Annotated in this window: 40 protein-coding genes (1 of these 40 running past the window's edge); 20 read left to right on the forward strand and 20 right to left on the reverse strand. The window is 47.2% G+C overall.

Annotation, left to right across the window (positions count from 1 at the left end; all coding sequences use genetic code 11):
* Nucleotides 1-187: 187 nt before the first annotated feature.
* Complete coding sequence (locus tag ABD949_RS20205; RefSeq protein ID WP_345246369.1) at nt 188-856, reverse strand: recombinase family protein; 669 nt, start codon at nt 854-856, stop codon at nt 188-190.
* 1,743 nt (nt 857-2,599) lie between these two features.
* Here ABD949_RS20205 and ABD949_RS20210 point away from each other — a divergent pair.
* From ABD949_RS20210 to ABD949_RS30895, 3 genes are all read left to right on the forward strand, one after another.
* Entirely contained in the window at nt 2,600-3,646 is a 1,047-nt protein-coding gene (locus ABD949_RS20210; protein WP_345246371.1) for a trypsin-like serine peptidase, read from the forward strand.
* Between the two features lie 232 nt (nt 3,647-3,878).
* On the forward strand, nt 3,879-4,547 hold the full coding sequence (locus tag ABD949_RS20215) for a hypothetical protein (protein ID WP_345246373.1): 669 nt from the start codon (nt 3,879-3,881) through the stop codon (nt 4,545-4,547).
* Nucleotides 4,548-4,660: 113 nt separating this feature from the next.
* Entirely contained in the window at nt 4,661-4,891 is a 231-nt protein-coding gene (locus tag ABD949_RS30895; protein WP_486348246.1) for a hypothetical protein, read from the forward strand.
* 233 nt (nt 4,892-5,124) lie between these two features.
* On the opposite strand, the gene ABD949_RS30840 is transcribed toward ABD949_RS30895, so the two are convergent.
* Together ABD949_RS30840 and ABD949_RS20225 are read right to left on the reverse strand one after the other, a co-directional pair.
* Nucleotides 5,125-5,253: an IS3 family transposase gene (locus ABD949_RS30840; RefSeq protein WP_425576780.1), complete on the reverse strand. Its 129-nt coding sequence runs from the start codon at nt 5,251-5,253 to the stop codon at nt 5,125-5,127.
* Nucleotides 5,250-5,531, reverse strand: a complete 282-nt coding sequence (locus ABD949_RS20225) for a DDE-type integrase/transposase/recombinase (RefSeq protein ID WP_425576781.1) — start codon at nt 5,529-5,531, stop codon at nt 5,250-5,252. Before ABD949_RS20225 ends, ABD949_RS30840 begins: the two co-directional genes overlap by 4 nt.
* Before the next feature lie 850 nt (nt 5,532-6,381).
* Between ABD949_RS20225 and ABD949_RS20230 the strand changes: the two genes are divergently transcribed.
* The 14 genes from ABD949_RS20230 to ABD949_RS20295 all read left to right on the forward strand — a co-directional run bounded on the left by ABD949_RS20230 (nt 6,382) and on the right by ABD949_RS20295 (nt 36,782).
* Complete coding sequence (locus tag ABD949_RS20230; protein WP_345246377.1) at nt 6,382-6,963, forward strand: 4'-phosphopantetheinyl transferase family protein; 582 nt, start codon at nt 6,382-6,384, stop codon at nt 6,961-6,963.
* Nucleotides 6,964-6,982: 19 nt separating this feature from the next.
* On the forward strand, nt 6,983-8,197 hold the full coding sequence (locus tag ABD949_RS20235; protein WP_345246379.1) for a 3-dehydroquinate synthase II domain-containing protein: 1,215 nt from the start codon (nt 6,983-6,985) through the stop codon (nt 8,195-8,197).
* Between the two features lie 25 nt (nt 8,198-8,222).
* Nucleotides 8,223-9,017 (forward strand): class I fructose-bisphosphate aldolase, encoded by a 795-nt coding sequence (locus tag ABD949_RS20240; RefSeq protein WP_345246380.1) that lies wholly within the window; start codon nt 8,223-8,225, stop codon nt 9,015-9,017.
* A complete protein-coding gene (locus ABD949_RS20245; protein WP_345246382.1) occupies nt 9,004-10,665 on the forward strand; it encodes a class I adenylate-forming enzyme family protein in 1,662 nt (553 codons plus the stop codon). The genes ABD949_RS20240 and ABD949_RS20245 overlap by 14 nt, the downstream gene beginning before the upstream one ends.
* Nucleotides 10,666-10,672: 7 nt before the next feature.
* Nucleotides 10,673-11,134, forward strand: a complete 462-nt coding sequence (locus ABD949_RS20250) for an OsmC family protein (protein WP_345246384.1) — start codon at nt 10,673-10,675, stop codon at nt 11,132-11,134.
* On the forward strand, nt 11,127-15,758 hold the full coding sequence (locus ABD949_RS20255) for a beta-ketoacyl synthase N-terminal-like domain-containing protein (protein WP_345246386.1): 4,632 nt from the start codon (nt 11,127-11,129) through the stop codon (nt 15,756-15,758). The genes ABD949_RS20250 and ABD949_RS20255 overlap by 8 nt, the downstream gene beginning before the upstream one ends.
* A 5-nt stretch (nt 15,759-15,763) precedes the next feature.
* Nucleotides 15,764-24,712: an amino acid adenylation domain-containing protein gene (locus ABD949_RS20260; RefSeq protein ID WP_345246388.1), complete on the forward strand. Its 8,949-nt coding sequence runs from the start codon at nt 15,764-15,766 to the stop codon at nt 24,710-24,712.
* 70 nt (nt 24,713-24,782) lie between these two features.
* Nucleotides 24,783-30,968 carry an alpha/beta fold hydrolase gene (locus ABD949_RS20265; RefSeq protein WP_345246390.1) on the forward strand — a complete coding sequence of 2,062 codons (6,186 nt, stop codon included), beginning with the start codon at nt 24,783-24,785 and terminating at the stop codon, nt 30,966-30,968.
* A gap of 3 nt (nt 30,969-30,971) precedes the next feature.
* Entirely contained in the window at nt 30,972-32,468 is a 1,497-nt protein-coding gene (locus ABD949_RS20270; RefSeq protein WP_345246392.1) for a 4-hydroxyphenylacetate 3-hydroxylase family protein, read from the forward strand.
* A 525-nt stretch (nt 32,469-32,993) separates the two neighbouring features.
* Nucleotides 32,994-33,227 carry an effector binding domain-containing protein gene (locus ABD949_RS20275; RefSeq protein WP_345246474.1) on the forward strand — a complete coding sequence of 78 codons (234 nt, stop codon included), beginning with the start codon at nt 32,994-32,996 and terminating at the stop codon, nt 33,225-33,227.
* A gap of 10 nt (nt 33,228-33,237) precedes the next feature.
* On the forward strand, nt 33,238-33,840 hold the full coding sequence (locus ABD949_RS20280) for a DUF6434 domain-containing protein (RefSeq protein WP_345246394.1): 603 nt from the start codon (nt 33,238-33,240) through the stop codon (nt 33,838-33,840).
* Between the two features lie 114 nt (nt 33,841-33,954).
* On the forward strand, nt 33,955-34,803 hold the full coding sequence (fabD, locus tag ABD949_RS20285) for an ACP S-malonyltransferase (RefSeq protein ID WP_345246396.1): 849 nt from the start codon (nt 33,955-33,957) through the stop codon (nt 34,801-34,803).
* 8 nt (nt 34,804-34,811) lie between these two features.
* Nucleotides 34,812-35,489 (forward strand): MBL fold metallo-hydrolase, encoded by a 678-nt coding sequence (locus ABD949_RS20290; RefSeq protein ID WP_345246399.1) that lies wholly within the window; start codon nt 34,812-34,814, stop codon nt 35,487-35,489.
* Between the two features lie 240 nt (nt 35,490-35,729).
* Nucleotides 35,730-36,782, forward strand: a complete 1,053-nt coding sequence (locus tag ABD949_RS20295; protein WP_345246401.1) for an IS110 family RNA-guided transposase — start codon at nt 35,730-35,732, stop codon at nt 36,780-36,782.
* 107 nt (nt 36,783-36,889) lie between these two features.
* On the opposite strand, the gene ABD949_RS20300 is transcribed toward ABD949_RS20295, so the two are convergent.
* The gene (locus ABD949_RS20300) at nt 36,890-37,522 is read right to left on the reverse strand and encodes a recombinase family protein (RefSeq protein WP_345246403.1); all 633 of its coding nucleotides are present in this window, start codon (nt 37,520-37,522) and stop codon (nt 36,890-36,892) included.
* Nucleotides 37,523-37,715: 193 nt separating this feature from the next.
* On the opposite strand from ABD949_RS20300, the gene ABD949_RS20305 reads away from it, so the two are divergent.
* On the forward strand, nt 37,716-38,540 hold the full coding sequence (locus ABD949_RS20305; protein WP_345246405.1) for a sulfatase-like hydrolase/transferase: 825 nt from the start codon (nt 37,716-37,718) through the stop codon (nt 38,538-38,540).
* Nucleotides 38,541-38,578: 38 nt separating this feature from the next.
* Here the strand turns inward: ABD949_RS20305 and ABD949_RS20310 are convergent, their stop codons facing one another.
* From ABD949_RS20310 to ABD949_RS20320, 3 genes are all read right to left on the reverse strand, one after another.
* Nucleotides 38,579-39,076 carry an RES family NAD+ phosphorylase gene (locus ABD949_RS20310; RefSeq protein ID WP_345246407.1) on the reverse strand — a complete coding sequence of 166 codons (498 nt, stop codon included), beginning with the start codon at nt 39,074-39,076 and terminating at the stop codon, nt 38,579-38,581.
* The gene (gene parS / locus ABD949_RS20315) at nt 39,076-39,489 is read right to left on the reverse strand and encodes a type II RES/Xre toxin-antitoxin system antitoxin (protein WP_345246409.1); all 414 of its coding nucleotides are present in this window, start codon (nt 39,487-39,489) and stop codon (nt 39,076-39,078) included. The genes ABD949_RS20310 and parS overlap by 1 nt, the downstream gene beginning before the upstream one ends.
* Before the next feature lie 75 nt (nt 39,490-39,564).
* Entirely contained in the window at nt 39,565-40,287 is a 723-nt protein-coding gene (locus tag ABD949_RS20320) for a hypothetical protein (protein WP_345246411.1), read from the reverse strand.
* An 859-nt stretch (nt 40,288-41,146) separates the two neighbouring features.
* Here ABD949_RS20320 and ABD949_RS20325 point away from each other — a divergent pair.
* Nucleotides 41,147-42,100 (forward strand): replication initiation protein, encoded by a 954-nt coding sequence (locus ABD949_RS20325; protein ID WP_345246413.1) that lies wholly within the window; start codon nt 41,147-41,149, stop codon nt 42,098-42,100.
* A 20-nt stretch (nt 42,101-42,120) separates the two neighbouring features.
* Here ABD949_RS20325 and ABD949_RS20330 read toward each other — a convergent pair whose 3' ends face one another.
* Both ABD949_RS20330 and ABD949_RS20335 read right to left on the reverse strand, forming a co-directional pair.
* Nucleotides 42,121-42,777: a hypothetical protein gene (locus ABD949_RS20330; protein WP_345246415.1), complete on the reverse strand. Its 657-nt coding sequence runs from the start codon at nt 42,775-42,777 to the stop codon at nt 42,121-42,123.
* 533 nt (nt 42,778-43,310) lie between these two features.
* The gene (locus ABD949_RS20335) at nt 43,311-44,036 is read right to left on the reverse strand and encodes a hypothetical protein (protein WP_345246417.1); all 726 of its coding nucleotides are present in this window, start codon (nt 44,034-44,036) and stop codon (nt 43,311-43,313) included.
* Nucleotides 44,037-44,345: 309 nt separating this feature from the next.
* Here ABD949_RS20335 and ABD949_RS20340 point away from each other — a divergent pair, with 309 nt between their 5' ends.
* Nucleotides 44,346-44,756, forward strand: coding sequence for a lipocalin family protein (locus ABD949_RS20340; RefSeq protein ID WP_345246419.1), 411 nt, complete (start codon nt 44,346-44,348; stop codon nt 44,754-44,756).
* Between the two features lie 52 nt (nt 44,757-44,808).
* Here ABD949_RS20340 and ABD949_RS20345 read toward each other — a convergent pair whose 3' ends face one another.
* The 11 genes from ABD949_RS20345 to ABD949_RS20395 all read right to left on the reverse strand — a co-directional run.
* Nucleotides 44,809-45,804, reverse strand: coding sequence for a DUF932 domain-containing protein (locus ABD949_RS20345; RefSeq protein WP_345246421.1), 996 nt, complete (start codon nt 45,802-45,804; stop codon nt 44,809-44,811).
* A gap of 330 nt (nt 45,805-46,134) precedes the next feature.
* Nucleotides 46,135-47,322, reverse strand: coding sequence for a DUF6166 domain-containing protein (locus ABD949_RS20350; RefSeq protein WP_345246423.1), 1,188 nt, complete (start codon nt 47,320-47,322; stop codon nt 46,135-46,137).
* An 82-nt stretch (nt 47,323-47,404) separates the two neighbouring features.
* Nucleotides 47,405-48,136 carry a hypothetical protein gene (locus tag ABD949_RS20355; RefSeq protein ID WP_345246425.1) on the reverse strand — a complete coding sequence of 244 codons (732 nt, stop codon included), beginning with the start codon at nt 48,134-48,136 and terminating at the stop codon, nt 47,405-47,407.
* A 193-nt stretch (nt 48,137-48,329) separates the two neighbouring features.
* Nucleotides 48,330-50,006: a DUF3945 domain-containing protein gene (locus tag ABD949_RS20360; RefSeq protein ID WP_345246427.1), complete on the reverse strand. Its 1,677-nt coding sequence runs from the start codon at nt 50,004-50,006 to the stop codon at nt 48,330-48,332.
* Between the two features lie 20 nt (nt 50,007-50,026).
* On the reverse strand, nt 50,027-50,836 hold the full coding sequence (locus ABD949_RS20365) for a DUF3945 domain-containing protein (protein ID WP_345246429.1): 810 nt from the start codon (nt 50,834-50,836) through the stop codon (nt 50,027-50,029).
* Between the two features lie 53 nt (nt 50,837-50,889).
* Nucleotides 50,890-51,480: a DUF3945 domain-containing protein gene (locus ABD949_RS20370; protein WP_345246431.1), complete on the reverse strand. Its 591-nt coding sequence runs from the start codon at nt 51,478-51,480 to the stop codon at nt 50,890-50,892.
* Nucleotides 51,481-51,516: 36 nt separating this feature from the next.
* Complete coding sequence (locus ABD949_RS20375; RefSeq protein ID WP_345246433.1) at nt 51,517-53,010, reverse strand: hypothetical protein; 1,494 nt, start codon at nt 53,008-53,010, stop codon at nt 51,517-51,519.
* Entirely contained in the window at nt 52,976-53,812 is an 837-nt protein-coding gene (locus tag ABD949_RS20380) for a M23 family metallopeptidase (RefSeq protein WP_345246435.1), read from the reverse strand. The genes ABD949_RS20375 and ABD949_RS20380 overlap by 35 nt, the downstream gene beginning before the upstream one ends.
* Before the next feature lie 14 nt (nt 53,813-53,826).
* Complete coding sequence (locus ABD949_RS20385) at nt 53,827-55,929, reverse strand: YWFCY domain-containing protein (protein WP_345246437.1); 2,103 nt, start codon at nt 55,927-55,929, stop codon at nt 53,827-53,829.
* A gap of 112 nt (nt 55,930-56,041) precedes the next feature.
* Complete coding sequence (locus ABD949_RS20390; protein WP_345246439.1) at nt 56,042-56,401, reverse strand: LytTR family transcriptional regulator DNA-binding domain-containing protein; 360 nt, start codon at nt 56,399-56,401, stop codon at nt 56,042-56,044.
* Between the two features lie 158 nt (nt 56,402-56,559).
* Nucleotides 56,560-57,671, reverse strand: partial view of a relaxase/mobilization nuclease domain-containing protein gene (locus tag ABD949_RS20395; protein ID WP_345246441.1) — the 3' portion only. Its footprint extends 271 nt past the window's final position; only the last 1,112 of its 1,383 coding nucleotides appear in the window; the start codon falls outside the window, past its right edge; its stop codon occupies nt 56,560-56,562.

Consider the following 57,671-nt stretch of genomic DNA (forward strand, 5'->3'; position numbering starts at 1 on the left):
TTCGCAATAAGTTAATCTTACGGGCCTATGCCGTGGTGGGTAAAAACCAGGAATATGATAAAACTTATACATACACACTTGCTTAAACCATAGAAAACTCTAAATCCGTATACAGTGCGGAATAGTTGTAGACAGCAGTTGCGCATTAAGAAGGCACTTGCTAATCCCTGCGGTACGTTTCACCTATTTAGCCTCGCTGATGTAGTCGCTGCACCTGTACAGCTTGGTAGGCTTTGCCCCTTGGAGTTCTGAAGCCAGCCTGATTTAACTGGCGAGCAATCTCCGACCAGTTATAGCCTTCGTTCACTAACTTAGTAATCATAGCACCCGCTAAACGGCTGTTGACATTGTCGGCCGCTCGTGCCTTTATGATAACATGACCTAGCCGGGCGGCTTCGCCCGTGGCAAAGGCTTCGCTTCCTTTACGCCACTGACCTGATTGCTTCACCTTCTGAATCAGTGCGCCCTTCGTGCGGATACTAATCAGCTCCCGTTCCCGATCTGCAATGGCTATGAACAGCGTCAAGGTAAATTTATCCAGATTCGGAATGTCGCAGCTCTCCAGTCTTCCTTCCAGCTCCCGGTAGATGGTTAAAGCCTGTTCGGTGTTCCGGCTTAGTCGGTCGATCTTGGCCACCACCAAAACCGCTTTGCGCTCCTGGCACAGCGTCAATGCTTTCTTCAGCTCGGGCCGGTTAAATACATCTTTGCCACTCTGCACCTCAGTAAACTCGGCCAGGATCGGCTTACCCTGGTAGAAGTGATCGATGTAGGCACGCTGCGCCTGTAGGCCCAGGCCGCTGTCGCCTTGCCGTTTGGTGCTGACCCGGTAGTAGATGACGTATTGAGGAACCATGTAAGAGTAAAGTTAAGGGGAGAGAGCTAGGGCTAGAATGGGAAAAGGAACTTTACAACCGTTGGCTGAACAGTACGGCTCAACTCAACCAGTTTGCCAATGACCATGATTGGTAACCATTAGTGAGCGGGTGAACAAGTTACCTTCTTGTAAGTTCAACTATGTTTTAATAATTTTTTAATCCAAAATACCCTTTTTGGGGTATTGCAGCAGGCTAAAGCCTTGGCTAATTTTAAAATTCATAAAGCCTAAAGACTACACTACTAGATACTTTAAGTTTAGTTGGGCAAAGGGGTGGAGGGGTGTTCCACGGGCAAAGATGGGAAAAGGAGGGTGATTTTACAAACGAAGGATGAACGTCGTACATCAGTAAATATTTTGATTTAACGGTTAAATCAAAATTAAAATTTTATATAAATTTAGCAAATCAAAAAGGAAGTCTCTTAAAGACAAACTTAAAGATGATAAAATAAGACTTAATAAAAGTAAATTTAAAGAGATGGTATTTGTCTTCTGTATGTGATCTCTTATACAATAAAAACATTTCCCTATTGACTGAAAGGTAATATAAGAGGGTGTTGGAGAACAGAGACTATTAAGGATCGTGTCACCTTTGTAGCGACCAAACTCCAAAGCCGTGACCAAACAGTTTTACAAACTAACCGATCTCAATAGGGGGAATTTTTTCTTATTTCAACTTAAAACGTAACCATGAGCTTCGCTGCATTGTCAATGCCCTCTTTATTTGTTGCTGAGAGGTTGCCAGTGGGGCAACATACCGGCAGAGTGGCCTATTTGGCAGGTAGTATATTAATGCGCAGGCGGCCTTGTACTTTGACAAATGGAAGAAGGACGGCACCTTGGAAAAAGTCAACCTGCAGCTCAAAAAGAAGGGCCAAAATCAAGCCGGCAGAGAAGCTAAACCACCCGTATTTTCTATTGATAGCCAAAGCATTACGCTGTCACCTTAATCTGTGAATAGTAAGCGCGTTAACGGACATAAACGACAGTTCTTAGTCGATCCTATTGGGCGGCTATGGCTGGCTTGGGTGCATAGAGGCGACGAGGCCAATGGTGGGGTGGGGACTACTTTAACGCTGGTGAAAGGAGATTGCCTGCTTGAATGAACGCTAAGAAAAGGACTATAGTGAACAAGCCTATAAGGGCATGTTTGCTCAAGCATTAGATAAATGGAGCATCCAATTTGAGAAGCTTTCCGACCTAAACATCCAGAGGGTTTGTACTTATAGCTAAAGGATGGGTGGTAGAGCGGAACATTGGTTGGACGAATTTCTTCCGCCGAATTGTTAAATATAATGTGTATACTGAATCTAATCCATTAGTCTGGATGTATTTAGCAAATATTCAGGTAATAATATAGCGAAGCAAACCCGATCAACAAACATTATTTTCTAACATATTTTAATAATAGATAGGATGTACAACTATTTGATATTAACAATTCTTTACTCTTAGATAGATTCAACAGTTAATAAAAACTACTAATTGTTATATACAATAACTAGTAATTTATAGAGGAGAGCGTTATTTTGTAATATTTTCTACCAACCGAGTGTTTAGGAGCCTTTAGTTACAGTGATTATTGAATTACAGCTTAATGCACTCCTTTATAAATATTACTACGACATTAGTGAAACTCTTTATAAGAATACTTAGAAATTTATTAAAAGTATATTGAAAAAGTTTAATTGAAAAAACTTCAAACCGTCAATTAATTCTACCATGTCGAACAAAAAAGAAATATCTAGCTTTACTCCGGAAGAACTCCTTTCTGAACTCAGACAAAGAGAATCTAAAACTTTAGCAAAATCTAAAAGCAACTTATCTGGTTTTCCTGCAAAGGAAATCTTCGAAAACTTATTGGAAAGTCAAAAAGTAATTTATGGTGTAGATGATAGAAAAGAGATATTTGAGATAGTTGAATCTAATATTTTAAATAATGCAGACAGCATTGTAGCTATATTCAACTTTGATCAAATCGTCTCCAATGGTGATGGTACGTCTAAACTAAGTACTCGTTCGTATAAAGAGGCTCACAGGCTATGCTCTGAAGAACCTTTTTTAGATCAGCCTGTTGGTCCTCATTGTACAGGATTTCTAGTCGCCCCGGATATTATTGCAACAGCAGGTCATTGTATAAACGGTACAAATTTCTTAATGAAACGTTTTGTATTTGGCTTTCAAATGATTAACTCTTCATTACCAACATTAACAATTTCAGATAAAAATATCTTCAAGGCTATTGGAATAATCGATAGGCGCTTAGAGCAAACCGGCTCAGACTATGCATTAATTCGCCTTGATCGTCCAGTAACAGGCCGTAAAGTTTTAAAATTGAACCAAAAAGAGAAAATTGCAGATAATGAAGATTTATATGTAATTGGCCATCCTTCAGGTTTACCTAAAAAATTTGCAGATGGAGCAAAAGTAAGAGACAATTCCGCTTCAACTCACTTTGTAGCTAATCTAGACACCTATGCAGGTAATTCAGGATCCCCAGTTTTTAATGCGAATACTCATGAAGTTGAAGGAATTCTAGTCAGAGGAGAAAACGACTTTGTACTTGTAAATGGATGTGCTAGATCCTTAGTTTGTCCTTCTACAGGTTGTAGAGGGGAAGATGTAACAAGAGTAAGTGAGTTTTTGGATAAAGTTCCCAAAATAATAGACCCTGTAAATTCTTTAGAAGAAAGAGTAGCCAATCTAGAAGTTTCAATTCAATCATTCAAAAGTGATTTTGATGAATTAAAAGCTCTATTAAAGAAATAGTAAAATAAATGTATATGATAAAAAGCTTTAGTTATATCCTTTCTTAGAAATTGTAAGGTTAGGTTCCTCAGATATATAATTAGAATGTTTTTTCTGGTTAACCTGTTTCCGGAAAACTTAACCGTTCTAAAGTAGAGAGTTTGAATGTGGTCGATGAGTTAGCCAGCGTACTCAGCGGCAGCTTACAATGAGCTACCTAAACACTTACGTTTAAACATTTCATATTCCTTCTTTGGAAAATCGTTTTTTATATTTATCATTACTTTTCATTACATCTTTTAACTTTAAAAAAAAACTCATGCACAATTTACGACCGGTTGTAACAAAAACCACCGCACATGAAGGCCTATTCGAGTTTTTAGGTGAATGGGATGTCGAACAAAGGCTATTCCACTCCCCTGGAGCTGACCCGCTTATTCGAAAAGGAAAAACGACTTTTAATTCTATTGTTAGCGGACTTGGATCAATTATGCTAACTGAATTGGAAGACGAAAATGGAGTGCCTTTTAGCTCGGTATCCTTTTTTACGTGGAATGTCTCATCGGGAAAGTATGAAGGCTACTATTTAGATACTCATAGTTTTGGTGGTTTTGAATCCTTAAGTGGTTCTCCTATAGCAAACTTGCCAAGTAGTAAAGCCACTTTAGAAAAGCATGGCATTGAAAATGCTAATAATCTTGCTGTTCGCAGGACATGGGATGGCACAGCCTCAACACCCTCTGTTAAAGAATTTAAAGATGGTGGAATGCCACAAGTTTCCGAGGTTACGAGAGTTCCAATGCGATTTATTGAGAACAAAATATCTAACGACTTATGGGTATTGCTTGGGTGTTCTACAACTAGTGAAGGAGAAGAACTTGTAGTAATGGAGAATACCTATACACGTGCGAATAAAAGTTGAATTTGTTTGCAAGTAGGTGAAATATATTTGTACTATGCAGATTCTTACCTGTTTTGCGGCTATTAAAGAGCTGAGATCAGCCATTTCTCTCCAGTTTATACCAGTGCTATTGGATGGATTTTGTAGTAGATCAGCACTTTATTAGCCGCAAAATCAGGGCCCTCACTTTAGTTTATAATATTAGCCTTAGGTGCCTAGCCATTTATATGGACCAAGCGCAGAAAGGCGTCGATGAAGTAGCTGTCCTAGAGGATCTGCAGGAAAACCAGAGTATAATACCAAAGCAGATTCAAACCGACGACGGCAGTGAGTTCATCTCTAAAGATGTGGATGTGGAACGCTGAACCTATGAGCATGGAGTGGAGATGGATTATTCCAAACCTAGTGTGCCGACCGATACCCGTTCATAGAATTATTTAATGGCAGCTTTCGGGATGAATGCTCAAATGGACTTGCAACCGTATAGTGGAGATTTTTAGGCGGCTATTGAGGAAGTGTAAAAATAAGATTCCTGTTGACTGGGCGTTCGGTAATTCAACACTGACTATTTCCGTCGGCGGTTGTATCAACCCTCGATCTATTCGAAGGATACCAACCGAGCTGCTGCCCGCGTCGCAAAATAAGTATGGTTTACCATCTCACACTTGAGAGTCTTAAAAAAACTCTCGGCCACTGCGTTATGCCAACAGTTTGCTTTGCGGCTCATACTTGCTCAACCGGTAAGCCCTTCAATTCATCCCTATATTCAGTACAGGTGTATTGGATGACCTGGTTGGTCTGAATGAAATACCAACGCCAAGCCGCTACACTTGTATCCACCGCTTTGAGGCTATCGCTCAAAGCCCAGCCCACTACTTTTCGGTCGGCCAAGTCTGAAATCGCTGTTAGGTACAGCCAGCCTTGGCCAGTAGTAATATAAGTGATGTCTGATACCCACTTTTGCCTTAATTTATCTGCAGTAAACTCCCAACTCGCGAGCGGCATCTTGAATTGATCCTTTTGCGTACGACAACTCGACGGCCATTTCTTTGAATGCTTCGCATACACACGTCGTTTAACCGTGGTTCAATTGGTGTTTGTCTCCAAATCTGCTCAAAAAAGTTTCTAGGCAAAAGTAGCAAGTTTTGGTTTTACAAACGAAGGACGAGCTTGTTGGGCCGTTAGGCGGTCCAGTTGCGCAGTAACAGCTCTTGGTGGTGTCCATAATCGGGCCTCCTCGCGGTCTTGTAAGCAAACAGCACAATGCGTTTGGCATCCATCTGGCTCCCCTACATCCGATGACGCAGCCTGGCGGCCGGCTCCGGCAAAATCGAGCGGTAACGATACGCCGTCGCGGCACCGATCCATGAAGAATCTGTTGCTACTGGAGCATTATTATAACCCAGGCGAGTTGGAAACACGGATTGCGAAATTGGTGATTATATAATTACCATCCTTATCAGGAATCGTTAGACAATTTAACGCCAGCGTATGTATTCAATAGTCGAAGTCAAGTCAAACTAGCCGAACGCAAGAAAATCAAATAGCTTATGTTAAGGCAAAGAAGAAAAAGCAGCCGCCGCTGCAGTTATATTAGCCAGCAATGGCAAACCCCTTAAAACCGCTCCTTCCTTTTTCCGCCTGTTTCTCCATTTTCCGCTGACGATCTACACTTGAACGGCTTTTTCTTTTATCTTTAACAAATCAGTCACCACAGTGCCTAAACCCCACATAAGAAATTAAGTCCAGTAGTCTACTTTAGCCTGAAGACGTACAGAATATATATGCGATGCCTAACACCTACATTTTATATGAAAGTATCGACGCTATTAGCAGTATTGTATATCGTCAATGCATGCAACGTCTCCCGCATGATGTAAGAGAGTCTATTGAAAGTTATATACATGAGAAGGACAGAAAGTCAAGACTCTTAGGTAAGCTGTTGTTGCAGGAGGGATTGCAAATATTACAAGTTTCGCCTAGCTGGATGTACCAGATAAAAAAGACAGTATTAAACCGCCCAGTTATTTCAGCACCAATTGATTTTAATATTTCACATTCAGGAAGACTAGTAGTATGTGTTGTGAGTAATGAATGCAAAGTTGGAATTGATGTTGAACAATACCAAAAACTGAACCTACTCCCATATCGCTCCTGCTGCACACATAGCGAATGGACGGCGCTTACTCTAAGCCCTGATCCATGGAAGTCATTTATTGAACTGTGGACCATAAAAGAGAGTGTAAGCAAAGCAGAAGGGCTTGGATTGCAAATGCCTTTTAACCGTATAAGAGTAGAAAACGGCATTGTAGTTTCCGATAAAAACAATAAATGGTATACAAAAAAAATTTTATTGGATACAGCCTATGCATGTACGCTTGCCCACCATGTGCCGCAAATAAATCTTAAAATTAGCAAATCACAATTCCAGCAATAACCTAGTTCAATTTCAACCAATGAATAATACGAATGCTAGTGGCGAAAAATTCACCAAACAGCAACCATCTATTGGAGGAGTCGGTTTCCACCTTTGGTTCGATACAGCAAATCTGCAAATGGATCAACAGGCGAAATCCATCTTGGAACGTCTATCCCGATCAAAATATTCAGGAATCATCCTATATCCTGACAATCTAAAAAAGTACCAACATCTAGTGAACGGACACTTACAAAAGATAATTTCTATTAAAAACAGGAATGAATTAGTAGACCTTATTAACAATGACCAAATACGGCCTAGCGATGAATCATCAGGTCAATGTATCATAATAACTAATAATGAAGATTTGCTGGATTTTGAGGACAAGGGCAAAATGAAATTCTGCTTCAAAGCATTTGTGAAAGACGCAGAATCGTTAAACGAAGCAATTGAAAAGGGCATGAAATTCGACTATCTCAGCATTCTTTTTGATGATCCTACAAATATCCCGCTGGAGCTGGTGATAGCACGGTTGCAACCCACCAACACCATATTGATGAAGGAGATCAAGGACATCAACGATGTGGAGGACGCGATTGTTTCATTAGGTGTAATGGAGGTCGGCGCAGATGGCATCATCTTCTCTCCCACCTCCCATGAAGTATATGATTCTTTCATCAAAGAGCTGGATGAGTTGATTGCCGCTCATGTCTGTATTCAGGTTGGCACCATTACTCGCAGCAAGCCGATAGGCATGGGCTACCGCGGTTGCATTGACCTCGCGGCTATCTTCAACCCTGACGAAGGCATACTGGTGGGCTCTACTTCACAAGGGGGGTTGCTTTGTTGTCCTGAAGTCTTCCACCTGCCTTATATGGAACTGCGTCCCTTCAGGGTGAATGCGGGTGGCATACACAGCTATGTTTTCCACGTGGACCATACGGATTACTTAAGCGAGCTGAAGGCCGGATCCTCCGTGATGGTCGTGAATGCAGCCGGCAAAGTGAAAAAGTATCCAGTAGGAAGAATAAAGACGGAGATACGCCCGCTTCGGCTCATTGAAGCAGCATTTGAAGGAGGAGAGATAGTGAACGTGATCCTGCAGGACGACTGGCACGTACGCATCTACTCCGACAAGGTTACTCCGCTTAACATCACGGAGCTTAAACCGGGGGACAAGGTGCTTGGCTATGTTACGGAGCCCGGCAGGCATGTGGGCATTAAGGTGGATGAACACATTATTGAAAAATAATCCTTAAAAAATTACTTCTTTTTGTATGTCAGCCGGAAAAAAAATTCGATGGTCCAGGTTCATTAAAGCCGATTCAAAAAAGGGGATCATTGTCCCCATTGATCACGGCCTTTCTATGGGCCCACTGGATGGCATCAACAATGTGCAAAGGATAGCCAACTGGATAGAGCATCCTGCGGCAAACGGCATGATTGCGCACAAAGGCATGATAGAAAGGCTTGCCTACAGGGGACTATTGAATGGCAAGGGAGTGATGATGCATTTAAACGGCATGACATCCCTTGCAAATGACCCTACTAGGAAAGAATTGCTGACAAGCATTGAATCGGCTTTAAGGCTGGGCGCCGATGGCGTTTCAGTAGAACTGCTTTTTAATGGAGCAAATGAACCACATAACCTAAAGGTGCTTGGCCAAGTGGTGGATGAAGCCATGGTATATGGTTTGCCAGTGCTGGTAATGATAAAAGACATGAACAAATATGAGCAGGCGAGCAATAGAATTAATGCCTCCAGGCAGATCATCAGAACGGTCTACGAGCTGGGCGCAGATGCAGTGAAAATACAACAACCTGAAGACACGAACGAAATACCGGCAATATTAGATGAGTTATGTGATGATATTGCCGTATTCCTTGCAGGCGGAGCGAAGTGTGCAGACGTGGAGATCCTTGCCATAGCATCGCTGGCAATAAAATCCGGCGCTACAGGCTTATGTATTGGGCGCAACGTGTTCCAGCGCCCTGATTTCAGTGCTTTCCTGAGCTCGCTGCATTCGCTGGTACACACACCACTAAAAAATGCGGCTTATGCAATCAATTAATGTGGAGCCAAGAAGTGTCCTGCTTCCAGACAAGCTGCGACATGAGCTGCAGCTTGATTCGAAATTGGGTGCGGGAAACTTTATGTACGTTGCATACAATGCCAATCCCAATAGGGACGTGGTAAATATTTTCCTGCACCAGCCCTTCAAGACTTTTTATGGAGCTACTGTTGAATCGTTCTCAATTGAAACACTAAAGGAAACTGCCGAGCGCTATGCAGCCTGGTACCTTCAGCAGGGCGTCAAAGCTAAAGACCCTGTAGCAGTATATTTTGATGAAGGCGGCAAGTACCTTGTGCATTATGTTGCGCTCACCAGCCTAGGTGCCATTCCGATCCTTACTAATGGCGCAATGCCTCTCCCGGTTGCTGCACGCCATTTTAAGCGAACAGGAGCTGTTGGCATATTTACGGATGATCCGCGTTATGAAGGACTGCTTGAGCAATTTACAGATACAGAGATCTTGTTCCTGGTAACGGATGACAATATAGGGCATTCTGAAATTCAGCCCTTGCCTGCTCATTTCCCATACGAACATCATAGCAGTGACCCAGTGATGATCACGCATTCATCCGGAACAACAGGGGTTCCCAAAGCAGTGCTATTGCAACACGGCAGATGGTTCCATGGTATCAGGCAATTGCTGGGACTGCCGCCGGCGCAAGGTGTGGATCGCTATCTTTCATCTCTGCCGTCGTCACACAACGCAGCTATCGCTTATGCCATACATGCTATATTGAACGGTTCGGAGCTGGTAATTATGTCTGAAAGAAGCGGAGTTGCCGTAGCAGCAGCTATTGAGGAGTACAAGCCTTCAACAGTAATATCATTCCCGCAGACTTTTGTGGAGTTAAGTGAAATATGCGATGCTTATGACCTAAACAGTATTTCAGCCTGGATAAATAGCGGCGATGCTGCGCATGAAACGCACATCAGGAAGCTAGTGAACCACGGCTTTCATTACCGGGGCGGCCAGCGCATAAAAGGCTCTCAATTTGTTGACGGGCTGGGCTCATCAGAAATGGGGCATTCAAGCTTTCGCATCATTCATACCCTTTACACCAACAACTATGATAGGTGTGTAGGTCTGCCGCAGAAATGGGTGGAAGCAACCATTCTTGACGAGCATGGCTACGAGCTGCCACAGGGCAGAATAGGTATGCTGGGCGTAAGATCGGAAAGCATTACTGAAGGATACTGGAATGATTCGGTGCTTACGCACCGCTCGCGCCTGAAAGGCTATTTCCTGACCGGTGACCTTGCCTACAAGGATCATCTCGGCTGCTTTTACCATGTTGACCGTATAACGGATGCCGTACTTACCAAAGACGGATGGTTCTATACCCTGCAAAATGAAGAGTTGCTAATGAAAGAGCATGCCGAGATTGCCGACTGCACGATTATTGGCATTCCGGCTGAGGATAATGTACAGCAATTGGTGGCTTTTGTAAGGTTATCAAAAGAGAGCAAGATTACAGAAGAGGAATATCTGCAACAACTAAACGCCGATTTAAAGGCAAAAGGCAGGCCGTTACTATCGCAATTGAAAACGGTAGGAAAGGATGAAGTGCCTGTGGGCATTACAGGCAAGGTATTGAAGCAACTATTGAAACAAAAGTTTAAAGAACAAAGCACTCGCAGCACATAACTACCATATGAATATGAAGGTTTATGAAGGATTTTTTTTCGAAGCAAGCGGAAATTGGCAACAGGGGTTGGAAGGATCGGGTCATATTATGACAACCTCTTTTGAGAGCCCTATCGGCGCACCTGTATCCATGGGCGGCAAAGGTGTCGGCACGAATCCAGAGGACTTGATGGTGGCGGCAGCCGCAAGCTGCCAGCTGCTCACACTGGCCGCCATAATGCAATTCAATAAGATTCCATTTAACAATATTACCATTACCAGCAGGGGTGCCTTCAGATTTACGAAAGCAGGTCCAGAGCTGACACGCATAGAGCACTGTCCGGAGATTTGGCTGAACCAAGAAGAATATGACCGCTCCGCTGCAACAATAAAGAAGTTCTTTTCATTGGCTGAGAAATCATGCCTGGTCTCCAAAGCCATTCAAAACAATGTTGAAGTTGTGGTAAAAGGATGCATTCAGTATGAATAAGGTTTATGCTATGACGCTGCCATCAGTATGCATGCCCGAAATCGAACATGCTGGTGTGTATGATCACGTAGAGATAGTCCTCGGCAGCAAGGTCACGAAAAAAGTGGAGTCATTTTGCGCAAAACACAGTGCTGATACAGATACGGTCATACTGTCGGCCTTCTTTGCTCTGTTAGTAAAATACCTAGATGCGCGCAAGACCATACTACACGTCCTTATAGACAGCCGCAGCTTAATTCTCACACTGCAAAATGCACAGCAGAATAATTTTTGCTGGCTCATAGATTCATTGAACGGGCAGCTGCGAGGGAAGCAGAGTATATCCAGCAGCAGCGACGTCGCATATCCTTTTGTCTTTGTGGCCGATAACCAGAGCATTGAAAACAATGCAGGTATAATAACGCTGGTGGCAGAGCCAGAAGATGGAGGTAAGGCAAAAATGGTGTTTGACAAAACTGCTGTGCCACGCTGGTATGTGCAGCAGTGGGCAAAGCATTTAGCACAGCTGCTATACCGGTTGTGTGATCATCCGTATAAGTCATTACCTGAAATTGAATTACTTTCTGAAAAGGAGCAGCGGCAGTTGCTAACCCTTGCAGAAGGACCAAAAATAGATTATCCTACTGATACCATTTACCAGCTTTTTGAAAAACAGGTGGCGGCTTCCCCAGATCGTATTGCGGTTAAAGGCAATTCCATATATGGTGAAAGTATTTCTATTCCGTACCGGCAGCTTCATCAACAGGTGGAAGCTCTTGCTTCCAAGATACAAGGCATGGTCATGGCAGGGAGGCAGGCCATTGGTGTGTACCTTCCTCGGTCTGTAGAATCGTTGATCTGCTTGCTGGCAATAGCGAAAACAGGTGGGCTGTATGTCCCGCTGGACGCTGCATTTCCGTTAACTTATGTAAAGCAAATCGCGGACGATGCGGGGTTGAAGATCATTGTTAGCAGTAAGGTACATGAGAAAGATGCCGCTTCGCTTGCAAATGAGCTCATCTGTATTGATGGGGAGTACGAAACAACAATGCCTCCTGCTCCACAGGCAAACATCACGATTGATTCCCTACTGCTCATCATGTACACTTCCGGGTCGACAGGAAAGCCAAAAGGCGTGATGCATGTCCAGCGCCAGGTAGTGAACCGCCTGCACTGGATGTGGAAGGACTATCCATTTAAGGCAACCGATATCTTAGGCCAGCGATCATCGGTAAATGTAATGCCCTGTATGTGGGAAATGCTGGGAGGATTGTTGAAAGGGATTACCACGGTTATTATACCAACAGAGCTGCAACGTGAGCCTAAAGCTTTTGCGCAATTCATTTTCGAGCACCGGATAAGTTTCATCACGCTGAACCCATCGTTGCTAAAAGCCGTGCTGCAGTACGATGAATGCGCTGTGTTGCTTGCCTCCTTGCGAATAGTAATCGTAGGTGGTGAAATATTGCAGCACCAACTGCTCTGTCGGTTTAGGGACCGTATACCGCAGGCTACACTTGTAAACGATTTTGGCGCTACGGAGGTGAATACTATCCTGCATGCTGCATTTACACCTTCGCAGCCACTTGACCAAGTGAATCCTGCCGCGGGTAGGCCTATTTCCAACATCAGCGCCTACATACTTGGCAAGGACATGCAGTTGCTTCCACCTGGCATGCCGGGTGAATTGTGCGTGAGCGGACACTCGATGGCCACAGGATACTATAAAAATGAAGATCAGACGAAGAAAAGATTTCCGGTTCATCCTTTATTGGGCAGGTTGTACCGCACCGGCGATATGGGGATGGTGTTGCCGGGAGGGCAAATAGAAATGAAAGGCCGTTTGGACGGCGCCATCAAAATCAATGGCTTTCTTGTTGAAACCACGCAGATTGAGCATGCGGTACAAGACATTCCAGGAGTGAAAAAGTGTGCCGTTGTGGCAAGAACATTAAAAAGTGGCAAGCATCAGCTTCATGCATTTGTTGAAACCATAGATGGTAACTCGCTACTAGGGCTCCGACAGCAGCTAGGCGAAATGCTTCCTTGGTATATGTTGCCTGCTGCATTCCATTTTATGCAGGTATTACCCCTGAGACCCAATGGCAAAACAGACAGGGTGACATTGCTAGAGATGACTGATATCCAGCCGATACAGTCCAATATGGAAGAAGAGCGGTCTGTACTTCAAACAATTTACCGATACGTGGCGGCCATACTAGAAATACAGGAATCTGCTGTTCCGCCCGGCAAGCCGTTCTTTGATATAGGTTTGGATTCGATGGGAGCAATAACGCTGGTGCAGCTACTTGAAAAAACTTACAAGCTTAGCCTGCCCGTCTCAACACTGTTCGATCATCCTACACCACAAAAGCTAAGCAGCCACCTCTTAGGATTGATCAACAGCATTACACCGCTTCTGGCACCACAAGCTCCTGCTACTGAAGATTCGGTAATTAAGCGTGATACAGATATTGCCGTTCTCGGTATTTCCGGCAGGTTCCCCAAAGCCGCCAACGCGAGCGCATTCTGGAAAAATTTATTGGATGCAAGAGACTGCGTGGAGGAAATTCCGGCTGAAAGATGGGATGTAACCGGCATATACGATCCTGACCCTAGCAAGAAAGGCAAGTCCCTCAGCAAATGGGCAGGCTTGTTAAGCGGTATAGACCAGTTTGAACCGCTGTTTTTCAATTTGTCTCCACAGGAAGCGCGCCTTATGGATCCGCAACACCGCATGATGCTGATGGAGGCATGGAATGCGCTGGAAGACGCGGGCTATACCCCGGATGCGCTTTCCGATTTGCAGGTAGGGGTTTACATCGGCGCAAAGAAAGGAGACTACGATTCATTGTTTGCGGAAGATATTACTCCTTCGGCAGAAACGCTCATTGGCAATGATGCGGCTGTGCTCAGTGCACGCTTGTCATATTTTCTGAACTTTCATGGTCCTAACCTGACCATTGACACTGCCTGTTCCTCCTCGCTTGTAGCGGTGCACCTCGCATGTCAGGCAATACAAAATGGAGAGATTGACATGGCGCTAGTTGGCGGGGTATGCATAAACCATGCGGCATCATTTTACGTGGCCACCAGTAGGCTTGGCATTTTTTCTGCCACCGGGAAATGCCGCGCTTTTGATAATAGTGCCGACGGCTTTGTGCACGGTGAAGGTGCCGCCTTTGTACTGTTGCGACCATTGGCCGATGCGAAAAGGAATAACGATTATATCTATGGGGTGATTAAGGCCACAGCGGTAAATCACGGTGGTCGCGCCAATGGGTTGGCTTCTCCGGGTGCTGCGGCCCAATCTGCCGTGCAACTTCAGGCCTATCAACGATACGGCATCAACCCTGAAAATATTTCCTATGTGGAAGCACATGGCACGGGAACGCGATTGGGTGATCCTATAGAGATAGATGCGCTGACACAATCATTCAGGAAATATACGCGCGGCAGCCAATTCTGTGGCATTGGCTCAGTAAAGACGAACATCGGCCACCTGACGGCTGCGGCAGGGATAACAGGGCTGATCAAGGTGCTGCTTTCACTTAGGCACAAGGTATTGCCCCCATCACTTCACTTCTCAAATCCCAATGAACATATTCGGTTCAAGGAAAGCCCATTCTATGTAGTCATGGAAAAGCGGGATTGGAAGTCTGCTAGCGGCCGGCCCCTGCAGGCCGCCATCAATTCATTCGGCATGGGTGGCACCAACGCCCATTGTGTAGTGCAGGAAGCGCCGCAGCAGGGGCAGGATCAACTTATAATTCCTTGGTACTTGGTGCCTTTAAGCGCAAGAACTCCGGCATCACTTTTATCCAGAATAAAGGAGCTACATGACTGGTTGCAGGAAAATCCAAATGCATCGCTACACAGCATTGCTTACACTTTATGCGTTGGCAGGGTGTTCTTTCCTTTTTATCAATTGTTCCTTGTTAGCAGCATGCAGGATCTAACCGGGCAGTTAGCGCAGGCCTGGGACAAGCCATTGTTCTTAGAAATACAGCCGGCATCCAAAAGGGTCGCAGAGCAACCAATGACGAATGCACGAGAGGATGCTCGACAATATTATGTTCAGCTGCTATCGCTTAAGGCTTGGATTGAAGAAGGGGGTAGGCCTGACTGGCAAGCGCTATTCGCAAAAACACCGGCTAACAGGATGCCATTGCCTGCCTACTCTTTTAACACGCAAAGCTACTGGGTAGGTACGCCTGCGATAAAAAAAGCCGATGAGCCCATGCCCGAGTCGACGGGCGGCAACGGCACTGGAAAGGAAGGGAATACCGCAGAAGAAATATTGGTAAACTCAGTGGCCAGGCTGCTGGAGGTTTCTATGGAGCAACTGGCATTTTCCGTTTCGTTAGCTAATTACGGTTTCGATTCTATTAAGGCCATGACGCTCAAATATGAACTGGAACAATCGCTGAAGCGTGAAATAAACATGGAGCATTTGAATCCGCATAATACGTTGGATGAGGTATTGCAAGGTATCCGTGGCGCAGAACCTGTTGCAGAAAATATTTCAATACAGGAGTTGGTTAATAAATTCCTTAATGATCAGCTTGAAATAGAAACGGTGGACAGCGCTTTGCTGGATAAAATATATGCATACATGGAAAATATCTCAAGCGGAAAGTTATAACAACTATGGCAGCATTCAACCAACTGAGTGACGATGAAAAGCGCAGACAGCTGATTGCCTTAAAAAACAGGCTGACAAAGGATGCCAGTCAATCTGCGGCGAAGCAGACTTATGGACCGCTCCCTGCCGCTTTACCAGACCAGGAGAACAGGTACAAGCCTTTTCCGCTGGCAGATATCCAAGCCAGCTATTTTGCCGGCCGTCACCTGTTGCCACCGAATGAGCGTGTAGGCTGTCACTCCTATCTTGAATTTGAGGTGCGGGAGGCCGATCTCGCCAGGATGGAATCTGCTTGGAACAAGTTAGTGCGGCACCACGATATGCTGCGAACCATTATACTAAAGAACGGCCAGCAGCAGATACAGCAGGAAACGCCGCATTATAACATCCAGTGCTATGTGTTTAACGACCACTGTCTGGACGGGCATTTACAGCTTGTAAGAGAGGAGATGTCGCATAAACATTACGGCGCCGGCGAATGGCCATTGTTTGATGTCAGGGCAACCGTTCATGGCGATGTCACAACCTTTCATGTGAGCATAGACTCCTGGATCACAGATGGGCCAAGCGCCTTTATGCTTTTTCAACAATGGCGGCAGCTATACATTGGTGGGGTTGAGCCAGAAACGATTAGTATCAGCTTCCGTGATTATATGCTGGCAAGCCGCAAGGTGGAGCAGCATCCTTTGTACAAAAAGCACTTAGCTTTCTGGCAGAGCAAGCTAAGTACTTTAAAAGGAGGACCAGCGCTTCCATACTGCAAGAACTCATCGGTTAAGAATATTGCAGAACGCATCAGGCTGGAATACAACACGGATGAACAGGCGTGGCAGAATATAAAATCGGCAGCACAGGAGATGGAAGTATCGCCAACGACCCTGCTGCTCACCTTGTTCGTTAATGTGCTCAGGGAGTTTAGCAGCGTCAATGAATTTGCCATTGTGCTCACCACCACCAGCCGCTTGCCGTTGCATGTCGACGTAACCAAGCTCTTCGGCCCCTTTACTTCTACCAGTATTTTTTACGCGGTCCACGATTCTTCGGCCTCATTACCCAATCAAGCAAAGGCTGTTCAAAAGCAATTGTGGGAGGATCTTGATCACAGCCTGGTAAGTGGCATTGCTGCTATGCGCGCAGTGTCAGCTGGAACGATTGCTCCTGCCATACCCGTAGTATTTACCAGCCTGCTCAACAGTAAAAAGGAAGCTGGCAGCTGGCTGGATACCCAAACGTACGGGGTAGCCCAAACGCCGCAGGTGCTGCTGGACCATCAATTAATGGAAAAGGCCGGGTGCCTGCATGTGAGATGGGATGTAGCGCACAATTATTTTGAAAATGATTTTACAAGGACTTTGTTTGATGCATTTTGCAGCAGCCTGCATGTATTAAAAAAGGGAGAGCCTGTGGAAGATATTGGTGCTGCTGAATTCAGATTTCCATCTATTGATTACAATTCGCCTGTACCTGCAGAACCATTCTCTTTAACTTCCTTACAGCAAAGCTACCTTGCGCACAAGCTGCATCCGGATAAGAAGCCAACTATCGTTTACCAAGAATTTGAAGTTCGGGAATTCGACGTGGCGCGCTTTGACGAGGCCATCGGTAAACTGGTGTGCATGCATCCCGCATTGCATACTATATTTACCGGAAAGGGAAGCCAGTATGTAAGCCCTGGAGTATGCTGTTTTGTAACCCCGCTCAACAGCCTGGTTGAACTGCCGGAAGCTGAGCAGCAAGCGCAACTTGATGCTACCCGCATGGAAATGAGCGGCAGGTTCTTTTCCATAAAGACTTGGCCGTATTTCGATATCAGGATTTCAGTAGTGGTGCCTGGCAAAGCCATAGTGCACATTGCACTTGATATGATGATAGCGGATGGTTTCAGCGTGCTGCTGCTCTACAGCCAACTATTTTCGCTTTATGCAGGTGAGGCACAGGAGATCCCTGAAATGCGGCTTACGCAGAGTAACTATGTGCATGCGCTTGATTCAAAAAAAGATGGGGCACTGTATGAGCTCTCAAGAAAATACTGGAACGGCAAAATAAAAACCCTGCATAAGGGGCCTGCATTGCCACTATTAGCCGGCAGAGCTCATGTCAAGTTACCTGTGCGTATAAGCGACTATTGTAGTGAATGGAATATATTAAGGCAAAAAGCCCTTGCATTAAATGTGCAGCCGGCGGCTATATTGCTGGCATTGTATGCTGAGGTAATAGCTGCATGGTCAAATACACCCGTCTTCAGCATTGTATGTGTGGACTACGAGCATCGCAGAAGGCTGGTAGGAAGCGAGGCATTGCTGGGCGATATGACTAACCTATGCTGGATCACATCCGAAGGGAAGAGCTTTACGGATAAAGTCGTAGCTGCAAACAGGCAGTTGATATCGGACCAACGTAATAGCCGGGTAAGTGGCATAGAGGGTTTTAGACAGAATGCATCTGATGGGAAGGCAACATCCCTTTCCTTCCCTGTGGTGTTCACCAATTGTCTTGACCTGCCTCCAACGCCATTGCCTGCATCCGTAACGCCGCTTACCGGCTTATCAAACACGCCGATGGTTTTGCTGGACCTGTTTGTTTATGAACAGGCTGGTGTGCTCCATTGTAACTGGGATTATGATGGCGCACAGCTATCCGCGGACCTTGCAAGAGGAATTTCTACTGCTTTTCACGAAATGGCCGGCAAGCTATGTACTGATACTGACTTTTGGCAGCAGGAGCGATTGGTACAGCAGGCAGATCAGTCTTTCAATAGCAATGCCTTGTCCCTACAGCAGCGGCTGGAACTGCTGACGCAATGGAACAATACTGATTGCGATTATAACCGCAACATTTGCCTGCACCGCCTTTTTGAGGAACAGGCTGAGCGCGTTCCGGAAAATATTGCTACCGTCACCTCGGAAAGCATGCTCACGTATAGAGAGCTAAATGGCAGGGCCAACCAGATGGCGCACTTTTTACAAAAGCAGGGTGTAAGCCCGAATATGCTGGTGGGCATTTGCATGGAGCGCTCGCACGACATGATCGTTTCTGTATTGGCCATACAGAAAGCAGGAGGTGCCTATGTACCGCTTAACGTTGGAGATCCGGTAAGCCGCATCCAATCAATTGTTGAAACGGCTAAAATAAAGATCATCATCACCAGTCTTTCTATTTATGAAAAAATGAACATAGATGGACTACGTTTCATTTTTATAGACGGAGATGAGGGACTCGTGCGGCGTGAGCATGCAGGCCATGCACCTATTACCAACGGTTCCGCCAATGATCTTGCATATGCTATATTCACTTCCGGCAGCACGGGCAATCCTAAAGGCGTAATAGTAAAGCACCGCCCTGTGGTTAACCTGATCGAGTGGGCACAAAAGACTTTTCAATTCACAGAAAAAGATCGTACGCTGTTTGTAAGCCCTTTAAGCTTCGACCTTTCTGTGTTCGACATATTCGGGTTGCTTGCTTTTGGCGGTAGCATCAGGATATGCACAGAGGAAGAAAGGCAAAACGCAAAAGCACTCAGTAATATTCTATTACATGAGCCCATCAGTTTCTGGAACTCCGCGCCTTCTGCATTGCAGCTGCTAGTGCCTTTCCTGAAGCTGCAGAAGGACATCACCAATGACTGCATGCGACTGGTGTTCCTAAGCGGAGACTGGATACCGCTTACTCTGCCCGGCGAAATGAAAAAAGCATTTCCGAGTGCGGAAGTCATTAGCCTCGGCGGCGCCACCGAAGCCGCTGTATGGTCTAACTACTATCCTGTAAAGCATATTAACCAAGCCTGGAGGAGTATTCCGTATGGCCGCCCCATCCAGAACGCGCGCTATTATATTCTGGATGAGGATAAGAAGCCCTGTGCCATTGGTGAAACCGGCGAGCTGTATATTGGCGGAGAATGCTTGAGCGAAGGCTACATCAATGCACCACAATTGACAGCGGAAAAATTCCTGCCTGACCCTTTCCATGATCGCTCCGGCTTTAGGATGTACCGGACCGGCGACTTGGCCCGCTTCTTCCCAGACGGTAATATAGAGTTCCTAGGGCGCGCAGACCACCAGGTAAAGATCAGAGGCTTCAGGATTGAATTGGGTGAAATAGACGCAGCGCTCCAAAAGTCCGGCATGGATGAAGCCGTGACCATCATGCGTGAGGAAACCTCCGGCAACAGGATGCTGGTGGCATTTGTCGTCCTACGCGCAATGGATAAGAATGAAGAACATGTAAAGCGGTCACTTTCCACTCTGCTGCCGGACTACATGATACCATCCCGTGTGATCTTTCTTGATGCTATGCCAATCACTGAAAATGGTAAGGTGGACAGGAAGGTTCTGACGGCTGAAACCATCCCTTCCATTGAAGCAAGATATACCAAGCATGGGCAGGAACAGGATAAGGCAAAAGAGCAGGAGAATGCACCGTCCAATAGGAAAATATTGAAAGAGTTGGTTGACAATTTCGTGAGAACGGAAGTTGCTGTCATACTTGAATGCAGCGAGGAGCGGGTGGAGCCGCTTTCAAACATTGGCCACTTGGGATTTAATTCACTGCATTACACCAGGCTCGGAGCAGAGCTGATGGAGAAATTGCAGAGCGACATTAATCCTACGGATTTCTTCCAGCACAATACAGTGGATAAGATCGGCAGCTTTTTAATTGACCGGTATGAGCAAAGCTTGGTGTGTTATTTTGGACAGAAGCTGAAGGCGGCATTAAACTCCCCATCGGCAAAGAATGAAACCATAAATAAGGAGCCAGCTCAGGTCGCAAAGCAAACAATCGATTTTAAGGTTTTTACACCGGTAACGGTCCGCCCAGATACCCGCAATGAGCAGGACGTTGCTGTGATAGGCATGTATGGCAAGATGCCTGAAGCTGACGAGTTGAATGAGTTCTGGCGGAATCTGGCGCATGAAAAAGATTGTATAATCGAGATACCATCTGATCGCTGGGATTGGAGAGCCATTTTCGGAGACCCGCAAAAAGAAGACAACAAAACCCTATCCAATAAAGGTGGCTTTATGAGGGTGATAGATCAGTTTGACGCGGCTTTTTTTGGCATTTCTCCCCGTGAGGCCGAGCTGATGGATCCGCGTCAGCGCATGCTGCTGGAAAACGTATGGCACAGCCTAGAAGATGCCGGCTATCCCGCCTCTCAGTTGCATGGAAAAGATATCGGCATTTTCATAGGCGCCACCGGTGACGAGTTTGCAAGCCTCAGCATAAACAAGAGCCCGCGCATAGACAACTTTACATTATCCGGCATATCGCGTACCATGCTCACCAATCGTGTATCTTATTTCTTCAATTGGTCGGGGCCGAGTGAAGTGATCGATACTGCCTGCTCTTCCTCGCTGGTTGCCATACATAATGCAGTGAACGCCTTGCACAACGGCGATTGCAGCCTTGCAATCGCCGGCGGCGTCAATATCATCATTGATCCCAAGCCACATATTTGCCTGAGCAAGATAGGTATGCTCTCGCCCGATGGCAAGTGCAAGACTTTCGACGCGTCTGCTAATGGTTATGTACGCGGAGAAGGCATTGGAACAGTAATCCTGAAACCTTTGAATAAGGCCATTGAGGATGGAGACAATATTTACGCAGTGATCAAAGCCACTTCGTTAAACCATGGCGGAAAAGCAAATGCACTGACGGCTCCTAATCCGGAGGCACAGTCGAAGCTGCTGGTCACTGCTTACCGCAGGGCAGGTATCGACCCGGCATCAGTCACATATATTGAAATGCACGGCACCGGCACTGCACTAGGCGATCCAATAGAAATCAACGCGCTGAAAGATGCATTCGGGAAATTGTACTGGGAAAATAGGACAGCGCTGAAGGCACAGCGCACGGCTCTGGGATCAATTAAAACAAACATCGGACACCTTGAATCAGCAGCGGGCATCGCTAGTTTCTTGAAAGCAGTGCTGGCAATAAAGCATAAGATGATACCTGGAGCCATCCACCTGAATGAATTGAACCCGCATATTGAGCTCGGTGGAAGCCCTTTTTATATTGCCCGGCATACAATTGACTGGAAGACTGTTTCAGATGATGAAGGTAAGGCCCTGCCTAGGCGCGCAGGGGTAAGCTCGTTCGGATTTGGCGGCGTGAACGCGCACATTGTGCTGGAAGAGTTCATCCCGCCAGTGTTGCAAAAGAAAGTGGTTCCTACCCTTCTGGTGCTCTCCGCTAAAGATGAAATGCAGCTGAAAACCTACGCGGCCGGCCTTCTAGAGCACTTGGAGAATAATAAGGATACTATTGAACTGGCAGATCTTGCCTATACGCTGCAAGCAGGCAGGGAGCATATGGAAGAGCGCGTTAGTTGCATGGTTCAATCTATACAGCATTGTATGGGTGCTTTGCGTGCATTTATCAATGGAAGCACGGAAAATTTGCATCGCGGCAATGTAAAGAGGGACAGAGACAAGATCCAATTGCTCGATGGCAGCGAGGGAAAAGCGTTCATCCGTGCGGTGATGAATGAAAGAATACTTGAAAAGATAGCAAGCTTATGGGCATGGGGAATGGAGGTGGAATGGCACCTGCTGGCAGACGGTAACTACCGCAGGATCCCACTGCCTGTTTATCCTTTCAAAAAAGAAAGGCACTGGCCTGCTTTCATGGAATCAGGTGCCAAAGCCGGAGCATCACCGAAAAAAATAGCTGCGTCGTTGCCGGGCTCAAGCTATTCAATCGTACTCACAGGTAGAGAATCTTTCCTTGAAGACCATGTAATCAACGAAAAAAAAATATTGCCGGGTATGGCCTGTGTTGCCTTTGTTTGCCATGCATACGAGCAACGATACGGAATGCAGCCCAACACGCTTTCAGATATCACCTGGCTGCATCCCGTTCTTTTTGATGAAGACAGGCCGCTTAGATTGGACTTTTCATTTGAAGTAAAAAACGAAAAGATACAGGCGCTATGCACCTCTGTTGGCGAGGGGGAGCAGCGCACGCATTTCATGGCTACTATGAGCCGGTGTGCCCTTACGCCGGAGCCGGCAGTTAGTCTGGATATCGTTAAGTCCGGTAACAAAAGATCACTAGAAGCCTGCTATAGCCTGCTAGCAGGGAAAGGCATCTGCTACGGCAAAACATTCCGTGTAATAAAAAAATTGTGGATGCAAAATGGAGATGCGGTAGCGCATATGGTGGGTACTGCACCTGCGGGCATAAAGGATGCAATACCGTTTTTAGATGGGGCATTGCAAACAGTGGCGCTACAGCAACTCATTACGCGTCCAGATAAAGGCCTTTCGATTCCTTACAATATAGACAGAATAAGGATTTACAAAATGCTTTCTCATAATTGCCTAGTACATGTGAAAGCACCGCTGCGCAGCGGACAGCTGGAAAAAACAGACGTACTGCTCACCGATGAAGCCGGCGAGGTGTTGATCAGCATCCAAGGCAGCACTGCAAGGTCCGCGCCTTTAAAAGATGCGGTCAACACTAACCAGCCCGTACATTTTTATACGGAGCAGTGGAGAAAAGCAGGTTTTATCAGTACTGTGCCCAGTAACTTTGGCTTGCAGCGGGTGCTGGTGCTGAACAACCAAGCGCTTGCGCAGCAACTGGAAAAGATGCAAACGCCGGTCATCAACGCACAGCATATAAGGGATGGCGTGGCAGTTTTTAATGACTGCGGGTTCCAGCTTAATTTGAATTCCTTCCTGCAGGTGAAGGAGCTGCTGCTATTGCTTGCAGGCGATGCGTTCCCCGGCAGCATCATATGGCAAATGAATGCCTGTACATTCCTAGGGCTAGGCGTGGAGGAGATGACCAGCACTATTTACCTGCAATTCTTCAATTTGTGCAAATTGCTTGTAAGGTCGAGGGTGCTGAAACCGTTGCAACTGATAGTAGTGTACCCAGCTGATCATCCGGTACGCATACCCGTAAGTGCATTGAGCAGCTTTGGCAAAAGCCTGCATAAAGAAAATCCCAGCCTCACCTTTAAATTTTTGGAAGCAGGAGCATCGCTGTTGCAGGATGAGGCGGCTCTAGTAGAGCGTATTACTGTGGTAGCTGCTGCACCAGCAATGAAGGACAGCTGGCGTTGTATGGATACGAAACCTGGAGCGCTGGAATTCCGTGAACTCATAGCCAACGGTGCGCCGCACCCGAAAGCCTCACTGCAGATAACTAGTAATGATATATGCCTGATAACAGGTGGCACGGGAAAGATCGGCTGGCTGTTAGGGAACCATCTTGCGGAAGAATTTAGATGCAAGGTAATATTAGCCGGCCGCAGCATATCTCCGGAACAATCGGAAGCATTGACAGGCTTGAATGAAAAAGGCTCACAAATAATTTATCATCCCTGCGATTTAGGGAATGGCTCGCAAGTGCAGGAGCTGGTTTCGCTCATTGAGCAGCAATACGGAATGCTCACCGGCGTATTTCATTGCGCCGGAACCTTGAAAGACAGCCTCTTGCGGAACAAGCAAAAGGAGGATGTAGAAAGAGTTTTTGCCGGCAAGCTGCGCGGTGCGCTTCATGTGCATGATGCTACGCAGCTTCATTCCCTGAAGTTCTTTGTATTGTTCTCGTCCCTTACCGCTGTGACAGGTAATATTGGGCAGACGGATTATGCTTATGCCAACCGGTTTCTGGAAGAGTGGAGCGATTATCGGAATACCCTTGCAGGGCAAAAGCAATGCAGCGGTGTCACTATCTCCATTAGCTGGCCGCTCTGGAATGAAGGCGGCATGCAGGTTCCTGAGCATGCCCTGGCAGCCATGAAAGCGCAAACCGGTATGGAGCCTGTGAACACCGCAGCTGCTTTCGGCATATTGAAGCAATGCATCAGCGCCGGGGCCGGCCGCTACATTGCAGTAAGCGGCAATCGCAGCTGGATTGACCGGTTGCTTATGCCGGAAGCTATTGATAAAGAAGGCACCGGAGCCCGGCCCCTGCAGGATGCAGTAACAGTTAAACGCTGAACCATATTGATTATGAAGGATCGCATTCCTCCTGCTCTAAAGCCCCCTTCAAATCTTATACAACATGTTTATGAATATTCTGTTCCAAACCGAAGCATTGCTTAAAAAAGTGATTGCTGAAGAAACGAAGTTGCCGCTCTCGTCCCTCAATAGAGATGAGACCTTTGAGACATACGGCATCGAATCGGTGATGATAGTGGAGATCACGCAGAAGTTGGAGCGCTATTTCGGCCCGCTTTCAAAAACCCTGTTCTTCGAATACAGGAGCATTAATGAGCTGGCGGAGTATTTTGCCGAGCACCATGCAGGAGACCTGCAAAAGATATTCGATGCACGGGAGATACCGGCGCCGCAGCCTCCTCCCATTGTTGCGCCCGAAGCAAGTGGTGCCACTGGCTTGGTGGAAGCTCCTCAGCCACCATTGGTGAAAGCAGTGGAAGTTCCAAGACCTGCACCCGGGGCTGCTGCCACGCAGGAGCAAAAGGAGGTAGCCATTATAGGCATCAGCGGCCGCTTTCCGAAAGCAGCCAATATGCGTGAGTTTTGGAGAAATCTGAAGAATGGCAGGGACTGTATTTCAGAAATTCCCGGCGAGCTTTGGGACTTAGAGGAGTTCTTTGACCCGATTCGCGGCAAGGATGGGAAATCATACAGCAAATGGGGCGGGTTCATGGATGATATTGACAAGTTCGACCCCCTGTTCTTCAAGATGTCAAACCTAGAGGCTGAATCCATTGATCCGCAGGAGAGATTATTTCTTCAGACAGTTTATCATACGTTGAACGATGCAGGCTATACTAGCGAAAACCTGCAAGGATACAGGGTAGGTGTGTATGTTGGCATCATGTGGTCGCAATACCAATTGTATGGGGTGGAAAAAGCAAATGCAGGCTCATCTTATGCATCCGTTGCAAATCGCGTTTCTTATTTTTTCAATTTCAACGGTCCCAGCATCGGCTTGGATACTATGTGCTCCTCTTCGCTCACTGCCGTGCATCTCGCATGTGAAAGCCTCGTGAGCGGAGAGACAGACGTTGCCATTGCAGGCGGAGTGAACATTACCGTTCATCCGAATAAATTTTTATTTCTGACCAAGACGGGCTTTGCTTCTTCAGATGGCCGCTGCCGCAGCTTTGGCGCAGGCGGGGATGGCTATGTGCCAGGCGATGGTGTGGGTGCGCTGCTGCTGAAGCCACTAGCCAGGGCCATCAGTGATGGCGACTATATCTACGGCATTATCAAATCCACCTCAATTAATCACGGTGGTAAGACAAACGGGTACACCGTTCCTAATCCGCGGGCGCAATCCAGCCTTATAGCAGAAGGGCTTAGAAAGGCGAACATTGATCCGGCCACCATCAGTTATTTCGAAACGCATGGAACAGGCACCGCTTTGGGAGATCCCATCGAGCTGCGTGGGCTAACAACTGCATTTGCCGGTACCAGCGAGGTGCAGTTCTGTTCCATTGGTTCAGTTAAATCAAACATAGGGCATCTGGAATCCGCTGCTGGTTTTGCAGGTATAGCCAAAGTGCTGTTGCAAATGAGGCACCGCCAGATAGCCCCGTCCCTGCATGCCGAAACGCTAAATCCAAATCTCGACTTTAGTAATACGCCTTTCTTTGTTCAGCAACAGCTGGCTCCCTGGAAGGCTCCGGTGCTGGAGCGGGACGGGGAGAGGATCATCGTTCCATTAAGAGCCGGTATAAGCTCATTTGGTGCGGGAGGCGCAAATGGTTTTGTGCTGCTGGAAGAGTTTACGGCAGCAAGGACGGTGCCTGTACCAAAGGACGGCGAGTTCCTCATCCCTTTGTCGGCGCCCAGCAAGGAAAGGCTGAAGGCCTGCGCGCAGGAACTACATGAATTCCTGGAGTGGGAGTTGGGCTCAGCCAAAGGAGAAACGGAGAAGCCTGCATTATTGGAGAACATGGTGACTAGAGAGGTGCTTGCCGCCACTTCAGAGATGCTGAATGTAAATGAAGTATTGTTGGATGCCGACGATCATTTTCAAGATTATGACCTGAATGAAAACCACTACAAGCTGCTGGCTGAAAAGCTGGACCAGACGTTTGGAATTACCATCCCGACTTCAACGCTCATCTCGTTTGACACGCCCCTGAGGCTATCCAGATACATTGTACAGGAATTGTCCGGCGGCCACGCAGCTTATACCGCTATAGACCGTATAGCGTACACACTGCAAACAGGCAGGGAGCATATGCAGGAGCGTCTGGCTATTATCGCCGCATCATCCGCCGGGTTGCTTGAGCAATTGCGCACCTTCCTTCGTGATGAAAAAGCAGGCGGCATCTTTACGGGCAATATAGCAACGCTCAAGGATGAAAATGTCCGGGACGATGGATTTGTGAATAACCTCCTCGAAGGGCGAAAGCTGCAAAAGCTGGCCGACATCTGGTGCAGGGGCATTAATATTGACTGGAAAAACCTCTACAATGGCATTAAGCCGGTGAAAATTCCCTTGCCGGGTTATGCATTTGCCAAAGAGCGCTGCTGGGTGTCCGATCCAACGAATTTCTCCTACACCAAACGCAGGCAATTACATCCGTTGGTACACAGTGTTGATACACTTGCCACGCTCAGCATGGGGCTTACTTATCAAACCAGCTTTGCCGTTACTGACCGCCTCATCAGAGATCACATCAGCAATGGCATTGCAGTGCTTAATGCGGGTACGATTTTAGCCACACTCCTCGCTGCTGCAACGGTTACCAAGCAGGGCATCATAAAATTGGAGAGCGTGCAATTAGATGATCATTCGATCAGCAATGCGGATCTAAGCCTTCGCACGAAAGTGTCTGCGCAGGGTGAATCATTTATCTTGGAGTTGAGCACGAATAATAAAGCTATCGCAGGAGCTCAGGCATCCTATAATAACAAGGGGGAGTCGGCGCAAATGGCGATCAAGGAAATTCAAGGCCGATACGATCAGTTTGCGGCAAGAGATTATTTTTACAATGAGCTGCTGCAAAGAGGAACTGCTTACGGGTCCTATTTCAAAATATTCAGGAATGTCGCCTTTTCCGCATCAGGGGCGATGGGCCATTACCTGTTAAGCACCGCACCTGTCAGCGAACCGTACTGTCACCCGGCCATACTACAGGGAATATTCCAACTGATAGGTTTTGCATCGGACGGGTCCGAAACTTGCCGCTATGTCACCAACCTGTTCATGGATGAGATCCCGGGGCAGGAAGGTTATGTGCAGGTGACGAAAAATTCAGACAGCAGCTGGTCGGCCATCGTGATGAATGAAAAAGGAAGGGTGTCGCTGCGGGCGGAAGGCATAGCCACAGCAGGCAATGAATTGGATGCGCTGGACAGGTTCTTCTACAAGCCTGTTTGGAAGAGGTTGGAGATCACATCGGAGGATCTGCTGACGCCGGGCAGCCGTATAAAGAGGAACATCCTGATCGTTTACCCACAGGAGGCCGGAAAGTTAAAAGAGCAGTTGATGGAACTGTTGTATTACTGCAATTTTTACGAGATTCTGCTTGGGCAGGAAACACAGGTAATTTCAGAGAAAAGCTGGGAATTAGGCGTTGACCATACAGAATCTATTGCTGGCTGCCTCAAGCATATTAGCAACCTGCAGGAAGTATATTTCCTGGGCGGCATACAGGAACAGAAGGAAGATGCTGACGCGGGTTACCTCGAACGCATGCAGAAGCAGGGCATAATTGCACTGATGCACCTGGTAAAAGGCCTGTTTGAAAAAATGAAGGATGATGCAATTGTATTAAAGGTGGTCACCAACAACTTATATAGCATCAGTGAAGATGAAAGGCCTTATCCATATTCAGCCTGCGTGGCCGGATTTGCAAAAACCATTGAAAAGGAATTTCCCAAAATAAATACGCAGCTAGTGGACATTGACCTTTTTGCCGGCAGCGCCGAAACCGTCGTCCTGGAAAGCATTGCCGTTGCCAGGCACGGATTGAAGGAGTGGGCGCTTAGGAAAGGCAGCCATTACCAGCGCAAGTTGTTGCCAGCACCTATTGCGCCTGCGCAGCAGACCGCTTTCCGCACAAAAGGTGTCTACCTGATGGCAGGGGGTTCCGGCAACGTAGGATATAAGCTGAGCTGCTACCTGGCCGGGCATTATCAGGCGCATATAATCTGGACCGGCCGCAGCGCCATGAATGAGGGTATCCGCGAAAAAGAAGAGCAGCTAGCAAAGCTGGGCGGAAAACTGTCCTACTTTCAGGTTGACTTAAAAGATATTGCCGGTTTCACCAGGTGCGTGGATGAAATAACAAGGAACATTGGGCAGATCAACGGCATCTTCCACTCAGCGATGGCGTTTGATTTTACTAGGATATCGCAGCTTACTAAAGAATCGCTCAGTGAAATGCTTAAAGCAAAAGTGCAAGGAAGCATGACGTTACTTCTGGCGTTCCGTAAACATCCCCTTGATTTTATGACCTTCTTCTCATCCGGCGAGGCATTTGTTGGCAATACCGGATGGAGTGCATATGCGGCAGCGTGCAACTTCAAGGATACGATAGCACAGTACATGCGGCAACTGGTGCCTTTTCCTGTGCATGTGATCAATTGGGGTTTCTGGGAAGGTAATAGCCGCGGCAATGAAGCTATCCTGCGGGAAAAGGGCATTTATCCCATAACAGCCAAGCAGGGCATGGAAGTGGTGGAAAGGGTGGCGGCATCCAGCATTACACAAACACTTGCGCTGAATGTGGATGATGCAGTACTGCAGCTGATGGGTGTGGAGCTGCCCTCCGCAAACAGGCCTTTTCCAAAAAACGAGGATAAGCCTGCCCCGCAGAAAATGGGCGTTGCTGAAACGGCACCACCGGCCGCAAAACCTGCGGCAGCTGCTGCTTTGCCGGAGGCAAGCTATCAGCTGGTATGTGATTACTTAGTAAGTGTATTGTCTAAAGTGCTAAAGATCGACAGCAGCAATATTGATATAGAGGCCGACCTAGCCAATTATGGAGTTGATTCGCTCATTGTTATCAATATACATAAAGCTATGGAAGAGACCCTCGGCACGTTGCCTGCAACGCTCATGCTGAACTTTCCTACTATTAGCGAAATTGCCGGTTACCTATTGGAGCAACACAAGGAGGCTGTTCAGAGCACATTGCTGCCTGACGCTTTTGCAACCGTAAATGATGGCGAAGAGCAGCCAGGCAATGAGGAGGTTCAAATGATATGGCCTGTAACGGACGGGGAGGAAGATGATGCAGCCCGCGGTGTTTTTGAGGTGGTGCGCGTAATTCCCGCCAGCGAAGCCGGCGATTTTCTGGAGAACTATGGCAGGCAATTCCGCGAAGGCACGTTGAACAACGCTAGTGATAGAAAATTATATAATATTTTCCCGTGGCATCTAGTGCACGGCAATCTGGTGCAGCTTATGGTGACCACTTCCAACGGTAAAAAAGTAGAAGTTATCCTTTCTGGCAAAGGCTCGCCGATTTTGTTCATACCTCCTGTTGCACTGACCGCCCCAGTCTGGTATAACCAGTTTATGAGCATGACCAACAAGCATTGCGTGACTGTGATACATGCCCCGGGTTATGGCCTAAGCGAAACTATTAGAGAAAACAACACCAAAGGCGTGGCAGAAGTATATGCTGAAGTCATTGGTCTGCTATATCCGGGCCAGCCCGTTCATTTGATAGCATCGTGCTTTGGGACCATTGCTGCGCAATATCTGGCCAGTCATAATGCTGATCAGGTGGCTTCGCTCACGCTTGTCGGCGGATTTTACGACAACATCGGTATTCCGGACATTGATCCTGAAAAGCTGGCTATTGACGAATTGTTTGCCCTGGTGCAAAAGGTCTCCGGGTCGCTGAAAGCAGATTTTGACAATGTACTAGCGCACCTGCCGGATACTGAGGAGGAAGCAAAACGACGCAATCAGGTGCAGCGGTTTGCAGACCTGCTGCTTAATAGCCAGTGCGCTAATCCGCTGGTGGCCATGAAATATCTGAACGAGCTGCTCACGCTCTTCACCCTACCCTGGATGCCGATGATTGAAGTACCTACTCTGTGCATCTATGGAAATTATGATACCGTGGTGGATCCTAAGGCTTCCAGGGTATTGCACGAAGGCATTGCGCATTCAAGGTTGATCGAAATAAAAGGTGCTGGCCATTATCCCTTTCTAACGCACGACGACCAGTTCAATGACCTGCTAAATGCTTTTTTGGATGAGCAAAAGGCATCCATGCAGCATATCCCGAATAGCCCAACCAAAATCAAAGCATAATATATGAGCAGAAGTAAGGAAACAGCAATAGCTGAAGGCTCTCTGGACATTGGGCATGCCCGCGGTGCCAAAACAGGCAACTCTTATATCGAAGGGCTGCGTGATAGCCGGGAGGTATGGCTGAACGGCGAGAAAGTCGACGTTACTACGCACACCGCATTCAAAGGTAATCTAACAGAGCTTGCGCGGTTATACGACCTCCAGCACACGCCTGCCTTGCAGAAACAGATGACATTTGTTTCTCCTGACACAGGCAATCTGGTGAGCTATTCCTATTCGCTCCCGGATAGTCCAACTGAACTCGAGCTTAAATGGCGCAACTCGCATATCTGGATGGAGAACAGTTGGGGACAGTTACCAAGGCTGCCGGATTTTATGTCGAACGTAATGGTGGGTGTGTACGATTACCGCAACGAGCTTGGCCTGGCCGACCCGCGCTTCAAGCAGAACGCGGTCAATTATTATACCTACTGCCGCGAGCACGATATATGTCTGACCCATGCATTAGGCGATCCGCAGATTGACCGATCGGGCGGTCCGGCCATAGATCCGGACATGGCGTTACGCGTGATGAAAGAAACTGCCGATGGGGTTATTGTCTGCGGAGCCAAACAACTGGCCACGCTGGCCCCTGTTGCGGATGAAGTGCTGATCTATCTCTCTCCTTCATTCGCCATGCGTGAGCACAAGGAATTTGTGCTGTGGGCGGCATTACCTCTGGCCACGCCAGGGTTGAAAGTGCTGTGCCGCGAACCGCAATCACACGCCAATGAGGCGTGCGGTCACAGTCATCCTTTTGCATGGAGATATGATGAGCAGGACGCCATGTTGTTTTTTGACAATGTGCTCATACCTTGGGAGCGGGTGCTGCTGCTGTATAATAGTGAAATTGCCGCGAAAGGGTTTGAGCGCATAAATGCATGGTCCTTATACAGCGGGCAGATCCGTTTTTATCACAGGCTGCAAACATTCATAGGCGTTGCCTCCCTCCTTGCCGAGTCAATTGGGGTCAATGGGTTCAGAGAGATATGCAACTCGCTCGGGGAACTGGCATCCTATGCTCAAATGACAAAGCTGGTGCTGAAGGGACTGCAACAGGAAGCGTATCTCACGAACGGAGGCCTCTATGCGCCCGGCGATACGACCGCCTCCGGCGTGTTCGCAGCGCAGGTATCGCCGAGGTTAGTCGAGATTCTCAAAGAGATCGCGGCTTCAGGGTTGGTAATGCAACCCAGCGAAGCGGACCTCAGTAACCCCGAATTAAAACCTTTTCTTGAAAAATACATGCGCGGAAAGGATATTGACGTTTACCAGAAATCACGCCTATTCCGGCTTGCCTGGGACCTTGCAGGCGATAGCTACGGCATGCGGCAGGAGTTATATGAGCACTGGTACCGTGGAGACATTGTCCGTAACAGAATTAACCTGTTTGCGCAATACGATTGTAAGCAAATCAAGCAGAAATTGAAATCGCTTATATCAAAACCAATACAACCTTAAATTAAAACCTTATGTCATGAACGAACAGGCAAATCCCCTTTCGCTTAAGGCGGCAGGAGATGCAAAGGTGTCCAATCTGGTTGGGCTCTGCGCTACCTGCTGATCGCTATTGCCAACGCCTACTAAATTGTTATCGTGTGATTTACGGCATGATGGGTGTTTGGATATGATTATGCATTGATGAAGTACTGCGCGCATCCATCAATTACTGGAAATGGTCGATACACAAATGGATCAAATACCAGATTGAATATACAAACGCGCTTTATGCCTGCTGTTATTTGCAGCAACAGCGACAAACTTTCTTTTCTTTACCGAAAAACCGCTTTATAAAACTGAAGCAAACAACAGAAATAGAGTAATTCAGGCTGGCAGGTATTTCGGTCAGGCTGAATAATGAAGAAAAAAGCCTGAAGGAAACTCCGCAACTCTGGGAAAAATTCTTTAAGGATGGGTTAATGCAGCAATTGGCAGGTGGCCAGAGCAGGCCTATTTAGAGGCATACTTTGATTACGATAGCGATGCATCGGACAACTACACCCTTATGCTGGGAACGAGGACAGCCGATTGCTGGATGGTATGATTGATAAATCCATCCCCGCCGCAACTTACGCCGTATTTAAAGTGGGCGGGCCAGACAAGAGCAAGGACGCATGGATGGATATATGGAGCAGCAAGAAGCTGAAAAGAACCTATACCGGCGATTTCGTTGTTTTACAAGACAATACCGTTACTATTTACGTAACTATTAGAAAGTAAAATAAAACCCATGGATACAAAAGGCGTTCGTCCTGCCCTTACACCCGAGACTTCCATTGCGGACTTCAGGAATTTTTATTGGTACAAAGAAGAGCTTATAAAGTTCTGTGCAACGCATGGCATCCCGGTGAGCGGCATGAAGCACGAACTGTATGAACGCATTGAGGAGTTCTTGAGGACAGGCAAAGTGAAAAAGGAAAAACTAGCAAGGAAAATTGCTGCCGCTACCATAAGGACTAGCCCGCTTACCCTAGATACCCTAGTTAATGAAACCTACCGGTGCAACAATGAGACTAGGAACTTCTTTAAATCTGTCATCGGTGCTCATTTTCATTTTACCGCACACCTCCAGGCTTTCCTGAAGGCCAATAGGGACTGTGGCCTTACTTACGGCGACCTCGCAAAAGAATGGGAGGCCGAATACGAACGTAGGAAGGATAAAAGTTATAAAGCTCCCATTATGAAGACTTGGGAGTACAACCAATTTACCCGGGACTACCTTGCAGACACTTCAAATAAAGGCAAGGGTATAAAAGAGGCTGCCGCCGCATGGAAAAAAATCCGGGCCAACAAAGGGCCCCGAACCTATGAAGAATTCAAGAAGCTGTTTTAATGCTGTACGAACACGCAGCCCGGAAGAAAAGGTCAGGGCCGGTATCCCAGACGGCAAAATATTGATTACCAGACTTTTATTTCGAATTTTACCATTAAAATCCCTCCATTCCCTATGCTCATCTATGCATTCCCCGGCCAGGGCTCACAAAAAAAAGGAATGGGATCCCATCTTTTTCCGAAGTATGCATCGCTAATGGAAAAAGCAGATACCATATTGGGATATTCTATGCAACAGCTGTGCTTAGAAGATAAAGAGCGACAACTGTCTAACACCCTTTTCACGCAGCCGGCGCTATATGTTGTGAATGCGCTCCATTACTATGAGCGGCTGGCACTTACAGATGTAAGCCCCGACTACCTCATTGGTCATAGCTTGGGGGAGTTTAATGCGCTGCTAGCGGCTGGTGTTTTTGATTTTGAAACAGGCCTGTTGCTGGTGAAGAAAAGAGCGGAACTCATGAGTAATGCAAAGAAAGGCAGGATGGCTGCCATTATCGGCGCATCGCTCAGCACTATCCATGAAATATTGGAAAATGCATCGTTTCCCAACATCACCATTGCTAATTTGAATGCTCCGCAACAATATATTATCTCGGGGCCGGAGGATGACCTTATGCAGTGTCAGCATGCATTTCAGGGCGATGTGAAGTTCGTCCCATTGAATGTGAGTGGTGCCTTTCATTCGCCCCTGATGGAGGAGGCAGGCATTGAATTTTCATCGTACATAAAGCAGTTCAGTCTCTCCCCTGCCCGGATTAAGGTCATTTCCAATTACACCGCTAGGCCCTATACAGCAGACAGCCTGTATGAGAACCTGTGCAAGCAGATCACTTCCCCGGTGAGGTGGATGGATAGCATTCAATACCTGCTGAAGCAAGGGCCTATGTTACTGGAGGAAACAGGACCGGGAAACGTTTTAAGCAAGCTGGCTGAGCAAATTGCACAATGCAGGTTAAATTAATATTATAAGTGAGCGAGCGCATTATCCCTCTTAAAGTTTGTCACGGCACTTGGAGGAACTTCTGTTATTTCATCCGTGACCCTGCAACTTCCGAAGCTGTGATAGTGGACCCGGCCTGGGAGCTTTCTACCATCATGCAGGAAATAAGTCGAAAAAAAATGCACCTGAAAGGTGTGCTGCTCACGCATGGCCATGAGGATCATTCCAACCTTGCAACCATGGTACAGAAGCTCTACAAGGTGCCTGTATTTGTACATATAAAAGAAATTGAGAGCTGCAACTTCAAAGGTCCTACACTGGAGCCCATCAGAACTGAAGAGACCATATGCTTGGGGGAAAATTTAAGAATCGAGCCATGGTGGACGCCAGGTCATACTAAAGGCAGTATTTGCTATTTTGCATACGATGCGCTTTTTACCGGCGATACTTTATTCATTGAAGGTTGTGGAATATGCGACAGGAATGATATCGGTTCAACCAGCGAAATGTTCAACACGCTGAAGCGGATCAAAAACTCGCTCAGCAGCCATTCTAGAATATTTCCCGGTCATTCTTACGGCTTTCCACCTGGTACAAGTTTCGGAGAAACAATTAAGACAAATATTTATTTGCATTTTGACAATGAGTATGACTTTAGCCGTTTTAGAATGAGGGAAAACCAAAGGTCTATTTATAATTTTAAGTGAGCTCAATAAGGGGTTCTCGTATGTTTGCTAGTGTTGTTGAGATAGGGGATAAAAACCGATATTGGCTGGCGGAAAGGGAGAGTAATTGGGGTTTAAACGGCCGATAACTCGGTACGTTGTGAAATGAAGTAAGTCCTCCCTTTCGAGTCAGTCAAAAGTCAGAACAGCACCTAAGACCTTGTCTTTCGGCAAGCAGTCAGAATAAGGGACGAGAAAAGACTACACCCTATCGCAACAGACATGAAGACAAACCCCATCCGCCAATGCGTTGGTATTGACATCAGTAAAGACCAGTTTATGGCCAGCTTCGCCACCTTGGATGAAGCATTCCAGGTGACTATTAAAAGTACTAAATCGTTCGCCAACACCCTAGATGGATTTGAGAAAATGACTCGCTGGATCAGCCAGTTGGAGCATGCTCAAGTGACTATACATTATGTCATGGAAGCTACTGGGGTGTATTATGAATCCTTAGCCTATTGGCTTCACGAGCAAGGGCAATCCGTGAGTGTGATTTTGCCTAAACAGTTCAAAGCTTATGCCAATAGCTTAAACATTAAGTCGAAAACGGATCGGATTGATGCCCGGGTTTTGGCTCAGATGGGTCTAGAGAGAAGCTTACCTGTTTGGCAACCGGCCAGTCCTATTATGAGACAGTTAAAGCAGTTATGCCGGGAGAAGAACACGCTTAAAGAAGAGAAGAAAGCTCTTAAGAATCAGCTACATGCACTTACCTGTAGCTATCTACCCAACGAAACAACCCATCAACGGCTCCTACGGCGGCTGGCTACGGTTAACGAGTTGATTCGGGAAGTTGAATCTGAATTACTGGCAACTCTTCAAAGCGATCCCCGCTTAGCTGAGCGAATTGAAAACGTCTGCACCATTAAGGGCATTGGTCTAATGACAGCTCTAGCATTAATAGCCGAAACGAATGGATTTGCTCTGTTCACAAGCAAAGCTCAACTGGTGTGTTACGCTGGTTATGATGTAGTTAAAAATGAGTCGGGCACATCAGTTAAAAACCCTACTAAGATTTCCAAAAGGGGTAATAATCATTTGCGAAAAGCGCTGCATTTTCCGGCGTTAACAGCGATTCGCTACGAACCTCGGTTCCAGAAAGTGAGCGAGCGTATCACAGAGCGGTCTAGCTTAAAGATGAAAGGGGTCGTAGCAGTTCAACGGAAGTTATTAGTACTGGTTTACACCTTGTTCAAAAACAACACACCCTTCGAGGAGCAGTATGAGAGTCAAAAAATAATTAGGCAGAGCCCAGTACTGAACCCTGCCTAAACTGCATGGTCAAGTAGACCTGCTTAGAAGGCCTGAAGTTATAAATTTTTCTTTTCCCCTTTTGTATTTTAACACAGCACCTTCTTCCAACGGGGCATTCCTACACGCTAAGCAACTAAGGCCTTAGTTTTAAGCCTGATTTTCTGTACATAATTGTAAACAGTGCCATAGGCCACCCCAATCTGTTTGCTAATTTGATTCATCGACACGCCCTGGCCGTACAACCTGGCAATCTCGGCCTGTTTCGATTCGAGCAAGGGGGGACGAGCGATATGTTTACCCTGCGCTTTGGCACGAGCCATGCCCGCTCGTACTCGCTGGCTAATCAGCGAACTCTCGAACTGAGCCAGCGAAGCCATCACATGGAATATCAACTCGCCCGTCGGCGTGGTCGTGTCGATATTCTCCTGATACGAGATAAAGTCACCCCCCAGACTCTGGAACTCTTTCAGGGCATTGACCAGTGCCTGCGTCGAACGGGCGAAGCGGTCATACCGCCAGACCAACACCACATCGATCTGCCGTTTGCGGGCCGCCCCAATCATGGCCCGGTACTGCGTCCGCTCCTCAGTTGTTCCCGAAGCCGTATCGACGTATTCAGCGGCCAGAACAAAACCGCGCCGGTGGGCATACTCCCGCAACGGCCGGAGTTGTGTTTCGGGGTCTTGTCCTTTGTCCAGGGTGGACACGCGGGCGTATAGGGCTACCCGTTTGGGTTGATCCGACGGTTTTTTGGCCATGCAAGCTTATCAAAAAGGAGTTCCTTTTTGATAAGACAGGGAACCCGCATTATTTGCCAAACAAGGGTCATTTCAGGCAAGAATAAAAGTAACCTTTTTTGATAATCCGCTGAATGTCAGTCCCCGGCTGACTTCAACTATTTTTATAGTTGCTTAGCGTGTAAAATCGCCCCGTTGGAAAAAGAACCCCAAAATGGGTGACAAAGCGGCTGCCTTTATCCGTCAGCACCAGGACCGGCCTTTTTTTCTGTATCTGCCCTTTACCATTCCGCACGCATCGTTGCAGGCTCCGGATGCCGCCGTGGCGGAGTATCGGGATCGATTCCCGGAAACACTCTATCATGGCCAGCAAAATTATGCGGCTACGCCCTATCCCCGAGCCACCTACGCAGCCATGATTACGTACATGGATAAGAAAGTGGGCGAGGTTATGGCGCTTCTAAAGGAACTGAATCTGGATGACCATACCCTGGTGCTGTTCACCTCCGACAACGGCACTACCTTTAACGGCGGAGTGGACGCGGCTTTTTTCGAGAGCGTGGGGCCTTTTCGGGGGCTCAAGATGGATGTCTTCGAAGGGGGTATACGGATGCCTATGATCGCCCGCTGGCCCGGAAAAATTGCGCCGGGTCGGGTTACCAATCACCTGGGAGCCCACTATGACATCTTAGCCACGCTGGTGGATGTGGTGAAAGCCAAGCCGGTCAAAACGGATGGTATCTCGTTTCTTCCGACGCTGCTTGGTCAGGTGGCCAAGCAGAAAAAGCATGAGTATCTGTACTGGGAATATCCCGAAAAAGGAGGCCAGGTTGCCATTCGGATGGGTAACTGGAAGGGTGTAAAGGTAAATATGAAAACAAACAAAGCCGCCCGCTGGGAGCTGTATGATCTGGAAAAGGATAAAAGCGAAACAACTAATCTGGCCTCCAAGTACCCGGCAATCATTGCAAAATTTGACAATATCGTCTGGAAAGAACACCAACCCTCGCATGTGCCGGAATGGGAATTCATCCGGTAAGAGGATGGCCGATTAATATTAAAACCCTTCTGATAAACTCATGCGGTCGGCAAACGGGGATCAACGAGGTAGGGTACAATCCGAATCACACGACAAGCCGCCTGCAGCGGATGAAGGGGGTCTATTAACACGTTCCGGGACGGGGAGAGTGGTACCACCGCTGAGGGAACCGCCAGCGCCAGGGCGTCGTGGCGATTGAACTGTTCTTCGGCAAACTGAGGTAGTTCAGCCGGCGTAGCGTACGGATCATCCCAGCCATCGGGTAATTGATGAGCCTCCAGGTAGGTGATCGACCCGGCTGGAATGGCGATCTCACACAGAATTAGCGGGGGCAGTTCGGCCAGCGGACTACCATCCAGGTGTACCATGTACTCCAGAAAGCAAAGTTCCGGAGTAGTTGCCGTATACACCATTGGCCGACCTTTGACATTCCAGCGACCACCGCGCAAACGGGCACCAATGCCGTCGAGAATCGTCTCGCGGTGCGCATCGGTTTGAATTCGGTAAAGCAGGATAGGTTCTTCGATAACGGACATCAGCTAAACACCCCGTATTCAATACGGCCCAGAATATCTTCCACCAGTTGAATACCCGTGGTGCTGTCGAGCAAATCCAGCGGAGAGCGGTCAGCCAGTAGCCTCAGCGGCCGGCGCAACCAGCGGGTAAACTTGCCCTGATCCTGAAAGACGGTAGCGCCGTATACAGCCAGACGCGTGAGCAGCAGCAAGCGTTCAGAGGTAGCTGCGTCCAGCCGCTGCAGTTTAGCCTGCCGGTGAAAAGTGGCCACTGACTGATTCAGCAAGCGAGCCATCTCTTTATCAGACACGTCCAGTAATCCGGCAACCCGGCCGGCTTCGGTGCCGATGAGTCCCTGCCGGGAGCGGTCGATAAGTTGAAGGGGACTCAGCTTTCCCACATTTTGTAAAGCGGATGCCGGTTGAGTAGCCATAGATAAAGCACAGGTTAAAACAGGCTCATTTGATTGCAATATAACACGCTTTTGCAACAGTTTGTGCCCGTATTGCTACTGCTTCTTAATATACAGCGCTGTCTTACCTATTTCAATACGTTGGGGATAGGTCTCTAACTCCCGGTCAATTAATTTATTATCGTAGGGAACGGGTCGGCTAATGAGTTTAGTATCCACAAAGACGATATTCATTCGTTCGTTAACGCGATCATCTACTCGTTGTGTGTGCTTCAGCAGGTGCTCATTGGCAGTAGCCGTTTTCGTTTGTTCATCATCTTCAAAATAGCGGTAGGAACAGTACCAGTACCTGTAATAATGGTGATAATTGGATAAGCAGAACTGGTATATATCAGGTGTGCGTAGCATAGACCGGAAAAGGTCATCTATTTGCTGAAGCTCTTTTTGCTGGTTACGTCTCAGCGGTTGCAAAAAGGAGCGGTTGAAAAGTTCATCGCGGTACTCTTTCAGATATTGTAAGGCCTGCTCCCGACTTACCTGCCGATCAATACTGTATTTATGCTTCACAAAGAAGGTCAGCGAAATTGCCGGCCGTTCGTAATTGACCAGTTTTAAGTTTTTGTAGGCGTCCCCGGGCCGGTGGTACGGCTTAAAAAGATTCATGTGCTGGTGGGGCACGAAATAAATTTCGAGTTCGGGGTCCGAAGGAAGGGCACTAACCTGATGGGTAAAGGGCTCCAGCTTGATCTGGCAGCTAAATAGTACCTGGCGAAGAGCAGGAAGGGGAGCAAGATCAGTGCGCTTGGCAGTTCTCGGCATGGGAATTATGTATAAATAATCACTTATTTCCCTTAAAGGTAAATTTCCCTTTCAAATCTTTCCAAATTCTTATTTGAAATTTTTTTCACGCATCTCAACACCCTAGTAGCCGATCAAATCAATGGTAAAATTTTTAGTTCTTTGAATTGAAAATTGTAGATTGTAGCCATTTCAGTATTAAAATAATATGGTGATTTACAACTATTTAACCGCTAATTAGCGGAACAAAGGCAACGTAAACCCTATTTTAAGCAACATCTGACCTATTTGGCGCAACGTATCCCCTATTTACAGGCAACGGGTACTCTAAAAGTAGCCCTGTAAAAGCAACGTTTCTTCTACTGAAAGCAACGCACGCCCTATTAATGGCAACATATCCCCTACTTTTATCCACAGCCAGATTTTGCTAAAGGCAACGTAGGCTCTACTCTTCTCCACAACAAAAGCAACGTATGTCCTACAGGGATTTTTCTCATAACATTACTAAAGGCAACGTAAAATCTATTTTAACAGACCTTATTTGCCTGCCAAAAGCAACGTAAACCCTACTTTCCAAAAAGGGCTTATATATCAAAGGCAACGTTTGCCCTACTTCTTTATAATCAAGCTCAAGCAAAAGCAACATATCTCCTATTTCCCGACAGATCATGGATAAAGGCAACGTAAACTCTACAATTTATTATTGAATTGGGCTTGAACTGCTGCCATGTAGCCGTAGGTAGTAAGTTAATTTGAGTTAAAGCAACGTTTTTCCTAAAATTAATTGGCTCATTTAGCCAGTAAGCAACGCAGCTATTTTATACGTTGCATTATGTTGGGCTCTTTTGTACCTTGTCGGGGTATTCAGACTAATCCCTGCATGGAATTACTGCCCCAGATTAAGGAACCGCTCACTCTGCTCCTGGCCCGTCATGAATTTACGCTGCTGGAACGTCGCATCTACTGGGCTGTTCTGAAAGCCTTAAAAAACGACCAAACCACCAGTAAGGAGATTGCCAAATTCGAAACCAACAAAGAGTTTCGTATCCATATCTCCGAACTCTTTGCCACCGACACGAATCCAAGTATCTCGGACCTAAAAAAAGCAGCCGAACGGATCACCTCCCGGCGCATTGTATTTGAAGAGGCAGAGAATGACAGCTTCAGCTATATTGTCCCATTCCCTTTCGTGAAGTACCAGCGAGGATATATTCACATCGTTATGCTGGCCAACGTGGTACCTTACTTTATTAATCTGAGTCGGGGATATAGCCAATACCAGTTGAAAGCAGCTATATCGCTGACCAGTGAGTACGCGCAATTGCTATACCCCCGACTGTGCCGGTTTCTGGACACCGGCTTCTGGCGGATTGAAGTGGACGAATTGCGTCAGCTATTACAGGCGGAGAAGTATCCCCGGTATTCAAATTTTAAACAGCGGGTATTGGATGTATCATTGAATGAAATAAACACCCGCACGGATATTACAGTTGGCTTTGAGGAAGGGAAAGAAGGGAAAGCCGTACGCTGGCTCACCTTCTCAATCCGAAAAAAACACGAGCGGGAAGACGAGTACCGAACGTTCCTTGATGAGGTGAATACCGCCTTGAATCAGACACTGGAGCGTCGACGGGCATTTGTCATTCATGTATTACCGAATTACAACTTTACCCCCAGTCAGCAACAACAGATCCTGGATGATGAGGAAAAACTGAACAGGTTCATCCGGGCCGAAAGTTACGTAGCTCAGGGGGTAGGGGATATAAAAGATCCGACCGCTTACATAGCGTCCAGCGTATTTGGTTACACTAAAAAGGGAAAGAAGGCAAAGTAGATTATAGCGTAACGCCAGCTTTAAGGCTGAGCCTTGCGTTTCTTTGCTGGTTTGTTCTCCTGGAGGAGGTTCATCATTAATTGCTTAAAATCTTCGAATTCGGCTCGGAAGCCGCTCTCCGCGTCCAGCTTCTGCTGCAGCGCTGTCAGCCGCTCTTTCAATTGAACGTTTTCAGCCCGGCTCAACTCTAACTGAGCGTCAAGATCTTTTTCCTTTACTAACCACTGCTGTTTTTCATTTGCTGCCTGGTTCACCGATTCGATAAGTTGATTAATTTGCTGGTGAGCCTCGTCCCGGCTAGCTTCCACCTCCAGCAGTTGAGAAGCCAGATGGTCAATCTGTTCCTGTTTCTCGGTTTGCAGGGTTTTCGCGTTTCCAACCTCGTTGTTTAGATCCTGTATCAGCTTACCGAACATCAATCCTAGTTCTTTATACGAATAGGTATGAATGGCCTGCGTGGTCGTGAAGCGACCCTGTGCCAGAGCTTGCTCATCGTCGTCCAGAACAATCAATTGAAGGTTGTTGAGTTCCGGGTAATCGCGTACTTTGAGCTTATTAGCGGTTACTAATTGTGAGATACGACTCTCACTTATAGACTCTCCCTTCGTTTTCTGTACAAAATCTATGTACTCTTTACGAGTCAGTTCTTTTGTTGTGTCAATTGTGATGATAGCCATACCCTGTAACTGTTTGTTTGCAGACCAAAATTAATTAAACTTAATTATACATTAAAGTTTAGTTTATAAATTCAACTTTACTTTATAAACTAAACTTTAATTCAATTAATGAATGGATGGCCTACACTAATTTTGACCTTACCTTCTTTTTCTAATTGCCGAAGGTATTTCATAGTCAGTCGGAAATTGCGCTTGCTTTGGTAGGAAACTAAATCGGCAAGGGCCCACATGGCGGCAAATGGCCAGCCAACAATTGTGAGCTGTAGAAATAGGCTAAAAATCGCAGCAAAAGGACGGGCCCTTAGTAGAAAAGATAGGAACGGAAACAGAAGGGATAACACTCTCATAGCTTTCTCACAGATACGAATCCTGATGTCCCAACCAAATTTGGACCATCAGGAATAGTCTGTCAAGTATACTATAAGAACCCGTCGACTGTGTTCAACCTGTGACTGAAATGGTCAAAATATAGCAAAGGTACCCCCGTTTTTTAACACCTCTGCTAAAATTGTCAGTTTGCAGTCAGTTTTACTTCACTTACAATTCAGCGGAATACCTAACTGGCGAAGAGTCGATTGATACTGCATGCAGTTCATTTTTCTGTTCTTAACTACATACGCCCGTAGCTCCTTACGGGTATATGAGTCTTCAAGATTCAGATTATTGTCAGCGCAGAAATGGGCATACACTTCCGCTGTGATACCTCGCTGCCTTGCAAACTGCTGGTTGATGGTTACCTCATCGCTCTGCTTCCGCTTACGTTCATCGGCCCGCCAATTTGCAATCGCGGCTTGAGGGGTAAGACCGTGCTGGACGATGTTGCGGTATTGTACACAGTAATCCCAGGGCTCCTCCCCTAACATCCGGCGGTAAATTACCACATCACCGATTCGCCGGATTTCATCTACTGTAAACCGTTGATTAACTTGAATACGACTCAATTCGGGTGGTAATTCCTGCTTCGGTAGTCGGTGGACTCTGGCAATAGCATACACCAGCCACTGGTCCTGCCAGGATCGAACCGGTACTAAATGCGCCCGTCGACCAGATTTCACCTGGATAAATTCAGCATAACGTTCTACTCCTTCACCGTTCGTATCATTCCTCACAGCAGACTCAGTTTGTCGCTGTATAATAAAGTAGTCGCCGTAGCGGGTGTATTGGTCCATGTTCCCTTTTTTCTCGAATTCTGCAGGGAACAGGTACGTACCTGTTTGAACAATGGACAGACCAGACGGCATTTCGGAAAATGAGGGCATGGCTAAAAAGATAAGTCCCAGCCCGTAAAACTACAAAAAGACTGGTATCCTTCAGGGGATGACCTTCCCTGTCCATCCAGAAACAGGGGGCACCTTTGCTATATTCTTTACCAACACGTTGCCAGATTTTGCAAAGAATCCCATATTCCGGTTTACCGGAGCCACTAGTTACTTTACCACATGAATAAACTTTTTAGATTGCGAAAATCAAACTTGCTGTACCAGGTGCGAAACCGATGGATTTGGCAAGTTGCGTTAATAATAAGTGTCCTATGGGGATGCCGAAAAGAAACAGATCTGGAGCCCAGTTTGGTAACCGGTAGCTGGCAAATAACCACCATAACAGCCTCGCCGGCGGTCACCACCTCCCTGGGTGATGTTACTGACGTTATATCCATTTACCAGCAGGTGGTTAGCCCAACCTGCATTGCGGAAACGCAACTTACCTTTTCTGCCGCCAAACGCGCGACCCGACTATCCCCAACCTCCTGCTCGTCGGCCGACAAAGTGTTTTCCTGGAAAGGGGGTACCTGGACCGTTAAGCGTAACGAACTGGTACTAACCATTGATAACGATCAACCAGGTAAATACTTCGGTACGTTGACCTACACTGATGTGAGCGTCGACGGTAATACGATGACCTGGAAGAACCGAATTGATGCTGGTGACTTTGATAACAAACCGCATGTATTTACCATAAAGCTGACCCGGATTCGATGAAAAACGGACGAAGCTCCTGGAGCGTTCCAGGAGCTTCGTCCGTTTCAACCTGTCAGTTTAGCGTTAAGGCTACCAATCGATGCAGGGCGGCTTCATCAGCTTTGAACCGCTCGCTAATGGTTAGACTGGAATCACCCTGGTGCAGCGCATAGTTAACGGCGTTATAGACCAGCCACAGGGTAGGCTCAGATTTCAGCAATCGTTCTTCATACTGCATACGCTCTAGCGCCAGTTTGGCCAGCATTTTTGGCAGTTTAGTAGCAGCCAGAACAGTTTCTACCCGATGATCGGCCAGCGATGTCTGGGCCAACCGCTCATACACCTGTGCCGTCAGGCTTCCTTCATGGGTTAGGAAAGCCCGGATGGTTTGTTTCAGGTAGGTGGCCAGCCAGTCCAGTTCCAGATGCTTGTGTGTAAAGCGGCCTTCTACCACCATTTCCTTGTCCGTTTCGGTGTGGACCACTTCCTCAATGGACGTTCGCTCATCCCGAGCATCTTCATATTTCTTCGGTTTCCCGGCAATCAGCCAATTCAGATACTCATCCATACTCAGAAATGAATCGACCCAGCCCATTAACCCATTCGCACAAACTTTTCGGTAATAGCTGACTCGAACCCGGCTTTCTCGTCTGGTGCGGGTATTGACCGTCATACCCTGAATGGTAAAGGGCGTTTTACCCGTATATGAATTGTTGATAATTAAGTTCTTATGGAGCCGCTCCCCTCCTACCTGGATAATATCGGGCAGGATGATGTTGATGCTGTACTCGCCTTTCTGAGAAGCGCGGATATTCATTTCATAACGGGTTATCTCCTGCTCGACTACCGACCTGATGAGAGCATTGGGTGCTATGCTGTAATCTTCACTCTGGACGGCAAATACCCCTTTGGCACCATTGGGCAGGTCGCCTACTACAATGCGCCGGCGGTCCGATGCTAGCACCTGAAAATCATTCGGTAAATAATCACATAAACGCTCCGCCCGTACCGGAAAGCAGATGGTGTCCCAGGAAGAAGAAGTAGTCAGGGTATTTGAAATTGTAGTCATGGCTTAGCTGATTAATTAGAAGTTTGAATTGAGAATTGCAACTGGAGGAAAAGCTGCACCCCTCAACCAGAAAGCCAGGACAAAACAAGACGATATAACAGAGACGATAACAGGGCTACACACCCGTGAGGCAACCGAAGCAGAAACATACATTTAGTGGCCTTAACACCGCCACCCGCATTGTTGAATAACACTATAAAGATAAGGCTTACCAACGCAACAAACAAGACCAAAATCCTGATTAACAGAATCTTAAAACACCCTCCTTCCCTTAAGCAGACATTAAACTATTAAGGTTTAAAATGAACATAATTGAACAGGACTAGTGCCTCAGATAAGGGGAAATCCAGCCTCTTCCAACACGGTAGTAAAGCGCTGAACTACCTCCGGAAGTGACAATTCACAGGTAAACAGCTGCTGCGTTGGCCACGTACTCACATAATGCTTTAGAAAGAGCGGGGTTAGCCGCTCAATGGTTGCCGGATGCCTGAAAAGGTACCAGCATATCTGGCGAGCGGTTTCCAGGCTACCCACTTGTAACCCACCCCATTGAAATTCTAAACCTATAGTGGAATCGTAAGCGCTGAAAAGCCTGGTATCATTTACCCATAGTTCGTTAACGTTTGATTCGCCACCCACGATTCCTTTTATAGTGACAGTCGTTTTCAAGAGTTCAAAGACGGCCGCAACCTCTATTTTCTCTGCCTCCTCAATGATGGCGTTAAATTCAGGCTGAGGAATAGGGTACCATTCAGGTTCATAAAATTGAATCGTACCGGAAATATATTTCCAGGATTCAAACTTAACCCAATCCGTTGTTTGCTCGCGGTTGCCGTGCCGGTACTGCTCAATAAAGCGCATCGTTTCCGGGTTAAGCGTAAAGCGTTGACAAACTAAGGCCGCTATTGTTTCCACTTCGTTAGTGACGCTGGTACCCTCACCGATGTCGGTCAGCACGGCGAATTGGGAGGCCCGGTACAGGTCAATACGGCAACGGCTCGGATGAACTTTATAACCTAAAAAGGAGAGCCAATGCACCTCCGCTGATGGACTCAGCACAAAAGAACCTGGAGAGGCTTCGGAAACAAGTATAGCACTACTGTCCGAAACAGTTTTTTCCTCCTCAACTGATTCGCTGAGGTACTGTTGGTACAATGTCTCCTGCTCCTGAGCCTGCTCAATACGTTCACGGTTTTCCAGAATAAAATCTGTTACATCGATCTCCAGATGAAAAGGCTTCCCTTGCGGCCACCGGGCAACAAAGACTCGTTTAAAGTCCTGGTACAGGACACGGGCAATAAAAGGTTCTTTAAAGATAAACAGGCAGATCGCTAAGGCGGTTTGAGCAGGACCACTGCCGGCATAGCCGTATTCAAATCCGCCGGGGGAGTGATTAGCTACTGCCAGGCTGGGGGCCAGTGGTAGTTCCTGTCCATCAACCCACAACCGAACATCTTGCTGCTGATGTTGCGGTTGTCCTTCAATCAGAAAACACGTTTTATCAATAGCTAATGGCATGAGTGAAAATAATTCAGGGAATAGACTGATGTAAACTTGTGTACAGGGGTAGGGCCGAAAGCCCCACCCCTACCTACTTACATTAGGCCACTGGCTCGTTATCAGTAGACGCAGGCAAAGCGTTTCCAATTTGCGGTTCTGCATCCGCCTGGGTTTGAACCTCATCAATGGCCGCTATACCCTCACAGGCTTCACACTGGAACGGATTGTGATAATTATAGGCGGTCTTGATATTGGCAATATCGGTGAGCGTTTCCTGCCGGAAGATCTTGGTTACCTGGCCAAATTGTTTTAGTACTTCGGTGGTCTCACGATCCGCCAACTTATAGCTGAAGGTAGCAATGTAATACACACCCTTCGGCTGTATTTTTGTATTCTCCTTCTTCTCGGCCACCGCCGTAATGACGACATCAGCCAGCGTCAGGTCATCGTAAAACAGTGGTTCGATAAGTCGGAAAATATTATCCACTGAATAACCGTGAAATAACACCGCCGATACGTTGTTCTTCTCATCGAGAAAGAAGATTTCCGCCCAGTTTTTGGTCCCCATACCCAAAATGTTGTCCGTGAAGATCCGCCAGGCCAAGGGCTGGAAGGTGAGCGTCCTGCCTATCTTATCGGTCCCATTGATATTAAATACGCCTTCCTTAGCATCAAAACGGTACTGACGCGGATGGCCCTCAAGATATTTAAATCGGGAGAGTTCTTCACCACTACCTTCGTCTACATACTGCCAGGGGTAGAGGTTTGGGGTGGTCGATTCGGGAGCGGATACTGGGGCAACAAGGGCGGACGTTTGCGTGGTCTTTGCCATGATTAAATCCAACTGTGACACCGTTGGCGCAATAGTTAACTGATTGATTAACAGTATAAATTTAGCAAAAACAGGCGAATACGCCAAGCATTTTTAGGCTATATTCACCCGGATAACACATTCCCTGCCACCCTCCTCCCCTACGGCCTGATTAACGCGTTAGCGTTTATTAATCCTGGTTGTTTCAGTTCAATTAAATTCTCAATTGAGCCTGTAGCTGAATATCGCCCTCTTTAGAAAGCGCCGGCAGTTTTCTCTTTGCTTCGTTCTGTTCCTGGTTTGGCTTGGCTGGTATCGGAATGCCTTTTTTAATACGGAGCTGATCGTTCCAGTCCTTCTCCATAGGTCGTAAAATATGCACCTGTTGGGAAAGTCCATTCAGTTGTATTATGGCTTTTTCAGCCCGTACCAGGTATTCCCGGCGATTCGGAAACGTAAGCGTCCGTTGCCATGGCTCATTAGTTTCTGCGGGGTTGCCTGGTTCGGACGTTAGCTTTAACGCCTTGTACAGAAAGTTTTCTATTTCCTTTAGTTTCTCAACCTGACCCGGCAAAACAGTCAGTTCTACACGGCATTGGTCTTTAAAGGCTGTGAAACGAAATTGGAGCGAATTCTCCAGCTCCGAATTCTTTAAAGCACTCAGCAGCCGTAAATTCAACTTAATACCGGGCTGGTCATTATCGTTACCGAGTACAATCCGTTCCGGCTGGTAGGTATCAATTAATTGTTGAATATACCCCGGTGTTTGTTCACTGAATGTACCACCTGTTGCCAGGTATAACCGATCCAGGGGTTGAGCAGGGGGATGAAGTTCATGGTAAGCCAGCGCGTCAATGGGATTTTCCGTAATGAAAATTTCCTTTGGGTGCATTTCTGTATCTAACCGACTTAGCCAGATTCCCAAACGTTTGTTGCCAATGCTGATATTAATGCCATCATTCCGGATGATCAGCGCGTGAACCTCTCCCTGCCAGGTTACCGGGAAAGCCGTATTGATGTACTCCTTTCCGGATTTCTCGTGCTGGTAGTGCCAATTGTGAATAGCCCCGGTAAATTCTGTTGCTTCCAGCGTACGCTCCGACAGGTGCCGGCTTTGTATCAGGTAGTCACGCTCCGTAAACGGCAGCAACGAAAAAGTCGGTTTTCTGGGTTCATCGACCGACTTCGTTGTGCCGTGTTCAGCAATCACATGGTTTGGGAGTTCATTGCCGAGGTAACGCTGTACTACTACCGCCACTTGCCGCCAACCGTCCTTCGATTGAATACTGACCTTTAGTTTGTTCGCTAGGTAATCCAGGAGGGTACCCCGTTCGCGATCATCGTTCGGATTAAAGTATCGGTTCTTGGCTCTGGAAACGATCAGCGTATCACCACTTCCTTTTCCTCGTTCAAAGACCACAAACTGCGCCGTCAGGCTACCTTTATCGCGCCGATGGTAAAGACCCTCATGGTGCAGGAAGAATTCAATCAGATCAATCTGCTTATAATCGAGACTGGACAGGGGGCGCTGCTGCGCAGGCTTAATGGACAGCGAACGACGGGCTGCAGAAATCTGAACCGATGCGGAATACGTCTTACCGGTGGGTGATAGCAGGCCTGCTAATTCGATGCGTTTTCCACTGGCTAACTCCTGTTGTTGCTGTGGGGTCAACGAAACGCCTTTAACCTGTTTCGGTAAGCGGAAATCCTGCTGACGCATAAAGACCAGCGCCTGACGCTCAGGCTCAAAGGCTACGTACGCCTGAATCGGTCCTGCCGGCGGTTCATGGAGGGTTACTAACTTACCTAATTCACCGACGTGGGAAAGGTTCTGTTTGTCTTCTTCCGAAAACGTATAGCCCATAAAGGTATCTGGAATAGTATGTATCATGAATAGACGGATTAGAAATTTTAAACCTTGAGTTTGGGCGTTTTCTTCGGCGATGTTGTATTCTTGGCCTTGGGCAGCTTACTCTTTATCGTTTTTTCGGCTGGCTTCTCGTTTGCGTTTTTGGGCTGCTTCCGCTCACCCGTCTTCTGGCTAGTTGCTTTATTAGGCTTGGTTACTACCTCAGCTACCGGCGTGACCTGAGGGTTAGCGTCTGCTTTCTGTTGTTCCTGCTGGGCAGGCTGCGGCAGTCGCCGAAAAATTAGTGACCGCTTGGCCGCCGATACCTGCACCAGCGCATCGAATGACTGTCCATCGGCTCCAGTCATGCCATGAATTGGCGTTAGTTTGCCATCGCGTAGGCTTTCTTTCTGCTGCTCGTTGAGCTGTACGCCTTTTATATGCTCCGGAAACCGGAATCGATCTTCTCGCAACACCGTCAGTGTTTTAGTGTCGGCATCGACACCGATATATCCTTTAAATGGCTGGTTCGTAATCGCATCGTTGAGGTCAACCCGTCGACCCATTTCTCCGTATTTCTGAAGCCTGTTTTTGTCTTCTTCGGTGAAGGCGTGACCCAGATAATCACTGCTTAGGGTCAATTCTTTGCGCGGTTCGATCTGGTTGATATGGATACCCTGGTCGGGAGAATGGGTCAGGTAGAACTTACGTATGGTACCATCCGGCAACATCTGCAGATCTGTTTTCTGCCCGTTGAGCAATTTTTTGGCATTCGCATCATCCAATTCAATACCGAATCGGGATGTCAGCTCTGCGAGTAGGGACGTAGGATACCGCGCCGGGCGGTCCTGGCTGGTCTGATTTGCCTCCATATGTATAATTTAATTTTTTGGTTTACTGTAGAAACAGGGCGGCCAGCCTGGGCTTAAGTCTCTCGGGACCGGCGCTGATTCAGTTTTTTAGCAGGTTGATTTTTGATCTTAGGTAGCCGGCGCAGTTTTTGGGGATTCTCCAGTTTTACCTGTTGCTGGTCATTATCCCGCTTCATGTTGTTAGTCGCTTTGGCTGTCTTCTGCTCCGTCTTCAGACTATGTCGGCTATCGGTTCCTTTCAAAGCCTGGCTAGGCCGTTCCAATTCCTGAGCAGTGGCCACATTGACTGTTTGTTTGACCGAATTTCCGGCAAGGGGAGCAAAAGACAGCGACCGTTTGGCCGCGTTGATTTGAACGTAAGCCTCATACTTCTGCCCATTGCTGCCGGCTAGTCCGGAAAGCAGTACCGCACCACCTTGTAAAAGTTGCTCCTTCTGCACCGGGGATAGCTTCACCCCTCGTATTTCGTCGGGCATTTTCAGGCGATCAGCCCTAAAAACAGTTAGGCCATTCGTTTCCTGATCGATTCCGATGTAGCCTTGAAACGTTTGCCGGGAAACATTGTCCTGTAAGGTTACGAGTTTCCCAAGGTTACCATTCTCTTTGAGGGTTTTCTTTTCTTCCTCATTAAAGGTAAAGCCCAAAAACTCGTTGGGAACCGTCAGGACATTTCGTTTCGGCTAGAAGTGTACCCGTGGTCCAAGTTCGGGATGCGCTACGATGTAAATCTTACCGACCAGCACCTGAGGATTGTTGTTAATGGTGCGCTCCAGGGTAATCAGTCCGGTTTTACCACCATTAAGAAAATTTTGAAGTGCCCCGGTTTCCTGTAACTTCTCTGGTGTAAACCCAAAATGGGTAAGTTGATCCGCAACCTGGTCCCACTGGAATCGGGTGGTCTGCTCCAGTTTTTTCAGATTCGATTGTTCCTGACCCGGTAATCCATTGCTTTCGTTAAGATCAGGTGAGGAGACTTCCAGGAACCGCAGCGACTGGTAAACCTGAATGTTTGCTGCGCTGTAATTTTTTTGCAGATTATGAAAAAAATTGGCGAGCAATCCTCCCCTGACAAGTTCGATTCCCAGTTCCGGCGGAATAGGTTCAGGGGCCGGCGGAACGATGGTCGACTGAAGCTCGGTATGCTGACCATCTGACGGTATTGAATATTGAACCCGGTATGTCTTAGTGGGATCGATGTTACTGAGGTCAAGGTCCTTTACGAACTCATGAACATCCCAGAGGTAGTCAGTTAACTGGTTTACATGCTGTGGGTTATCGGTGACGCCAATGGCTTGTAGTTGTGCCGCCAGTTCCTCTTTTTGTAAGCCAGCGTCGTATAAGCGTGTAGTCAGATCCGGATTAGCTAGCAGTTTATCGCTTTCTAAATAACTACGGAGGTGTTCTGCTTCGGGTGGTAACAGCAACTGATAGTCCTGCCTTTGTCCTTTCTCGGCGTCAGTCGCTATATCCCACGTGACTTGAATTGTAGGTTTTTCCTCTGCGGGTGAAGACTCCTTATGTTGAATCGGATCCTCTGCATATGCCTGAACAGGTCGTTCTTCAATAATCTGATCGTTCGTTGACGCTACACGCTCCCGATTATTTTCAGCCGTTTTTGGAATCTGTTCGCCCACGGGCAGGCTAGTCGATTCCTGATGAGGTAGCGGTGCTTGTTGTCGTTGTTCGATTACAATTGGTACGGTGACTAATTCATTCTCTGTTTTAACCGGAGCATTCAACGTAACAACAGAGTTTTCCGGTACAGTTGGACTTTGAGCTTTTGCCTGTAAAGCTTCTTCGTGCCTGGCCAGGTTTATCGGATAAGTACTCTCGCGCCAGATAGCCAATGAGTCGGCTTCCTTTTTGTATTCAGGTACTCGGTAAATCTGAAGTAGTTGCTCAGGCAGGTTAGTTTCCTGACGCCACAATCGGCGTCCCAGTTCCATCCGCACAACTTCTTCATGAGCTGGCCGCAGCCGACCCGTTTGTTGAAACTCATCCCATACAGATGGAGGCAGCTCTCCCCTGGTTTGCAGCCGTTCCATATCCTCTTTTGTAAATCGGTACGGTTGGTTGGCCACGTCGGTTGGTGGCGCTTGTGTTGGTGAAGACATACTGATTAGCGTTTTGGTATCAATCTCATTTTCTCGCACGGTTTGCCGTGCTTTTTGCACTAGCCATCGGTCGACGGTTTGAAGTAGTCAGCGAAGCATTTTCTGACTTCATCTTCTTTAGCTTGATCAGCAGCAGAAAACAAAAATCAGACGGGTTTAAGGCCACGCCCTTTTGAGTCACTGCATAGTGCAGGTGAGGCCCCGTAGATCTGCCGGTTGAGCCCACTTCCGCTATTGATTCGCCCTGGTTTACCCACTCTCCCGGCTTTACCGAATACTTGGATAAATGCCCGTAGATGGTTTGAAAACCGCTTTCATGCCGGATATAAACGGCTATTCCCAAACCACCAGGCTGCTCCACCACTTTATCGACGATCCCATCGGCCGCAGCATACACGTTGGTACCTTCGGGGCTGGGTATATCGATACCGGCATGGTTTTGTAGCTGCCCCGTTATCGGATGCCAGCGAACGCCGAACGGACTACTGACACGAAACTCCCTTTGGAAGGCCAGCCGGATGGGTAGAATAGACGGTATGCTGCGGTACCGGGCTAACAGGTCCTTTTTTCGTAATCGCTGAGCCTCACTCACAGCCTGCCTAAGATTTCGCTCCAGTAGCTCCAGAGAATCAAGTACCTGATCAATCCGTTGCGCATACAACTCCGTGTGCTGACCCAAAGGATGTATAACAATTCGGCTGGTGTCAACCGCACCATCCTGTTTTTCTATGGCCTCCCGATCCAGCCGCGTAATGATTAGCGGCTTTTCACGCTGTTTAGGGCTGAATATCACCTGAGCCTGACTGTTCTTCGGAAAACAGCAACCCAGCAATAGAAAAAGTAAACGGTAATTGGCAAACATAGCTTTCGTGTTATTCAGCGCTCAGCATCATCAAATGACAATTCCTCGACCAGGTGCGCGTATTCTTCGGAATCCCGCAGGCGGTACAGTTCTTCAATCAGCAGGTTGTTAATATCCGCTTCTACCTGCCGGTAATTTTCGGCAATGACCTGTTCGAACTCAGTATTCGAGATGCGATCTTCAGTGAGGTCATCCAGTTGAGGCAGAGGCATTTTCTCAAACGCTTCGATCTCTTTCTTCATTTCCGGATCGACTACCAATTCTGCGTGGAATATCTTTTGGGCAACGCGTTCCGTGAAGTTATCGGCCACTTTACCGACGAAGTATCCTTGGCTGAGGTTGGCTATTTTGGATTCGGGAATCAGCGAATCCATATTCTCCGAAAACTGGATATTAGTATCGTCTTTGGTGAAGGTGAAGTTCTGGCGAATCTGTTTGTTCTTTCCAAAACTGGTTGACAGGATTCGGGCGGTCTCCCCTCCTACCTGGCCGCTGAACACGTTTCCGATGGTATTGAACAAGGCCTCAGCCTCCCGGTCTCCGTACTCCCGTTTCAACTGGCTGAGATCCTGTACACCCAACGTGGTGCATACCTTATTGGAGCGGCCGGTTGCAATCAGGTTATCAAGTCCCCTAAAATAAATGGTTGGTAATTCGTCCACGATAATGGAGCATTTACGCCGACCTTTCTGGTTTACTAACCGAAGAACCCGTGAGTTTATAAGCCCTAACGCTGCACCATATACGTCTTGCCGTTTTGGGTTGTTGCCAACGCAAAGTATCTTCGGATCGAGCGGATTATTAATGTCTAAGGTAAAGTCATTACCGGTGAGCAGCCAGAACAACGTCTTGGAGTCTAGCCGTCCCAGCGGGATGCGGGCGGAAGCAATTTGACCTTCCAATTGATCAAACGCACCTTTTTCCAGCGCACTGGCAAATGGGATGAGCAGGCTGTTCAGTTCGGGCTCGGATTGGAGGAGCGGGAACAAATATGAGTAGGGTAAGCCTGCCATTTTTATAGCATGCGGAAACGTGCAGTAGTTTGGCTTAGGTTCCGCAGTCTCGTCCTCCCGGCCCTTAGCCTGCCATTCCGCCATTTTCCGGTCCTGGTATAATTTCAGGTACCATATGATGGCCGCAAAGAAGTTGATAGGTGACTCGGTAAAAAAGTCGCCCTGTTTCTTAATCCAGGATTTGTTTAAATTGAGCAGAATCGTTTGGGAAGCCTCCAGGGCATCGACAATATCCGTCATGAGTTCAGCCGCCAGGGGATTGCAACGGTGCGAACTGCGGGGATGGTCGAAATCGAGAATGTAGAAGGTCGGGAAGTCTTTGCTATCCTGACGGTACTTGCACGCGTAGTAATAGGCTATTTTGGTCAAGTCCGGAAATTTGAAATCATAGATGTACATGCAGAACCCTTTCTCCAGGTGCTGCCGGATAAACTGAAAAATAACAGCAAACGACTTACCTGAGCCCGGTGTTCCAATGACGATGGTGGCCCGGAAAGGGTTTGGGACGTTTACCATCCCCTGTTTGGTCTTCCCTTTGTAGTAGTATCGGGTGGGGATATTGATGGAGTACTCATTCTGTAGCATGATCTCCTCCTGCTCAAAGGATTCATTATCTCGATTAAAGGGATCATCGCCCATTTTCAGGTCTATAATCCGATTGGCATAGGCCCCTGCCCTGATGAGCATCAAATAGGCAACAATGGTCGTGATTCCGTAGCCAAAGGCTCTGCTATCCACTGACAGGGTTGACCAGTGTAATATATACCCGTTCCCCATCAGGAGCATAAAGCCAATTAGGGCGTACCGACCAACCACAGCCCAGGTTACATCTAGTGTTTTCCTTGTTTTGTTGCCGAATGTATATACGCCCAGCACGAACAGAGCCAACAGTTTGGAAATAAATGGATGCCCGAAAATACCGGAACTCTGATTCAGGTTTCGGATAAACGTATCCAGAACGGCAAACGTAAGGTTATGCTGCCTGAAGCTGGTGTAGCAGTAGTAATACAGATGAAAGCCTATTAGCACAAATCCAATGAACAAGATTGTCTGGAGAATGCCCCGCCACTCCTGATCGTAGTTGCTGCTGCCCGTAGAACACATAGTTGCAATTGGAAGATGATTATGTATATTTCTCTATGCTACAAAAAGTGCCTAGTCACCCTTAGTGCGGCATTGACCCCTAGCTTTGAAAAAGTAAGAAGTGGAGTTGATCCTATGCCCTGAGATAAGTATTCGGGTTAGGCTTCCAAAGTCGATGCTGCTCACGAAACGCTGGCAATCGACCGTCGGCAATCCGGCACTTTTCTCCATTGGAAAGCACCAGCAATCCTGACCGGCGAACCCATGTTCTGATATGTTGGGGATTGACCAGCTTAGTCCAGTGGATACGCCAAAAAACAGGGAGAAACGAGTGTGCTTTCCTTAGGTTAGCCGTTGTAATAATTTGTTCGCCATCTTCAAGGTGAAACTTGCAGTACTGTCCCATACTGGTCACCTGAATGATCTGGCTGAGCGGAATTTCACGACGCTTTCCTTTCCATAGGATATACGCCCTATTGTCAACTACCTTCATATCTTACCCTCCTTTAACTACCCAAATATAGTCGAGGACAAGTATAAATCAATACTTATAACTGTATTTTAAAATTTATAAGAATCTTCTTATTCCCTGATGCGTATATTAGAACCTGAAAATCAACTGGTTTATATCCGTAATGGGCTGACTAATATTCATTGTCTAGGTCGTTTTCGGGAGCCGGTATTTTTCAATTTCTGACTGTACATCGGTTTTTGCCGTCTGGTATCGGTAGCTTCATCAATAAGGGTAAATAGCTCCGAAGTATTCCCCAGGACATCCACCCAATTCAGCTCTTCCGAATTTCGCTGCTCCACATCCCGCTGTTCCTTTAGATTGGTTATCTGGCTGAGCTTATGCCGTTCAAAGCTGTTCACGGCTACCTCAGCTATTTCCCCCGGATACCCTTCTGCCCGTATGCACTCCACCAGGTAGGTATTCGGAAAATGTTCGGCAACCTGGCTTTCAAACGTTAACGGATTATTCTCGCGAAATTGCCGGTAGTGGTAGGAGACTCTGGCGGCCAGTGCTTTTGCCTCTTCTCTCGTGAGAGTGGCCTGAGGTTTATCCGTCTTGTTAAACAGGTTGGTAAGACCGTCTTTTGTATAAGCCTTTCCAAGATCATTTGCGGAGTAGATTAACTTCCGTTGACGATCCAGGTAGAAGTAATCCTGAGTATGGTCTATCAAATCAATACGTTGCTTAAATAAAACCTCCTTCAGTTCCTTATTTGACGACAATGTCTGTGAAGCAAGAGCCGTTTTCAACGTTTGTCGTATTTCGGCGACTCCTTGTTCCTTTCGGCTTCCATTTGATTTGAATTGCTTCTCCAGCTTATCCAAGGTGGGTGTAAAGGGCAGCGCACTGGCTTTGATGGGAGGTGAGATTGGCTTCTCACCATCGGTAAGTTGATAGGTAAGTCCACGGAGCGGTTTACCTTCCTGGCTCCCTCCTACCCTATTGAGCTGAATGCGGTTTGCCCTTAATAACTGCGAGAACTCCTCCAGCGAGCTATAACCGTATTCCTCGTAAAGCCTGCGCACTGCTTCGCTTAATTCGGCTTTCGCTTCCAGCTGAAATGTGCTCTTTTGTACTTTTTTACTTAACCTGGCCTCTTCGGCCCGTACCAGCCCATGGCGTATCTCTAATTGTTGACGGGTCGAATTGATCCGCTGCTTAAGAAAAGAATCCGAAATTTTATCTCCGTTTATGTCAACTGACACGGTGACAATATGGATGTGCGGATGATTGGTGTCATCATGGCGGT

Source organism: Nibrella saemangeumensis, assembly GCF_039541915.1.
In the GTDB taxonomy this organism is placed as follows: Bacteria; Bacteroidota; Bacteroidia; order Cytophagales; family Spirosomataceae; genus Nibrella; species Nibrella saemangeumensis.

Coding starts and splice junctions, on each gene's coding strand:
- ABD949_RS20265 (WP_345246390.1), top strand. CDS start 24,783: ATGAATATTCTGTTCCAAACCGAAGCATTGCTTAAAAAAGTGATTGCT.
- ABD949_RS20260 (WP_345246388.1), top strand. CDS start 15,764: ATGGCAGCATTCAACCAACTGAGTGACGATGAAAAGCGCAGACAGCTG.
- ABD949_RS20240 (WP_345246380.1), top strand. CDS start 8,223: ATGTCAGCCGGAAAAAAAATTCGATGGTCCAGGTTCATTAAAGCCGAT.
- ABD949_RS20235 (WP_345246379.1), top strand. CDS start 6,983: ATGAATAATACGAATGCTAGTGGCGAAAAATTCACCAAACAGCAACCA.
- ABD949_RS20380 (WP_345246435.1), bottom strand. CDS start 53,812: ATGTTTGCCAATTACCGTTTACTTTTTCTATTGCTGGGTTGCTGTTTT.
- ABD949_RS20355 (WP_345246425.1), bottom strand. CDS start 48,136: ATGGCAAAGACCACGCAAACGTCCGCCCTTGTTGCCCCAGTATCCGCT.
- ABD949_RS20365 (WP_345246429.1), bottom strand. CDS start 50,836: ATGGAGGCAAATCAGACCAGCCAGGACCGCCCGGCGCGGTATCCTACG.
- ABD949_RS20230 (WP_345246377.1), top strand. CDS start 6,382: ATGCAACGTCTCCCGCATGATGTAAGAGAGTCTATTGAAAGTTATATA.
- fabD (WP_345246396.1), top strand. CDS start 33,955: ATGCTCATCTATGCATTCCCCGGCCAGGGCTCACAAAAAAAAGGAATG.
- ABD949_RS20325 (WP_345246413.1), top strand. CDS start 41,147: ATGGAATTACTGCCCCAGATTAAGGAACCGCTCACTCTGCTCCTGGCC.
- ABD949_RS20280 (WP_345246394.1), top strand. CDS start 33,238: ATGGATACAAAAGGCGTTCGTCCTGCCCTTACACCCGAGACTTCCATT.
- ABD949_RS20320 (WP_345246411.1), bottom strand. CDS start 40,287: ATGCCGAGAACTGCCAAGCGCACTGATCTTGCTCCCCTTCCTGCTCTT.
- ABD949_RS20255 (WP_345246386.1), top strand. CDS start 11,127: ATGAATAAGGTTTATGCTATGACGCTGCCATCAGTATGCATGCCCGAA.
- ABD949_RS20310 (WP_345246407.1), bottom strand. CDS start 39,076: ATGTCCGTTATCGAAGAACCTATCCTGCTTTACCGAATTCAAACCGAT.
- ABD949_RS20245 (WP_345246382.1), top strand. CDS start 9,004: ATGCAATCAATTAATGTGGAGCCAAGAAGTGTCCTGCTTCCAGACAAG.
- ABD949_RS30840 (WP_425576780.1), bottom strand. CDS start 5,253: ATGAGCCGCAAAGCAAACTGTTGGCATAACGCAGTGGCCGAGAGTTTT.
- ABD949_RS20385 (WP_345246437.1), bottom strand. CDS start 55,929: ATGTGTTCTACGGGCAGCAGCAACTACGATCAGGAGTGGCGGGGCATT.
- ABD949_RS20210 (WP_345246371.1), top strand. CDS start 2,600: ATGTCGAACAAAAAAGAAATATCTAGCTTTACTCCGGAAGAACTCCTT.
- ABD949_RS20390 (WP_345246439.1), bottom strand. CDS start 56,401: ATGAAGGTAGTTGACAATAGGGCGTATATCCTATGGAAAGGAAAGCGT.
- ABD949_RS30895 (WP_486348246.1), top strand. CDS start 4,661: ATGGATTTTGTAGTAGATCAGCACTTTATTAGCCGCAAAATCAGGGCC.
- ABD949_RS20225 (WP_425576781.1), bottom strand. CDS start 5,531: ATGCCGCTCGCGAGTTGGGAGTTTACTGCAGATAAATTAAGGCAAAAG.
- parS (WP_345246409.1), bottom strand. CDS start 39,489: ATGGCTACTCAACCGGCATCCGCTTTACAAAATGTGGGAAAGCTGAGT.
- ABD949_RS20345 (WP_345246421.1), bottom strand. CDS start 45,804: ATGACTACAATTTCAAATACCCTGACTACTTCTTCTTCCTGGGACACC.
- ABD949_RS20350 (WP_345246423.1), bottom strand. CDS start 47,322: ATGCCATTAGCTATTGATAAAACGTGTTTTCTGATTGAAGGACAACCG.
- ABD949_RS20295 (WP_345246401.1), top strand. CDS start 35,730: ATGAAGACAAACCCCATCCGCCAATGCGTTGGTATTGACATCAGTAAA.
- ABD949_RS20250 (WP_345246384.1), top strand. CDS start 10,673: ATGAATATGAAGGTTTATGAAGGATTTTTTTTCGAAGCAAGCGGAAAT.
- ABD949_RS20335 (WP_345246417.1), bottom strand. CDS start 44,036: ATGCCCTCATTTTCCGAAATGCCGTCTGGTCTGTCCATTGTTCAAACA.
- ABD949_RS20360 (WP_345246427.1), bottom strand. CDS start 50,006: ATGATACATACTATTCCAGATACCTTTATGGGCTATACGTTTTCGGAA.
- ABD949_RS20300 (WP_345246403.1), bottom strand. CDS start 37,522: ATGGCCAAAAAACCGTCGGATCAACCCAAACGGGTAGCCCTATACGCC.
- ABD949_RS20205 (WP_345246369.1), bottom strand. CDS start 856: ATGGTTCCTCAATACGTCATCTACTACCGGGTCAGCACCAAACGGCAA.
- ABD949_RS20330 (WP_345246415.1), bottom strand. CDS start 42,777: ATGGCTATCATCACAATTGACACAACAAAAGAACTGACTCGTAAAGAG.
- ABD949_RS20305 (WP_345246405.1), top strand. CDS start 37,716: ATGGGTGACAAAGCGGCTGCCTTTATCCGTCAGCACCAGGACCGGCCT.
- ABD949_RS20270 (WP_345246392.1), top strand. CDS start 30,972: ATGAGCAGAAGTAAGGAAACAGCAATAGCTGAAGGCTCTCTGGACATT.